Genomic DNA, 47,790 nt, shown 5'->3' on the forward strand with positions numbered 1-47,790 from the left:
TGGTCTGGGAGGAGAACCGCGGCTGGGGCGGAGTCGCCGACAAGGTCCACCGCCCGCCGTCCGAGCTCTTCGCCGAGCACGTCTTCGGCTGTTTCTTCGACGACGCCTTCGGCCTGAGGAACCTGGACTCGATCGGCGCCGGAAACGTCCTCTACGAGACGGACTACCCCCACTCGGACTCCACCTGGCCCAAGTCCCGCGAGGTCGGCGAGGCGCAGATGGGACACCTGGCACCCGACGTGGTCGACCGCATCGTGCGCGGCAACGCCATCGGCCTGCTGGGGCTGACCGAGGACGGCCTGTGGGCGGGACCGGGGGCCTGAGCCGTCCCTAGGAGTGCGGGTGCTTCGACTTCAGGGGCCGGTCCGGGGCCAGCAGGGCGGAGATCCGCTCGGCCACGGTCTGGGCCTGGTTGCCCTCCGGGGTCTTCGGGCCCTTGGTCGCGCTGACGGCGATGGCCAGTTTCTCGGCCGGGAGGTAGGCCTGGATGGCCGCGTAGCCGGAGAACGAGGGGTTCTGCTCGATCCAGCCGTTGTCGACGAGGACCCCGAAGCCGAAGTGCGCCTCGCGCGTGTTCTTCAGGCACACGGTGGCCGGGCACCCGTCCGTCGTGCTGCCGAGCCCCACCGTGCCCGGGTCCAGCTGGGTCCGGAACGACTCCGGGGACAGCAGCTCGCCGGTTCCGATGGCGCGCGCGGACCGCTCCAGATCGCAGATGTCGGTGGTGAGGACAGCGCCCGGAGCGGTGGTCCACGACGGATTCCAGTAGCTGGACTCCTCGTAGATCCCGCGGTCCGAGGTGAAGGAGTGCAGCGCGGGCACCGGGATCTCGGGGGTGGCGCCGTTGGCGGTCTCGCCCAGCCCGAGCGGCCGCATCACGCGTTCCTGGAGCAGCCGCTCCAGGGACACGCCGCTGATCTTCTCCAGCGCGGCGCCGAGCAGCTGGAAGTTGGCGTGCGAATAGCTGAAGTTGGTGCCCGGCGGGTACCAGAGCGGATGGGCGGCGGCGATGCCGATGACCTCCGCGGAGGTCCAGTGCCGGAACGGCGCCGCCTCCAGCTCGGCGAGGAACTTGGGGTCCGTCACGTAGTCGTGCAGGCCCGAGGTGGAGTTGCCGAGCTGGCGCAGGGTGATCTCCTTGGCGTGCGGAGCGTCCGGCAGCCATCGGTCGATGGTGTCGTCCAGACCCGCCCTGCCCTCCTCGACCAGCTGGAGCAGCACGGTGGCCATGTACGCGATCGCCACCGATCCCGAGCGGAAGTGCATCGCCGGATCGGCCGGGACGCCCGTCACGGACTCGCCGAGCGCGGTCGTGACGAGCTCCTTGCCGTCCTTGGAGACCCGGAGGATCAAGCTGTTCAGCCCGAGCTCCCGCTTGGCCTGCTCGGCGAGCTCGAGCACGTCGGCGGCCTGGCCCCGAGCGGGCCCGGGGGTGCGCACGCAGCCTCCCGGCGCGGCGGCCGCCGCTGCCCCTGCGGGGAGCGTGGCCGCCACCAGCCCGGCGATGCAGAGCAGCACCGTACGCGTACGCCTCACCCCACCATGATGGCCGGGTACGAGGCCCCGCGCGCGGCGGGCGGCATCACGGGGCGGCGGTGATCCCGCCCAGGAACGCGCTCCAGGTGGCAGGAGCCACGGCCAGCTCGGGACCGGCGGTCACCTTGGAGTCCCGGACGTGGACGGCGGCGGGGCAGGCGGCGACCTCCACGCAGTTGCCGCCTTCGCCCGTGCTGTAGCTGGACTTCTGCCAGGCGAGCGCCACCTCGACGCAGTCGCCGCCCTCGCCGTCGCTGTAGCTGCTCTTGAACCAGGCCAGGTCGGTGGTCTTCATCTGACTTCTCCCAGCGTTTTCTCGATCAAGGCGAGGGACTCGTGGGGCGCGAGCGCCTGTGCCCGGATGATCCCACAGCGCTCGGCCATGATGCGTACCTGATCGGGGTCAGTGATCAGATGGGGGCGCCCGTACATCTCGTAGTACGCAATCTGTTGGCGGCCCTTGGGGTGGAGCAGGGTGAATGCGCCGTCCATGGCGGCATGCGCGCCCTGTCCATACGGCACCACTTGTAGCTCCACGGTGCGCAACCGGCCGACGTGCAGAATGCGTTGGAGCTGTTCGCGATGGACCTCCGGTCCGCCCACCTGCCGCTCCAACAGGTTCTGGTCGAGGATGAAGCTGAACGTAGGGGACGGCCAGCGTTCGAAGATCTGCTGGCGAGACAGGCGATCCTGCACTCGCTTCTCGATCGTCGCCTCGTCAAGCAGTGGGCGGCGTTGCGTGAAGATCTCCCGCGCGTGGCGCTCAGTCTGCAAGAGGCCCGGTACAGCCTGGAATCCGTACTCGTGCACCGCCTGGGCAGCCGCCTCGGCCTCCGCGTAACTCCGGAACCAGTCAGGATGCCGCGTCCGCGCCCGCTTCAGCGCGTCCTTCACGTCCGGGATCGCCACCCGCAGGACGCCCCGGGCCCCCAGCACCTCGTCCGCCCGTTCCAGCAGGTCCGGCTGCGGGGTGCGGACTCCGCGCTCGATCGCGCCGATCAGGTCCTCGCTCACGTGCAGCCGCGCGGCCAGGTCCTTCTGGTGGAAGCCGGCCGCCTCCCGCAGCGCCTTGATCTGTTTGCCCAGCGCCCGGAAGAGGTGGGCCGTGCCGTCCGCCTCGACGGGGCGTTCGGGTCGTTCCTCGCGGTCTGACATGTCGTTCATCGGCTGAACCGCCTTCGTCCGTACAAGCCGTACACACAGACGTCGGCGCCCCTACAGCGGATCTGCGTCACGCCGCGACTACTGGAAAGCGTAGAGCCCGGTGGACACGCTCGGTGAGGTGACGACTGAAAAGAGTGACATGGCACAGCGGTTCAGCTCCACGCGGCGCGGGGCCCGGCTCGCCCGGCGGCTCGCGCAGGCGCAGCTGGACGTCTGGGGGGTTCCGTATGGGTGCGGGCTGTCCGACGACGTCGGGCTCGTCGTCGGGGAGCTCGCCGCGAACGCCGTGCTGCACGGGCGGCTGCCCGGAAGGGACTTCGAGCTGCGGCTCGAGTACGGAGGCGGGAGCGTGCGGGTGATGGTCAGCGACACCCGGAGCGACGCGGGGCCGCCGGACGCGCCCGCGCCCGTCGATCCGTGGTCGGCGGAGGACGGGCGCGGGCTGCTGGTGGTGGCCGCCGTGGCCCGGGAGTGGGGTGTGGCGGCGCGGGGGCCCGGCAAGACGGTGTGGGCGGAGGTCGGGGGCACGCCGTCGGGCCGGCGCCAGGGAGGCACCGGCCCGAACGGGGTGTCACGGATGCCTCAGGAGGCGGGGGCGACGCCCGGCTTCGGAGCCTTGGGCGCCGTGGCGAGGGGGGTGTCCTCGAAGGGGTCGTCGGACGGCGCCGAGGGCTGAGCGGACGGCTTCGGGTGGGCGGACGGCGTCGACGAGGGGTTCGGGTTCGGCTTGGGCTTGGACCCGGCCTGCGCGCGTTCGATCGTGAAGGCCTCGGTCGTCGCCGTGGCGGCAGCGGCGGCGTCGAGGCCGCCGAACGCGTACACGCAGTCGTTCCTCGTGTTCTTGGGGCACGGCGCCGCCGCCACCCCGAACTCCCGGTGCGGTGTGGGCATCGGGGGCAGGGTCACCCAGGCGTTGGTGACCGGGCTGTAGGCCTCGGCCGTGGTCAGGCCGGTGGCGCCGTTGAGTCCGCCCAGGACGTAGACGCAGCCGTCGGTCATCCCGTCGGGGCAGGGGGCGGTGGCCGCTCCGGGGGTGTCGCTGCGGGCGGTCGGCATGTCGGGGACGTACTGCCAGGCGTTCAGGAGGGGGCTGTAGACCTCGACGGAGGCGAGGTCCGGAATGCCGGTGGTCGCGCCGCCGATGGCGTACACGCACGTGCCCTTGAGGCCCAGGTCGCCGGGGCAGGGGGCGGCCGTGCCCGTGTGGTTGAAGCGTGCGGTCTGGAGCGGGGAGAGCGTCGCCCAGGTGTTGGTGACCGGGCTGTACGCCTCCACGGTGGTGAGGGGGTTGGCCCCGTCGGTGCCGCCGAAGATGTACACGCACGTGCCGTGCAGCCCCAGATCGTCCGGGCACGGGGCCGTGGCCGATGCCGCGTTCGAGCGGACGCTCGTCAGCGAGCGGATGGTCAGCCAGGCGTTCGTCTCCACGCTGTACGCCTCGGCGGTGGCCAGGCCCGCGCCTCCGAGGGTGTAGACGCAGTCACCCCGCACCCCGTCCGGGCAGGGAGCCGTCGTGGTCGTCTGGCCGAAACGGGGGGTCTTCACCGGGGGCAGCGTGACCCAGGTGCCCACGGAGGGGCTGTATGCCGTCAGGGCGTCGCCGAGGACGCTCCCGCCGACGGCGTACACGCAGGTGCCGCGCAGCCCCTCCGGGCAGTCCGCGGCGGCTCCGGTCACGCCGACGCGGGTCGTCGGCAGCGGCGGGGCCGTCACCCACACCCCCTGCGCGGTCGCGGCGGTGGCCGACAGGGCCAGGAGCGGGGCCATGGCCAAGACGGCGAGCCGCCGCCAGCCCCGGGGTCGGGTGTGACTCACGTGCCTCATCGCTTACCTATCTCGCGGAGGGGATTCAGGCACTGTGAAATTACATATGGTCAGATCATTGTCGCTCGCTGTGACGGCCGAATGCCCTAACCGCACGACAGCCGCCGGTCACCGCTTCCGGTTGTCCGCGATCAGCCGCCTGAAGGCGTCCGGGGTGATGGACTCGATGCCCTTGCCCGAGTTCACGGTGATCTTCTTGCCGTCGATGAACACCGCCGGGGTGCCGTTGACGCCCTCGTCGTAGAAGGCCCGGCCCACCTTCTCCACCCACGGCATGTAGGTGAGCTCCTTGACGGCCTGGTTGAAGGCGGGCGTCCGCAGCCCCGGCACCTGGTCCGCGAGCTCCAGGAGGGTGGCGGTGGAGCCGAACTTGTCGTCCGTCTCCTTCTCCGGGTGGTTCTTGAAGAGGACCTGGACGTACTCCATGAACTTCTCGGGGCTCTCGTCGACCGCCGCGCCCAGGGCGTTCAGGGCGCGCTTGGAGCCCTTCCCGCCGCCGAGGGACTTGTCCAGGAAGGTGGCGAAGCGGTACTCGACCCGGTAGGCGCCCGCGTCGGCCTGCTCCTTGATGGTCGCGCCCAGGCCCTGTTCGACTCCGGCGCAGAAGGGGCAGCGGGGGTCCAGCCAGATGGTGAGGACGTGCTGCGCGTCCGGGTCGCCGTACGGGACCACGATCCCGTCCTTGCCGGTGGTGTGGGCGGGCCGGACGAACGGCTTGGCCGCCGCCCCGTCGTCATCGGCCGCGTCGGAGGAATGCGCCGCGAAGACGCCGGCGCCGATCGCGAGGGCCAGGACGGCGGCCACGGAGCCGCCGACGAGCAGCCGGCCCCGCACCTTCGCGCGGCGCGCCTGCGCCTGCCGTTCCGCGTGGAGGCGCTCGCGGGCCTCGCGGCGCTGTTCCTTCTTGGTGCTGGTGGCCATAAAGGTCAGGATAAGGAGTCGAACCCGCTGAAAACGGGGGCCATATGGCCAATACGGGCAGGGGCTTAGGTCCTGTGTCCGTTCGGCCACGAGACTCCGGTGAAGGTGAGACGAATGGTCCGTCACATCTACCGGGGCGACGGCGAGTCTCCTGCGAATACCTGATAGACAGTGGATATTCACGGCCCGACCGGCCGTACACCCATGACGGCTCCTGGGGGGATCGCCGCACTGTGAAGCCGCTTCACCGTCACCTCGTCAACACCTCGCGCAAGGTCCTGTGCACCGCGGCACTCGCGGCCAGCCTGACCACCGCCGCGGTCGTGACCAACCCGTCGACCGCCGACGCGGGGGAGTCCGAGCCGACTCCCGACAGTCCGCAGGCCACCGACCGCGGTGATGCCCGGCTGGACCTGCCCGACATCGTCGCCGACCCGCAGCCGGCCGCCGGCGGGACCGTGCCCGAGGGGGCCAGCGGCATACCCGCGACCGCCCTCGACGCCTACCGGCGGGCCGAAGTGGCCGTGTCCGCGGCGCTCCCCGGCTGCAACCTGCCCTGGCAGCTGCTCGCCGGCATCGGCCGGGTCGAGTCCGTGCACGCCTCGGGCTACGGGCTCAAGGCCGACGGCTACACCGAGAAGCCGATCCGCGGTCCCCGCCTCGACGGCAACGGCTTCGCGGAGATCCGCGACACCGACAAGGGCGAGTGGGACGCGGACGCCGAGTACGACCGGGCCGTCGGCCCGATGCAGTTCATCCCCTCCACCTGGCTCACGTGGGGCGCCGACGGCAACGGCGACGCCAAGCGCGACCCGAACAACATCTACGACGCGGCGCTGGGCGCGGGCCTCTACCTGTGCGCGGGCGACCGCGACCTCTCGGTCGCGGCCAAGCTCGACTCGGCGGTGCTCAGCTACAACAACTCCCGCGAGTACGTGAACACCGTGCTCGGATTCATGCGGGAGTACCAGAACGGCGGCGTCGGCGAGGTTCCGAACCCGCCGGCCGGGAACTACCCGATCGAGACGCCGGGCAGCACCCTGCCCACGCCGCAGCCGCCGGCCAAGACCACTCCGGCCCCGAAGCCGACGCCGACCCCGACCCCGACGCCCACGCCGACCCCGACGCCGACGCCCGAGAAGCCGAAGCCGCCGGCCCCGCACCTGACCGGGCTGTCGGTCCTCGGCGGGCCCGGCCTCGCGGCCGAGGCGGGCGCGGCGTTCGCCGAGGTCCCGCGGGTCAAGGTGGTCCGCAGCGACGGCAAGCCCGCCGCGGGACAGCAGGTCGTCTTCGCGGTCGAGGCCGACACCACCGGGGGCACCGCCTTCCCGAAGGCCCCGACCGACTCGCTGGTGGTCGTGGCCGACGCCGAGGGCATCGCGGCCGCGCCCGGGCTCACGGCGGGCCCCAAGGCCGGCACCTTCACCCTGCGGGTCTCGGCCACCGACACGACGGGCAGGCTCCAGACGGCCTTCACCGGCACGGTCGCGGCGAAGCCGAAGCCGGTCGCCGACCGCCTGGCCCGCCCGGACGACGCGAAGCCGCTGGAGGCCGTCGCCGGCAAGAGCGTCCAGGACGTCACGGTCCTCGCCACGGCCGCGGGCAAGGCCGTGGAGGGCACGGAGGTCTTCGCCGAGCTGGTGGTGAAGGACGCGGACGGCGCGTGGGTCCCGGTGGACCCGGAGACCGCGAAGGGCCCGTACTTCAAGGACGAGGCCGGCAAGAAGATCTTCAGGCTCCCGCTGCTCAAGTCGGGTGCCGACGGCAAGGTCGTCCTCCCGGAGCTGTTCACGGACGCGGACCTCGCCCCGGGCACGTACACCCTCCGCCTGACGACCCCCCAGAAGGTCACCCTCCTCCTGGACCTCAAGGTCACCGCCCCGCCCACCATCCCGGCCCCGAAGCCGTAACCCACGCACACAGAGGCCCGCACCCCCCACCGGGTGCGGGCCCCTGCACGCGCCGCCGCCGCGCCCATATGCGGCCCGGCTCCCGGGGCTCCGCCCCGCGCCTCAAGCGCCGGCGGGGCTGGTTGTGCTCCCCGCCGCGGCCATATGCGGCGCCGTTTCCGGGGCTCCGCCCCGCGCCCCGCGCCTCAAACGCCGGCGAGGCTGGATGTGCTCCCCGCCGTGGTCATGTGCGGCGCCGTTTCCGGGGCTCCGCCCCGCGCCTCAAGCGCCGGCGGGGCTGGTGGTGCTTCCCGCCGTGGTCATGTGCGGCGCCGTTTCCGGGGCTCCGCCCCGTGCCCCGCGCCTCAAGCGCCGGCGGGGCTGGATGTGCTTCCCGCCGTGGTCTTGTGCGGGCCCGTTTCCGGGGCTTCGCCCCGCGCCTCAAGCGCCGGAGGGGCTGGTGGTGCTTCCCGCCGCTGCCACGTCGAGCGACTGGCGCGGGCCACATCCAGCCTCGCCGGCGTTTGAGGCGCGGGGTCTGGGGCGGAGCCCCAGGTTCTTGAGGCGCGCCGGGCCCAGCGCGAGGCGGCCGGGCCTCGGGCCACGCCGATCCCGCCACCCACCCCGGGAGGGAAAAGGCAGGAGCCCTGCCGTTCTGCTCGCGCAGAAGGGGACAGGGCTCCTTGGGTACTGCTTTTCCAACCGCGATTAAGGTTGGCCCAGGCGATTAGGCCGGGGTGACGTTCTCCGCCTGCGGGCCCTTCGGACCCTGCGTGACGTCGAAGTTCACCGTCTGGTTCTCCTCGAGGGAGCGGAAGCCAGAGGCGTTGATCGCGGAGTAGTGGACGAAGACATCCGGGCCGCCGCCGTCCTGGGCGATGAAGCCGAAGCCCTTTTCAGCGTTGAACCACTTCACGGTTCCGGTAGCCATGAGCCCTCCTATGGGCCAAAGGGTCGCCCTGCTCCAGAACCTGCTAAGAAGTCTGAAAACTACAAAAGCCTGCGGGTCACATTCTCCGCAGGCCTCGTACTGCAAGGGAAACCAAACTGCAACTTGCGTCGAGCCTAGCACGCACCCTGCGGCGGAGACCAGAGGGAAAGATCACGTCACTCGGACGTTTGAGACCCGCGGCGAGGCTGACGTGACCCCGGGGGCTAGTCTCGCGATGTGGACGTCTACCGCAGCCGGCCCCGCGTCGGCCACATCCAGTTCCTGAACTGCCTTCCCCTCTACTGGGGCCTGGCCAGAACCGGCACGCTGCTGGACCTGGAACTGACCAAGGACACCCCCGAAAAGCTCAGCGAGCGCCTCGTGGCGGGCGAGCTCGACATCGCCCCGATCACCCTCGTGGAGTTCCTCCGCAACGCCGACCGGCTCGTCGCCTTCCCCGACCTCGCGGTCGGCTGCGACGGCCCCGTGATGTCCTGCGTGATCGTTTCGCAGGTCCCGCTGGAGCAGCTGGACGGAGCCCGCGTCGCCCTCGGCTCGACCTCCCGCACCTCCGTACGCCTCGCCCAGCTGCTGCTCTCCGAGCAGTACGGGGTCCGGCCCGACTACTACACCTGCCCGCCCGACCTGGGGGTGATGATGCAGGAGGCCGACGCGGCCGTGCTGATCGGCGACGCCGCGCTGCGCGCCTCGCTGCACGACGCCCCCCGCCTCGGCCTCGCCGTGTACGACCTGGGGCAGATGTGGAAGGAGTGGACCGGGCTGCCGTTCGTCTTCGCCGTGTGGGCCGCCCGCAAGGACTACCTCGCCCGCGAGCCCGTCGTCGTGCGGAAGGTCCACGAGGCCTTCCTCGCCTCCCGCGACGTCTCCCTGGAGGAGGTCGCCAAGGTCGCCGAGCAGGCGGCCCGCTGGGAGGCCTTCGACGCGGAGCTGCTCGAGCGGTACTTCACCACACTCGACTTCCGCTTCGGACCGGAACAGATCGCCGGTGTCAGGGAATTCGCCCGCCGAACCGGACCCACGACGGGGTATCCCGCGGAAGTGACCATGGAACTCCTGACGGCGGCCGACGTAGAACAGTGATCGGGTTCGGGTTCGGGTTCGGGTTCGGATTCGGGTTCCGGTCATGACGGATATGCCGTTTCCGCTGAATTCGCTTCTCCTTTCCCTTCCCGTCACCCGTCGGGAAGGGAAAGGCGGCCCGCCTCCGCCGCCGACCCCCTAACCTGCTGCTTGGCCGGGCGGACACGAGGGCCCCGGATCCCGGGGGATGGGGGGACACGATGCAGCCGCTGGAAGCCGGCGAGCCGCGGACCATCGGCGCGTACCGGCTGCTGGGCCGGCTCGGCGCGGGCGGCATGGGCCGGGTCTACCTGGGGCGCAGTGCGGGCGGCCGGACCGTCGCGGTCAAGATCGTGCACCCGCACTTCGCCGCCGACGAGGAGTTCCGCACCCGGTTCCGCCGCGAGGTCGAGGCCGCCCGGCGGGTGGGCGGCGAGTGGACCGCGCCCGTGCTCGACGCGGACCCCGACGCCCCGGTGCCGTGGGTGGCCACCGGCTATGTGGCCGGCCCCTCCCTGGACCGGGCGCTGGCCGCGCACGGGCCGCTGCCCGAAGCCTCCGTACGGGCCGTCGGCGCCGGCCTGGCCCGCGCCCTGGTGGCCGTGCACGGGCTGGGCCTCGTACACCGGGACGTGAAGCCGTCCAACGTGATGCTGACCCTCGACGGGCCGCGGCTGATCGACTTCGGGATCGCCCGGGCCGTGGACGGGACCGCCTCCCTCACCTCCACCGGGGTCTCCATCGGCTCGCCGGGCTACATGTCCCCCGAGCAGATCCTCGGCAAGGGCGTCACCGGCGCCTCCGACGTGTTCTCGCTCGGCGCGGTACTGGCCTTCGCGGCGACCGGGCGGCCGCCCTTCACCGGCGACAACTCGGCGACCCTCCTCTACAAGGTGGTCCACGAGCCGCCCGAGCTCGGCGCGGTCCCGGCCGGGCCGCTGCGCGAGCTGATCGAGGCCTGCCTGGCCAAGACGGCCGCCGACCGGCCCGCGCCGCAGGCCGTCGCGGCGGCCCTGGACGGGGCCCTGCTCAGCCCGGGCTGGCTGCCCGCGCCCCTGGTCGAGGAGGCCAGCCGGGCCGCGGTCGCCCTGCTCGACCTGGACGCGGACCCCTCCGCGGCCGGCCCGGTGCCCCCGGACGCCCCGTCCGGCCCGGTCCCCTTCACCACCCCCTCGCACGACAGCCCGGCGGGCGTCGGCTTCGGCTCCCCCGACCCCTCGTACGGCGGCCACGGCCCGTACGGCTCCGCGGGCGCCGGCGGGTACGGGAGCCCGGCCGGCACGGCGGGCCGAGCGGGCACCGGCACCGGCACCGGCGCCTCCGCCCCCGGCGGGCCGGGATTCGGCCCGCCCGGCTCCGCGCCCGGGCCGCTGGGCGCGGCGGCCGCCACGAGCGGCCCGTACGGCCCCTACGGATCGCCCGCCGACACCGGCGGCGGTGTGCCCGGGCCCCGAACCGCCCCCGACGGGCGGCAGGTCACCGTCCGCGCGGCCGGGCGCCGCTTCAGCTGCACGCTCGTGCTCGCGGCGGCGGCCGTGCTGGCCGCCGTGTCCGGCGGGCTGTACGGAACGGGCCTGCTGCCCGGCCAGGGCGACAAGGGCCGGGACGCGGCCGCGGGCGACGGCCCGCGGACCTCTGCGCCGGCCTCGCCCCCGGCCTCGGACGCCGGTCCGTCCGCGGGGACGACGCAGGCCCCCGAGGGGACCCGCCAGGACGTGCCGAAGGAACTCGTCGGCACCTGGAAGGGCACCGTCACCACCGCCCGCATGGGCGTCGCCGCCGAGTTCGAGATCACCATCAAGGCGGGCAGGGTCGGCGAGGTCGTCGGCCGGGACAAGTCGGTCCTGGCCATCCTCGGCACCGACTGCAGCGGCGACTGGAAGCTCGCCTCCGCCACCGACCGCTCGCTCGTCCTCGACACCTCGGGCGGCCCCAACCCGGCTCCCGGGATCTGCTCGGGCGGCTCCGCCGACGAGCGGTTCACCCTGGGCGACAACGGCACCCTGCACTACAAGTCGGGCGACGTCCCGGCCGGAAACCCGGAGGGCGACCTCACCCGAAGCCCGTGACGGGCAGCCGAGGGCCCTGGCGTAGGCTGGATCGGTCCGGACCTTGACACACCGCCGAAAGGTGACGCACCGGTGACCGACCAGGCCGCTCTCCAGTCTGTCCTCGACCGCGCCGCCGCAGGGGGCCGGATCACCAGGGAAGAGGCGCTCGACCTCTACCGGCACGCTCCGCTGCACGCGCTCGGCCAGGCGGCCGACGCGGTGCGCCGCCGCCGTTACGCGGGCACCGAGCACATCGCCACGTACATCATCGAGCGGAACATCAACTACACGAACGTGTGCGTCACGGCGTGCAAGTTCTGCGCCTTCTACGCGGCCCCCAAGGACACGAAGAAGGGCTGGTCCCGCGACCTCGAGGACATCCTGCGCCGCTGCGCGGAGACCGTGGAGCTCGGCGGCACGCAGATCATGTTCCAGGGCGGGCACCACCCGGACTACGGCGTCGAGTACTACGAGGAGCACTTCTCCGCCATCAAGAAGGCGTTCCCGCAGCTGGTCATCCACTCCCTCGGCGCGTCCGAGGTCGAGCACATGGCCCGCATCTCGGGCGTCACGGCCGAGGAGGCCATCCGCCGCATCCACGCGGCCGGCCTCGACTCGTTCGCGGGCGCCGGCGCCGAACTGCTGCCGGAGCGCCCGCGCAAGGCGATCGCCCCGCTCAAGGAGTCCGGCGAGCGCTGGCTGGAGATCATGGAGATCGCCCACGGGCTGGGCGTGGAGTCCACCTCCACCATGCTGATGGGCACCGGCGAGACCAACGCCGAGCGCATCGAGCACATCGCGATGATCCGTGACACGCAGGACCGCACGGGCGGCTTCCGCGCCTTCATCCCGTACACCTACCAGCCCGAGAACAACCACCTCAAGGGCCGCACCCAGGCGACGATCTTCGAGTACCTGCGCATGATCGCGATCGCCCGCCTGTTCCTCGACAACATCGCCCACATCCAGGGCTCCTGGCTGACCGTGGGCAAGGAGGCGGGCCAGCTCTCGCTGCACTACGGAGCGGACGACCTCGGCTCGATCATGCTCGAGGAGAACGTCGTCTCCTCGGCCGGCGCCAAGCACCGCTCCAACCGCCAGGAGATCATCGACCTGATCCGCAAGGCGGGCCGCACCCCGGCGCAGCGCGCGACGACGTACGAGCACCTCCTGGTGCACGAGGACCCGGCGAACGACCCGGTCGACGACCGCGTCGTCTCGCACATCTCCTCCACCGCCATCGAGGGCGGCACCGCGCACCCCGAGCTGAAGCTCATCTCCACGAACTGATGCTGACGCTCCACTCCGCCGAACTCCTCGTCCCCGGGGCCGGATCCGCGCCGCTGCCCGGCGGCGCGGTCCTCGTCGAAGGCGACCGGATCGCGAGCGTGGGACCGTACGAGGACCTCGCCGCGGCCCATCCGCACGCGCGGGCCCGGCGCTGGCCCGGGGTGCTCACTCCGGGGCTGCTGGTGCGCGGGGCGGACACGCTCCTGGAGCGGACGTACTACCCGGACGATCCCTACGAGACCGCCGAGCTCGGCTCCGAGCCGATCAGCGGGCAGGACGCGCTCGATGCCCTGAAGCCGACCGAGGCGCGGTGGGGCAACAGCGCCCGGCGCGGCACCCAGAAGCTCCTGGCGCGCGGGGTGGTGGCGGTCGCCGGCCGCTTCGCGATCCCGTCGGTGCGCACGGCGGTGGCCCGCTCGGGCCTCGTGATCCTGCCGCCGGCCCCGTACGAAGGCACGCCCGCCCTGGACCCCTTCGCCGGCCGCGCCGCGGCCGAGGAGGCCTTCCACGGGTTCCTGGAGCCGGGCGCCCCGGCCCGCTTCGCGGTGTTCGCGGTCGCCGGCCTCCAGGCGCTGCCGGCGGACGGCGCGACGACGTGCGTGGCCACGGTCATCGGGGGCCGGCTGCTGCACCGCCGCCGCTGAGCCGCAGGTCCTCCCGGGCGAGCGCGGCGAGCAGGCAGGCCTGGAGGCGGCTGATCCCGCCCAGCTTCGTCCGTATGTTGCCCACGTGGAACTTGACCGTGCTGACGGACAGTTGCAGCTCGGCGGCGAGCTCCGCGTTGGAGGCGCCGGTGGCCAGGCACAGGAGCACGGCGGACTCCTGATCGGTCAGCTGGGCCGGCGGGCGCACGCCGCAGGCGGGGGAGGCGTCGTACGAGGGGAACCACGCGGGGACGCTGAAGCTGACGACGCGCACGGTTTCCACTCCTCGCCCCCGGCCGGCCCATCCGGTGCCGGCTCTCGCCCTATAGGACGGGTGGACCGGACAGGTAGGTTCCGTTCGTGTCGTACGGCCAGGCATTGGACTTGCAGCCGTTCAGTCCCTTGATCTGCTGCATCATCGCGGGAGCGGCCTGTCCGGCGCCGGGGCAGCCCTCGTGCGAGTGGCCGAGCTCGTGCCCGACCTCGTGGTTGACGATCAGCGCCCGGTACTCCTCCACCGAGCCGCTGAACTGCGGTGACCCCTCCTGCCAGCGTTTGAGGTTCACCACGACGGTGTGCCCGGCCCGGCAGTTGGTCTCGCCGATCAGCTCGGGGGTGACCACCTCGCACAGCCGGTCGGTGGTCTTGGGCGTCGCGATCTTGACGGTGAAGTCCACCGGCTGGCCGGGGCCGGCGAGCTGGAAGGCGTAGGCCGGGTTCTTGATCCAGCCGCGCGGGTCACCGAGGATCGCCTCCACGGAGCGGGCGGCGGAGTCCGGGTCCACCCCGCTGCCCTCCTCGACCTCCAGCCGCCAGCGGCGCACGTTCCCCTTGCCCTGGGCCGCACCGGCGGCGCCGGAGGCCTTGAAGGTGCCCGAGCCGGAGGCCGGGACCTGGGCGGAGGGCGACGCGGGGGCGGCCGTGGTGGGCGTGGGCGAGCCGGCGGGCTGGGAAGGGCTGGCGGAGGGGGAGGGGGCGGGGTCGCGTCTGCCGCCCTGCGCGGCCGCCTCCGATCCCTCGGCGAGCTCGCCGTCCGGCTGGCCGGGCCGGGCCGCCTTGGGCCGTCCGTCGGCCGTACCGCCGTCCTCGCCCGGCGCCACCGCGTACGCGGTCGCCGTGACCGCGACGAGGGCCACCGAGCCGAGGATGATCGTACGCCGCAGCCGCTTGCGCCGCTCCGCCCGGCGCCTGGCGCGCGGGCTGAGGCGGGAGCGACCGGTGGAATGGCCTGCCGGCATCGTGAAGCCCTTTGCTCGTGGCGGCCGCCACGGATCCGGCCGCTGGTCAAGGCCCATGATCCATTGGGTGACCGTCACCGGGCCGCACCGGCCCCCAGTCAACGCGCCGCGGCGCCCGGGCGGAACTGTCCTTCGGGCCAGTTGTCCGCTTCACCCGACCTGGGGCCCGTCCCTCCAGGGTGGTCCGGCCTGAGAGGATGGGGCCGTACCCGCCGATCCAGAGCGCACACCGAGGGGCGAACACCAGTGACAAGGGCTTCCCTGGACAAGCAGCCGCACGAAGTCGCCTCGATGTTCGACGGCGTGGCGGCGAACTACGACCTCACCAACGACGTGCTCTCCCTCGGCCAGGCCCGGCTGTGGCGCAGGGAGGTCGCCAAGGCCGTCGGCGCCCGCCCCGGGCACCTCGTCCTCGACCTGGCCGCCGGCACCGCGACCTCCTCGCTGCCCTTCGCCGCGACCGGGGCCTACGTCGTGCCCTGCGACTTCTCGCTGGGCATGCTGCGCGAAGGCAAGAGGAAGCACCCCTGGCTGCCGCTCACGGCGGGCGACGCGACGAAGCTCCCCTTCAAGGACGACGCCTTCGACACCGTCACGATCAGCTTCGGCCTGCGCAACGTCCAGAACACCGAGGGCGCGCTGCGCGAGCTGTACCGGGTGACCAAGCCCGGCGGGCAGGTCGTCATCTGCGAGTTCTCGCAGCCCACCTGGGCCCCCTTCCGCACGGTGTACACCGAGTACCTGATGCGGGCCCTGCCCCCGGTGGCCCGGGCCGTCTCCTCCAACCCCGACGCGTACGTGTACCTCGCCGAGTCCATCCGCGACTGGCCCGACCAGCCCGCGCTCGCCGCCCTGCTGCAGAAGGCCGGCTGGTCCAAGGTCGCCTGGCGCAACCTGAGCGGCGGCATCGTGGCGCTGCACCGGGGCTTCAAGGCCTAGGCCTGGGAACCGGTGGACTACCAGGCACTGCTGGAGCAGATCGCGGCCGACGTCGCCCCGCTGGTGGGCAGCGGCACCCCCGCCGAGTACATCCCGGCGCTCGCGGCCGTGGACCCGGCCCAGTTCGGCATGGCCGTCGCCGACCTCGAGGGCAACGTCTTCGGGGTCGGGGACTGGCAGGTCCCCTTCTCCGCGCAGTCCATCACCAAGGTCTTCGCGCTGGCACTGGCCCTGGCGGAGGGCGGGGACGGGCTGTGGGAGCGGGTCGGCCGGGAGCCGTCAGGCAACCCGTTCAACTCGCTCGTGCAGCTGGAGTACGAAAACGGCATCCCGCGCAATCCGTTCATCAACGCGGGCGCGCTGGTGGTCACCGACCGGCTGCAGACCCTGACGGGCGACGCGAGCAGCGAACTCCTCGGCTTCCTCCGCGCCGAGAGCGGGAACCCGGCCCTGGCCTTCGACGCGGAGGTGGCCGCCTCCGAGCAGGAGCACGGGGACCGGAACGCGGCCGTGGCCCACTTCATGGCCTCCTACGGCAACATCGACAACCCCGTACCGGCCCTGCTGGACCACTACTTCTGGCAGTGCTCGATCGAGATGAGCTGCGCCGACCTGGCCCGCGCGGGGCTCTTCCTGGCCCGGCACGGGCTGCGGGCGGACGGGTCCCGCCTGCTCACGCGCAGCGAGGCGAAGCAGATCAACGCGGTGATGCTGACCTGTGGGACGTACGACGCGGCGGGCGAATTCGCCTACCGCGTCGGGCTGCCGGGCAAGAGCGGGGTCGGGGGCGGGATCGTGGCCGTGGTGCCCGGGCAGTGCGTGCTGGCCGCGTGGAGCCCCGGGCTGGACCCGCACGGCAACTCGGTGGCGGGCGTGGCCGCCCTGGACCGCTTCACGACCCTGACGGGCCTGTCCGTCTTCTGACGCCCCGCCGAGCCGGACTCCGCCGACCGGGCCCGCCGCTGCGCGGAGCGGTCCCCTACCCGCCCTTCCACCGTTCCCGCCTCCCTCGCCGGCGTGGCTCCCAACACGGCGCTCCGCGCCCGCGCCTCAAACGCCGGCGGGGCTGAAGGTCGCCGGCGGGGCATATCCAGCCTCGCCGGCGTTTGAGGCGCGGGGTCTGGGGCGGAGCCCCAGGTCTTTGGGCCGCACCGGCGGGCGGCGCCCAGCCCACGGGCCGCGGGGGCCGGAGGTCACGGCCGGTCGAGCTCCAGTTCGTAGCGGCGGCCGAAGCGCGAGCCCCCCGCCAGGGGGAAGCGCTCCGCCAGCGTCATGCCCAACCGCTCCGCCACCGCCACCGACCGCGCGTTCGTGTCCTCGATCATCGCCACCACCCGCGGCACCCCGGCCCCCCGCACCCGCTCCAGCGTCGCCAGCGCAGCGGCATACGCATAGCCCCGACCCCACGCCGCCCGCCCCAGCCGCCAGCCGATCTCGATCTCGCCCACCGGCCCCCACTCCTTCTCCCGGGGCCACGGCTGGGCCCCCGTGAAGCCGAGCACCGAGCCCTCCTCGTCCAGCAGCGTCCACAGGCAGTAGCCGAGCTGGGCGTCGTGCATGCGCTGGCGCGCGGTGAACTCCACGTACGAGGAGAGCTCCGCCGGGCCGCCGAGGAACTCCATGACGTCCGGGTCGTCGAACACCCCGTGCCAGGCGTGCGCGTCCTCGTGGGTGGGCACGCGCATCTGTACGGCGGGGAGCGGCCGGGTCGGCGAGGTGGTCACAGGAGGCAGCCCTTCGGTTCGCGATCTCTCTCGCTGCATAGACTGCACATGTCCGGTGCCGTTGGGCACCCTTTATCGAGCCTTCGGGAGACCCCGCAGTGACCGAGCCCCTCTCCGAACACTCCGCGGACGTGATCGTCGTCGGGGCCGGGCCCGCCGGCTCCACCACCGCGTACTACCTCGCCAAGGCCGGACTGGACGTCCTGCTGCTGGAGAAGACCGCGTTCCCGCGCGAGAAGGTCTGCGGCGACGGGCTGACCCCGCGCGCCACCAAGCAGCTGGTCGCGATGGGCATCGACATCTCCGAAGAGGCCGGCTGGCTGCGCAACAAGGGCCTGCGCATCATCGGCGGCGGCCAGCGGCTCCAGCTGGACTGGCCGGAACTCGCCTCCTACCCGGACTACGGACTCGTCCGCAAGCGCGACGACTTCGACGAGACCCTGGCCCGCCAGGCGCAGAAGGCGGGCGCCCGCCTCTACGAGCGCTGCAACGTCGGCGAGCCCGTCCGCGACCCCCGCACCGGCCACATCACCGGCGTCCAGGCCAAGCTGGGCGAGGAGAAGACCCCGGTCACCTTCCACGCCCCGCTGGTCGTCGCGGCCGACGGCAACTCCTCGCGGCTGTCCCTCGCCATGGGATTGCACCGGCGCGAGGACCGTCCGATGGGCGTCGCGGTGCGGACGTACTTCACCTCGCCCCGGCACGACGACGACTACCTGGAGTCCTGGCTGGAACTGTGGGACCGGCGCGGCCCGCAGGACCGGCTGCTGCCCGGCTACGGCTGGATCTTCGGCATGGGCGACGGCACGTCCAACGTCGGCCTCGGCATCCTCAACTCCTCCTCCGCCTTCAAGGAGCTGGACTGGCGCGAGGTCCTCAAGGCCTGGTGCGCGTCCATGCCGGAGGACTGGGGCTACACCCCCGAGAACATGACCCAGCCGATCCGCGGGGCGGCCCTGCCGATGGCCTTCAACCGGCAGCCGCACTACACCAAGGGCCTGCTGCTCGTCGGTGACGCGGGCGGCCTCGTCAACCCGTTCAACGGCGAGGGCATCGCCTACGCCATGGAGTCGGGCCAGATCGCGGCCGACGTCATCGTGCAGGCGCACGCCCGGTCCACCCCGGCCCAGCGCGAACTGGCGCTGCACAACTATCCGAAGGTGCTGAAGGAGACGTACGGCGGCTACTACACGCTCGGCCGCGCCTTCGTGAAGCTCATCGGCAACCCGAAGGTCATGAAGGTCGCCACGCAGCGCGGCCTGACGCACCCGGTGCTGATGAAGTTCACGCTGAAGATGCTGGCCAACCTCACCGACCCGACGGGCGGCGACGCGATGGACCGCATCATCAACGGCCTGTCGAAGGTGGCCCCGAAGGCCTGAGGCCGGTGTCCGGCGGGCCGGGCGGGGCCTCCCCGCTCCGGTCCGCCTCCGCGTGCACGGCGCGCACGCACCGGGCCAGCAGGAGCAGCCCGCACACCAGCAGGGCGCCCGAGGCGGTCCAGCCGAGCGCGAGGGCCAGCGGGTGCCCCGGCCGGTGCCAGGGGCGGGCGGTGGTCAGCAGCCAGCCGCCGACGGCGAGCAGGGCCAGCCCGAGTGCGGCCCGGGCGGCGGTGGAGTCGCCGGGGCCGCGGTCCTCGTAGGGCTTCGGATTCACGCCGCCATCCTCGCAGGGCCCGGAATCGGGCGTGACGAAGGGCCGGTACTCCACCCCCGAGCGGGGGAGTACCGGCCCTTGCGCCGCTTCGGGCGGTGCGGGCGACTCAGAGGACGCGCACGGCACCCGTCGGCTTGTCGTAGTTCATGCTGCGCTCGACGATGCCGGTGCTGGGGTTCTGCGCGCCGACGAACTTGCCGCCGCCGACGTAGAGGGCGACGTGGTACGCGCTGCCCTTGGAGCCCCAGTACAGGATGTCGCCCGGCTGCAGGGCGCTCAGCGACACCGAGGTGCCGGCCGAGGACTGCGCCTGGGACATGCGCGGCAGGCTGATGCCGGCCTGGCGGTAGGCGGCCTGGACGAGGCCGGAGCAGTCGAACGAGGACGGGCCGGTGCCGCCCATCACGTACGCCTTGCCGACCTGCGCGCGGGCGAAGTTCACGATGGCGGCGGCGGAGCCGGTCGCCGGGGCGGCCACGGAGGCGCCGGAGCCGTCGCTGGGGGTCGACGAGGACTTCGTCGACAGCGTGGAGCGGGCGCTGTTGCGGCTGGCGCGCTCGGCCTCGGCCTTGCGGTCGGCCTCTTCCTTGGCCTTCTTGGCCGCGGCGTCGTCGTCGGCCTGCTTCTGGGCCGCTTCCTTGGCCTGGCGGGCCTCGGCGGCGGCGCCGGTGCGGGCGCTCTCCTCCTGGGCCGTCAGTTCGCCCTCGACGGCGGCCGCGCGGGTGTTCTCGGCGGCGGTGGCGACGGCGGAGGAGACCTCGGCGGCCAGATCCAGGTTGAGGACCGGCATTTCGAGCGTCGTCTCGGCCACGGGCTCGGCGGGGGACGCGCTCGCGGTGCCGGCCATGGCGAGGGTGCTGAGGACGCCACCGGCAACTCCGGCGCGGACCGCGAGCTTCGAGGCGCTGCGGCGGGGCTTCCGGTGGCTGGGTATGTGAGCGGTGTGGGACATGAGAACAACCGCTATCAGGGCGCGAGGGTTCCCTTCAAGAAACGTGGCTTGCGCCACAGTTACGCGCGAACGGCGCTAACCGGGCGCGCCGCGCTTCTTATTGACGGCGTAACGGGCAGAACGGACACGCTGTCACAAGCCTGTGATCATGGGGTTTCCGCAATAAGTCCGGATTGATCCACGGCCTACCATCCCTCCGCACAGATGGCCAAGCCCTCTTTCCGCGTCACGAAACGGGAGTGGCGCAGGTCACAGGAGCGTCACACTGTGCGGACGCTGTGGGCCTTCCGTGACCTCGTCGTGAAGTCGGCGTCCGGGCTCGTGAACGGATGCACGCGGTCGGGGTGTCCCGGGACCCGCGCATGCCCCGTGTCCACCTCCGTACGCGCAGCCTCCCCCGACCGGGCGACGCCGCTTCCCTTATCACCGCGACGGATACAAAGCCAATTTGCTTGCAATGGCCATCATTTGATAGGGCGACACCTCTTCCACCTGCGGCAACCCGCCTGGATGTCACCTTTGGTGATCATGTGGATGCTTCACGTACGAAGATCACGACTCATCGGACTTGATGATCGTTCGTCAGGTGGTGGAGATCACAAACTCGGTGTTGTTACCCGTGTCGCAGATCACAGAGGAGCAGGCATAAGATGCGCACGAGTCCGGCTTGTGAACTGCCTCACATGGATCCGTCCGATCGGCGCGTGATCTTCGCGAGGCGGGGCGCGCCCCGGCTGCCGCTGGGAAGTGCCCCCAGCCGGCGCAGCGGTCCAACGGTCAAGGACGACTGGAAGGAGCGAGGAGCGTGAATGCGTACGCGCCCATCCTCGTGCTCGGCGCCCTCGGCGCAGGGTTTGCGATCTTCTCCGTGGTCATGGCCACGCTGATCGGTCCAAAACGGTACAACCGGGCAAAGCTTGAGGCATACGAGTGCGGCATCGAGCCCACTCCGCAGCCGGCCGGCGGCGGCCGCTTCCCGATCAAGTACTACCTGACGGCGATGCTCTTCATCATCTTCGATATCGAGGTCGTCTTCCTCTACCCCTGGGCCGTCACCTTCGACTCCCTGGGGATCTTCGGGCTCGTCGAGATGCTCCTCTTCGTGCTCACCGTCTTCGTCGCCTACGCCTACGTGTGGCGCCGCGGCGGCCTGGAATGGGACTGAGGGGCTGAATTTCCCATGGGACTTGAAGAGAAGCTGCCGAGCGGCTTTCTGCTGACCACCGTCGAACAGGCGGCGGGCTGGGTGCGCAAGTCGTCCGTCTTTCCCGCGACCTTCGGCCTGGCCTGCTGCGCCATCGAGATGATGACCACCGGAGCGGGACGCTACGACCTGGCCCGCTTCGGCATGGAGGTCTTCCGGGGCTCCCCCCGCCAGGCCGACCTGATGATCGTGGCCGGCCGGGTCAGCCAGAAGATGGCGCCGGTGCTGCGGCAGGTGTACGACCAGATGCCGGCTCCCAAATGGGTCATCTCCATGGGGGTTTGTGCGTCTTCGGGCGGAATGTTCAACAACTACGCGATCGTCCAGGGCGTCGATCACATCGTCCCGGTGGACATCTACCTGCCCGGCTGCCCGCCGCGCCCCGAAATGCTGATGGACGCGATCCTCAAGCTCCACCAGAAGATCCAGGGCTCGAAGCTCGGTGTGAACCGGGAAGAGGCGGCACGTGAGGCGGAGGAGGCGGCCCTCAAGGCCCTCCCCACCATCGAGATGAAGGGGCTGCTCCGGTGAGCGAGACCCGAGAGCCGGAGAACGGCGACAACGGCAACGGCGGGAACAACCTCCCCGCCCCGCGGGCGAGCGGCCCCGAGGTCATCGGCGTCCGCAAGGGCATGTTCGGGGCGGCGGGCGGCGGCGACACCAGCGGCTACGGCGGCCTGGTCCGCACCGTGGCCCTGCCCGGCGCGGCGAGCCGCCCGTACGGCTCCTACTTCGACGAGGTGGCCGACGAACTCGAAGGCGCCCTGGAGGAGCAGGACCTGGTCCCCGAGAACGCCATCGAGAAGACCGTGGTCGACCGGGGCGAGCTCACCTTCCACATCGCCCGCGAGCACCTCGTCCGGGTCGCGCGCACCCTGCGCGACGACCCCGCCCTGCGCTTCGAGCTCTGCACCGGCGTCTCCGGGGTGCACTTCCCCGGGGACAAGGGCCGCGAGCTGCACGCCGTCTACCACCTGCGCTCGCTCACCCACGGCCGGATCCTGCGGCTGGAGGTGTCCGTCCCGGACAGCGACCCGCACGTCCCCTCGCTCGTCTCCGTCTACCCGACCAACGACTGGCACGAGCGAGAGACGTACGACTTCTTCGGCCTGGTCTTCGACGGGCACCCCGCCCTCACCCGGATCATGATGCCGGACGACTGGCAGGGCTTCCCGCAGCGCAAGGACTACCCGCTCGGCGGCATCGCCGTCGAGTACAAGGGCGCCCAGATCCCGGCTCCCGACCAGCGGAGGTCGTACAGCTGATGAACACCCCGAACGCATCGCACGCCTCCGCGCGCGAGACGACCGAAGGCACCGTCTACACCGTCACCGGCGGCGACTGGGACGAGATCGTCCGGTCCGCGGCCAAGGCCGACGACGAGCGGATCGTCGTCAACATGGGCCCGCAGCACCCGTCCACCCACGGCGTGCTCCGCCTGATCCTGGAGATCGACGGCGAGACGGTCACCGAGGCCCGCTGCGGCATCGGCTACCTGCACACCGGCATCGAGAAGAACCTCGAATTCCGGAACTGGACGCAGGGCACCACCTTCGTGACGCGCATGGACTACCTGACGCCGTTCTTCAACGAGACGGCCTACTGCCTCGGCGTCGAGAAGCTGCTCGGCATCACCGACCAGATCCCGGACCGCGCCACCGTCATCCGCGTCCTGCTGATGGAGCTCAACCGGCTCTCCTCCCACCTGGTGTGCATCGCCACCGGCGGCATGGAGCTGGGCGCGACCACGATCATGATCTACGGCTTCCGCGACCGCGAGCTGATCCTCGACGTCTTCGAGCTGATCACCGGACTGCGCATGAACCACGCGTTCGTCCGCCCCGGCGGCCTGGCGCAGGACCTGCCGCCGGGCGCCGTCGACCAGCTGCGCGAGTTCGTGAAGACCATGAAGAAGAACCTGCCGGAGTACGACAAGCTCGCCACCGGCAACCCCATCTTCAAGGCCCGCATGCAGGACGTCGGCTACCTCGACCTCACCGGAGCCATGGCGCTGGGCGCCACCGGCCCGATCCTGCGCTCCGCGGGACTGCCGCACGACCTGCGCAAGTCGGACCCGTACTGCGGCTACGAGGACTACGAGTTCGACGTACCGACCACCGAGACCTGCGACTCCTACGGACGCTTCCTGATCCGCCTGGAGGAGATGCGCCAGTCGCTGCGGATCGTCGAGCAGTGCCTGGACCGGCTGGAGCCGGGCCCGGTGATGGTCGCCGACAAGAAGATCGCCTGGCCGGCGCAGCTGGCGATGGGCCCCGACGGGCTCGGCAACTCGCTCGACCACATCAAGAACATCATGGGCACCTCGATGGAGGCCCTCATCCACCACTTCAAGCTGGTGACCGAGGGCTTCCGGGTACCGGCCGGGCAGGTGTACGCGGCCGTGGAGTCGCCCAAGGGCGAGCTCGGGGTGCACGTGGTCTCCGACGGCGGCACCCGCCCCTACCGGGTCCACTTCCGCGACCCGTCCTTCACCAACCTCCAGGCCATGGCGGCGATGTGCGAGGGCGGCCAGGTCGCCGACGTCATCGTCGCCGTCGCCTCCATCGACCCCGTGATGGGAGGCGTCGACCGATGACCGACATCTCATTGGGCATGCCGCAGCTTCCCGCGCCCGACTTCCCGGCCGACGTGCGCGAGCGCCTCGAAGCGGACGCGAAGCAGGTCATCGCCCGCTACCCCGACAGCCGCAGCGCGCTGCTGCCGCTGCTGCACCTGTGCCAGTCGCAGGAGGGCCACGTCTCGCGCACCGGCATCCGCTTCTGCGCCGACGTGCTGGGCCTGACCACCGCCGAGGTCACGGCGGTGGCGACGTTCTACACGATGTACCGGCGGCGGCCCTCCGGGGACTACCAGGTCGGCGTCTGCACGAACACCCTGTGCGCGGTCATGGGCGGCGACGCCATCTTCGAGGAGCTCAAGGAGCACCTCGGGGTCGGCAACAACGAGACCACCCCCGACGGCAAGGTCACCCTCGAGCACATCGAGTGCAACGCGGCCTGCGACTACGCCCCCGTGGTGATGGTCAACTGGGAGTTCTTCGACAACCAGACCCCCGAGTCCGCCAAGGCCATGGTGGACGACCTGCTGGCCGGCCGGCCCGTCGAGCCGACCCGGGGCGCGCCCCTGTGCACGTACAAGGAGACCGCCCGGATCCTCGCCGGCTTCCCCGACGAGCGCGAGGGCGCGGTCGAGGCGACCGGCGGCGCCGGCCCCGCCTCCCTGATCGGCCTGCGCATCGCCCGCGGCGAGGCCCCGCGCACGGCGATCGTGCACCCGCGCGGCGAGGCGGACGGCGGATCCCGTGGCGACACCAGCACCGAGGGAGGGGAGTGATGTCCGTGTCGACTGAACTGAGCAAGAACGGCAGCCCGGAGAAGCTCCTCGCCCCCGTCCTGTCCGCCTTCTGGGACGAACCCGGATCGTGGACGCTGGACACCTACCGGCGCCACGAGGGCTACGAGGGCCTGCGCAAGGCCCTCGCGATGACCCCGGACGACCTCATCGCCTACGTGAAGGACTCGGGGCTGCGCGGACGCGGCGGCGCGGGCTTCCCCACCGGCATGAAGTGGCAGTTCATCCCGCAGGGCGACGGGAAGCCGCACTACCTCGTCGTGAACGCGGACGAGTCGGAGCCCGGAACCTGCAAGGACATCCCCCTCCTCTTCGCCAACCCGCACTCCCTCATCGAGGGAATGATCATCGCCTGCTACGCGATCCGCTCGCAGCACGCCTTCATCTACCTGCGCGGCGAGGTCGTACCGGTGCTGCGGCGCCTGCACGAGGCGGTGCGCGAGGCGTACGAGGCCGGCTACCTCGGGAAGGACATCCTCGGGAGCGGGCTCGACCTCGACATCACGGTGCACGCGGGAGCGGGCGCGTACATCTGCGGCGAGGAGACGGCGCTGCTCGACTCCCTCGAAGGCCGGCGCGGCCAGCCCCGGCTGCGTCCTCCCTTCCCGGCCGTGGAGGGGCTCTACGCCTGCCCCACCGTCGTCAACAACGTGGAGTCCATCGCCTCGGTTCCCGCGATCCTGAACAAGGGCAAGGACTGGTTCAAGTCGATGGGGACCGAGAAGTCCCCCGGCTTCACGCTGTACTCGCTCTCCGGGCACGTCGCGGGCCCCGGCCAGTACGAGGCCCCGCTCGGCATCACCCTGCGGCAGCTGCTCGACATGAGCGGCGGGATGCGGCCCGGGCACCGGCTGAAGTTCTGGACCCCGGGCGGCTCCTCCACCCCCATGTTCACCGACGAGCACCTCGACGTCCCTCTGGACTACGAGGGCGTGGGCGCGGCCGGCTCGATGCTCGGCACCAAGGCGCTCCAGTGCTTCGACGAGACGACCTGCGTGGTGCGGGCCGTGACCCGGTGGACCGAGTTCTACGCCCACGAGTCCTGCGGCAAGTGCACGCCCTGCCGCGAGGGCACCTACTGGCTGGTCCAGCTGCTGCGCGACATCGAGGCCGGCAAGGGCGTCATGTCCGACCTCGACAAGCTGAACGACATCGCCGACAACATCAACGGCAAGTCCTTCTGCGCGCTCGGCGACGGCGCCGCCAGCCCCATCTTCTCCTCGCTCAAGTACTTCCGCGCGGAGTACGAGCAGCACATCACGGGCAAGGGCTGCCCCTTCGACCCCAGGAAGTCGACCCTCTGGGCTGACACGGAGGTGAACGCATGACCGTCACCACGAACGCTCCCGCCGGTGGCGGGGAAGCCGCGGTGCCACCGCAGGACCTGGTGTCGCTGACCATCGACGGCGTCGAGCTGTCGGTCCCCAAGGGCACCCTGGTCATCCGGGCCGCCGAGCAGCTGGGCATCGAGATCCCCCGGTTCTGCGACCACCCCCTGCTCTCCCCGGCCGGCGCCTGCCGCCAGTGCATCGTCGAGGTCGAGGGCCAGCGCAAGCCGATGGCCTCCTGCACCATCACCTGCACCGACGGCATGGTCGTCAAGACCCAGCTCACCTCCGAGGTCGCCGACAAGTCCCAGCGCGGTGTGATGGAGCTGCTGCTCATCAACCACCCGCTGGACTGCCCGGTCTGCGACAAGGGCGGCGAGTGCCCGCTGCAGAACCAGGCGATGTCGCACGGCAACGCCGAATCCCGGTTCGAAGGCAGGAAGCGCACCTACGAGAAGCCGGTCCCGATCTCCACCCAGGTGCTGCTGGACCGCGAGCGGTGCGTGCTCTGCGCCCGCTGCACCCGCTTCTCCAACGAGATCGCCGGCGACCCGATGATCGAGCTGCTGGAGCGCGGCGCGCTCCAGCAGGTCGGCACCGGCGAGGACGACCCCTTCGAGTCGTACTTCTCCGGCAACACCATCCAGATCTGCCCCGTCGGCGCCCTCACCTCCGCCGCGTACCGGTTCCGCTCCCGCCCCTTCGACCTCGTCTCCTCCCCGAGCGTGTGCGAGCACTGCGCGGGCGGCTGCGCGACCCGGACCGACCACCGACGCGGCAAGGTGCTGCGCCGGCTGGCCGCGGAGGACCCCGAGGTCAACGAGGAGTGGATCTGCGACAAGGGCCGCTTCGGGTTCCGGTACGCGCAGCAGCGCGACCGGCTCACGACCCCGCTGGTGCGCAGCGCCGCCGGGGTCCTGGAGCCGGCGAGCTGGCCCGAGGCGCTGGAGGCCGCGGCCGCCGGTCTCGCCGGGGCGCGCGGCCGGGCCGGGGTGCTGACCGGCGGACGGCTCACCATCGAGGACGCCTACGCGTACGCCAAGTTCGCGCGGGTGGTCCTGGACACCAACGACATCGACTTCCGGGCCCGGGTCCACAGCGCGGAGGAGGCCGACTTCCTGGCCGCCACCGTGGCCGGGACCGGCAAGGACCTTGGGGGCACCTCCCGGCCGGAGGCTGGGGGAGGCCGCGGGGTCACGTACACCGCGCTGGAGGCGGCGCCCGCCGTCCTGCTCGCCGGCATCGAGTCCGAGGAGGAGGCCCCCGGGGTCTTCCTACGGCTGCGCAAGGCCCACCGCAAGCACAAGCAACGGACCTTCGCCCTGGCCCCCTTCGCCACCCGCGGCCTGGAGAAGGCGGGCGGCACCCTGCTGGCCGCCGCCCCCGGCACCGAGCCCGAGTGGCTGGACGCACTCGCCTCCCGGACCGGCCTGGAGGCGGGCGGCGCGGCCGCCGCCGACGCACTGCGCCAGAGCGGCGCGGTCATCGTCGTCGGGGAGCGCCTCGCCGGGGTGCCGGGCGCGCTGACCGCCGCCGTACGGGCGGCCGCCGCGACCGGGGCGACGCTGGTGTGGATCCCGCGCCGGGCCGGTGAGCGGGCCGCCGTCGAGGCGGGCGCGCTGCCGTCCCTGCTGCCCGGCGGCCGCCCGGCCACCGACCCGCGGGCCCGCGACGAGGTCGCCACCGCCTGGGGCCTGGACGAACTCCCGCACCGCTACGGCCGCGACACCGGCCAGATCGTCGAGGCCGCGGCCACCCGCGAGCTGTCCGCCCTGGTGGTGGCCGGCGTTGAGGTCGCGGACCTGCCGGACCCGGCCCGCGCGCGGACCGCCCTCCAGGAGGCCTTCGTGGTCTGTCTGGAGCTGCGGCCCAGCGAGGTCACCGAGCACGCGGACGTGGTCTTCCCGGTCGCCGCCGTGGCCGAGAAGGCGGGCGCCTTCATCAACTGGGAAGGCAGGGTCCGGCCGTTCGAGGCCGCGCTCAAGCCCGACCAGATGACCCGCCGGCTGGCCCCGGCCGACGCCCGCGTGCTGCACATGCTGGCCGACGCCGCCGACCGGCCGATCGCGCTGCCCGACGTGCACGCCGTACGCCGCGAGCTCGACGGGCTCGGCGGCTGGGCCGGGGAGCGCGCCGCCCGGCAATCCGCGGACACCGTGCCGCTGCCCCGCCCGGGCGCCGGCGAGGCGGTCCTCGCGGGCCACCGGCTCCTCCTCGACCAGGGCAGGCTCCAGGAGGGCGACGAAGCCCTGGCCGGCACCCGGCACGAGGCGAGCGCCCGGCTCTCGGCGGCCACGGCGGCCGAGACGGGCGTCAAGAACGGGGACGTCCTCGCGGTCACCGGCCCGGCCGGCTCCGTGGAACTGCCCCTGCGGATCACCGAGATGCCCGACCGCGTGGTCTGGCTCCCGCTGAACTCCACCGGGTCCGGGGTCCTCGCCGACACCGGGGCCCGCCCGGGCACCCTCGTCCGGATCGGCCCCGCGAGCCCGGCCGGCACCGGCGACACCACCATGGAGGTGGGCGCGTGAACGCGGTACAGCTTGCCGCCGAGGACCTGACCCTGTTCGGCAGGGACGTCTGGTGGCTCGTCGTCGTCAAGGCGGTGTTCTGCTTCGCCTTCCTGATGGTGACCGTGCTCTTCTCCATCGTGTGGGAGCGCAAGGTCGTCGCCTGGATGCAGCTGCGCATCGGCCCCAACCGGCACGGCCCCTGGGGCCTGCTCCAGTCGCTCGCCGACGGCGTCAAGCTGATGCTGAAGGAAGACGTCATCGTCAAGCGGGCCGACAAGGTGGTCTACGTCCTGGCCCCGATCATCGCGGCGATCCCGGCCTTCATGGCCATCGCGGTGATCCCCTTCGGCCCCTCGGGCAACGAGGTCTCCATCTTCGGCCAGCGCACCACGATGCAGCTGACCGACCTGCCCATCGCGATGCTCTACGTCCTCGCGGTGGCCTCGGTCGGCATCTACGGCATCGTGCTGGCCGGCTGGTCCTCCGGCTCGACCTACCCGCTCCTCGGCGGCCTGCGCTCCTGCGCGCAGATGATCTCCTACGAGATCGCGATGGGCGCCGCCTTCGCCTCGGTCTTCCTCTACTCCGGGTCGATGTCGACCTCGGCGATCGTGGAGGCCCAGGCCGACCGCTGGTACATCGTCCTGCTGCCGGTCTCCTTCATCATCTACGTCGTCACGATGGTCGGCGAGACCAACCGCGCCCCCTTCGACATGCCGGAGTCCGAGGGCGACCTGGTCGGCGGCTTCAACACCGAGTACTCGTCCATCAAGTTCGCGCTGTTCATGCTCGCCGAGTACGTCAACATGGTCACCGTCTCGGCGGTGTCGGTCACCCTCTTCCTGGGCGGCTGGCGGGCCCCGGCGCCGATCTCCACCTACTGGGAGGGCGCGAACCACGGCTGGTGGCCGATGCTCTGGTTCGTCCTCAAGGTGCAGCTGCTGCTCTTCTTCTTCATCTGGCTGCGCGGCACGCTGCCGCGCGTGCGCTACGACCAGCTGATGAAGCTCGGCTGGAAGGTCCTGATCCCGGTCTCCGTGGTCTGGCTGATGCTGGTCGCGACCGTGCGGGCGCTGCGCAACGAGAGTTACGACTTCAGCCAGATCGTCCTCTACGTCGGCGGCGCCGTCGTGGCGATCCTGCTCCTCTCCTTCATCGCGGACCTGTTCCGCGACAAACGCGAGAAGGCGGCCGCCGCGGCGGCCGGCAAGGCCGCCGCGGCCGCGCCCTTCGACCCGCTCGCGGGCGGGTTCCCCGTACCGCCCAAGCCCGGCCAGCACCTGGCACCCGTACCGCGCCGACGGCCGCGGAGCGAGCGGGAGCTGATTGTCAGTGGCGGCGCGAATACTGAGAGTGACCGAGAGGAGGGTGCTGAGAATGGCTGACACCGACCCGAACGAGAAGTGGCAGAACCCGGTTGCCGGCTTCGGCGTGACCTTCAAGGCCATGTTCAAGAAGCGCCTCACCGAGCAGTACCCGGAGCAGCAGAAGACCACCGCCCCGCGCTTCCACGGGCGCCACCAGCTCAACCGGCACCCCGACGGCCTGGAGAAGTGCATCGGGTGCGAGCTGTGCGCCTGGGCCTGTCCCGCCGACGCCATCTACGTGGAGGGCGCGGACAACACCGAGGAGGAGCGCTACTCCCCGGGCGAGCGGTACGGCCGGGTCTACCAGATCAACTACGCCCGCTGCATCCTGTGCGGGCTGTGCGTCGAGGCGTGCCCCACGAGGGCCCTGACCATGACGAACGAGTTCGAACTGGCCGACTCCAGCCGCGAGTCGCTCATCTACACCAAGGAGCAGCTGCTCGCCGGGCTCACCGAGGGCATGGTCGAGGCGCCGCACGAGATGTTCCCCGGCACGGAGGACACGGACTACTACCGCGGCCTGGTGACGGGGGCCGCCCCGGGGACGGTCCGGCAGACGGCGACGTCCGAGGGGGAGCAGGCCCCGCAGGAGGCGGCCTCCGACTTCGGCCCCGCCGAGCCCGCCTCGCAGGAGGTGATCGGACGATGAGCGCCTCGCTCGCCGCGGCCGCCACCTCGCTCACCTCCACCGGTGAGGCGGTCCAGTTCTGGGTCCTCGGCACGGTCGCCGTCATCGGCGCGCTGGCCACGATCCTGATGAAGAAGGCCGTGCACAGCGCCCTCAGCCTGGCCGGGACGATGATCATCCTGGCCGTCTTCTACCTCGCCAACGGGGCGTACTTCCTGGGCGTCGTCCAGGTCATCGTCTACACCGGCGCGATCATGATGCTCTTCCTCTTCGTGGTCATGCTCGTCGGCGTCACCGCCGCCGACTCCCTGAAGGAGACCATCAAGGGGCAGCGCTGGCTGGCCGTCCTGTGCGGGCTCGGCTTCGGCATCCTGCTGATCGCCGGCATCGGCAACGCCGGGCTCACCCACTTCAACGGACTCGGCAGGATCAACTCCGCCGGGCACGTCGAGGGCCTGGCCCAGCTGATCTTCACCAAGTACGTCTTCGCCTTCGAGATCACCGGTGCGCTGCTGATCACCGCGGCCGTCGGCGCGATGGTGCTCACCCACCGCGAGCGCACCGAACGGGCCGCCACCCAGCGCGAACTGGCCGAGCGCCGCGTCCGCGAGGGCGTCCAGCTCCCGCCGCTGCCCGCGCCCGGCGTCTACGCCCGGCACAACGCCGTGGACGTCGCCGGCCTGCTGCCGGACGGCACCCCGTCCGAGCTGACGGTCAGCAAGACCCTGCGCGCCCGCGGCCAGATCCGGGACGTCTCCGCCGAGGCGCTGTCCGACCTCAAGGCACTGGAGCAGGCCTCCTCGGAGCGCCTCGGCCGTGAGGAGGCCTCGAAGTGAATCCGGTCAACTACCTCTACCTGGCCGCCCTGCTGTTCACCATCGGCGCGGCCGGAGTACTGATCCGCAAGAACGCGATCGTGCTGTTCATGTGCGTCGAGCTGATGCTCAACGCCTGCAACCTCGCCTTCGTCGCCTTCTCGCGGATGCACGGCAACCTCGACGGCCAGATCATCGCCTTCTTCACGATGGTCGTCGCCGCCGCGGAGGTCGTGGTGGGCCTCGCGATCATCGTGTCGCTGTTCCGTACCCGCCACTCGGCCTCGGTCGACGACGCCAGCCTGATGAAGCTGTAAGGGGCGTTCACAGTGGAGAATCTGATTGCGCTGCTGGTGGCGGCGCCCCTGCTGGGAGCGGCGGTGCTGCTGTGCGGCGGCCGGCGCCTCGACAAGACCGGCCACTGGATCGGCACCCTGCTCGCGGCCGTCTCCTTCGGCATCGGCGCCGTGCTCTTCGCCGACATGCTGGGGCGCGGCGCCGACGACCGGACCCTGCACCAGCGGCTGTTCACCTGGATCCCGGTCGAGGGCTTCCAGGCCGACCTGGCCTTCCAGCTGGACCAGCTGTCGATGACCTTCGTCCTGCTGATCTCCGGGGTGGGCACGCTCATCCACGTGTACTCGATCGGGTACATGGAGCACGACGAGCGCCGCCGCCGCTTCTTCGGCTACCTCAACCTGTTCGTCGCGGCCATGCTGCTGCTGGTCCTCGCCGACAACTACCTGCTGCTGTACTTCGGCTGGGAGGGCGTGGGCCTCGCCTCGTACCTCCTGATCGGCTTCTGGCAGCACAAGCCCAGCGCGGCCACGGCCGCGAAGAAGGCCTTCCTGGTCAACCGGGTCGGCGACATGGGCCTGTCGATCGCCATCATGCTGATGTTCACCACCTTCGGGACCTTCGCCTTCGGGCCGGTGCTCGGCGCGGTGGGGGAGACTTCCGAAGGCACCCTGACGGCGATCGGCCTGATGCTCCTGCTGGCGGCCTGCGGCAAGTCGGCCCAGGTGCCGCTGCAGTCCTGGCTCGGTGACGCGATGGAGGGCCCGACCCCGGTCTCGGCCCTGATCCACGCGGCGACCATGGTGACCGCGGGCGTGTACCTGATCGTCCGCTCCGGCGCCGTCTTCAACGCGGCGCCCGACGCCCAACTCGTGGTCACCATCGTGGGTGCGGTCACGCTGCTCTTCGGTGCGATCGTCGGTTGCGCGAAGGACGACATCAAGAAGGCGCTCGCCGGGTCGACGATGTCCCAGATCGGCTACATGATCCTGGCGGCGGGCCTCGGCCCCATTGGCTACGTCTTCGCGATCATGCACCTGGTCACGCACGGCTTCTTCAAGGCCGGACTCTTCCTCGGTGCGGGTTCCGTGATGCACGGGATGAACGACGAGGTCGACATGCGCAAGTACGGGGCCTTGAGGAAGTACATGCCGGTCACCTTCGTGACCTTCGGCCTGGGCTACCTCGCGATCATCGGCTTTCCGGGCCTGTCCGGGTTCTTCTCCAAGGACATGATCATCGAGGCGGCCTTCGCCAAGGGCGGCACCCAGGGCTGGATCCTCGGCGGGGTCGCGCTGCTCGGCGCCGGCATCACCGCCTTCTACATGACCCGCGTCATGCTCCTCACCTTCTTCGGCGAGAAGCGCTGGCAGCCGGACGCGGACGGGCACGAGCCCCACCCGCACGAGTCCCCGAAGTCCATGACCATCCCGATGATCATCCTGGCCTTCGGCTCGGTCTTCGCGGGCGGGTTCTTCGAGATCGGCGAGCGGTTCCTGAAGTGGCTCGAGCCCGTCACCGGCTACGAGCACGGCCACCCGCCGGTCAGCGCCCTGACGGTGACCGCGGCGACCATGGTCGTCCTCGTCATCGGCGTCGGCACCGCCTGGGCGATGTACGGCCGGCGGCCCGTCCCGGTCGTCGCCCCGCGGGGCTCGGTCCTCACCCGGGCGGCCCGGCGGGACCTCCTGCAGGACGAGTTCAACCACGTCGTGCTGGTGCGCGGCGGGGAGCACCTGACCCGCTCCCTCGTGTACGTCGACCACAGCCTGGTCGACGGGGTGGTCAACGGTACGGCCGCCTCGGTCGGCGGACTGTCCGGCCGGCTGCGCAAGCTGCAGAACGGCTACGCCCGCAGCTACGCGGTCTCGATGTTCGGGGGCACGGCGATCCTCATCGCCGCGACCCTGCTGATGAGGGCGGTGTGAGATGAGTTTCCCGCTTCTGACGCTGACGGCCGCGGTCCCCGCGGTCGGAGCGATCCTGACGGCGGCCGTCCCGGCCGCCCGGCGGACCGCCGCCAAATGGCTCGCGCTGCTCTTCTCGCTGGCGACCCTGGCCCTGGCCGTGCTCGTCGCGATCCGCTTCGAGCCCGGCGGCGACCGCTACCAGCTCACCGAATCCCGCTCCTGGATCGCCGACTTCGGGGTCCGCTACGAGCTGGGCGTGGACGGGATCGGGGTGGTGCTCATCGGGCTCACCGCGCTCCTGATCCCCTTCGTGATCGCGGCGGGCTGGCACGACGCCGACCCGCTGGAGACCAGCTCCACCCGCTGGCGGCCGACCCAGGGCTTCTTCGCCCTGATCCTGCTGGTCGAGGCGATGGTGATCATCTCCTTCGAGGCCACCGACGTCTTCCTCTTCTACATCTTCTTCGAAGCCATGCTCATCCCGATGTACTTCCTCATCGGCGGCTTCGGGGACCGGGCCCACTCCGGCTCCGAGGAGAACGCGGCCGCGCAGCGCTCGTACGCGGCGGTCAAGTTCCTCCTCTACAACCTGGCCGGCGGCCTGATCATGCTGGCCGCCGTCATCGGGCTGTACGTGGTCGCCGGGAACTTCTCGCTCCAGGAGATCACCGCCGCCCGCGCCGCGGGCACGCTCGACATGGCGACCAACACCGAGCGGCTCCTGTTCCTCGGGTTCTTCTTCGCCTTCGCGGTGAAGGCCCCGCTGTGGCCGCTGCACACCTGGCTGCCGAACGCGATGGGCGAGGCGACCGCCCCGGTCGCCGTGCTGATCACCGCGGTCGTCGACAAGGTCGGCACCTTCGCGATGCTCCGCTTCTGCCTCGGCCTCTTCCCCGAGGCCAGCAAGTGGGCCACGCCGGTGATCCTGGTGCTGGCCCTGATCAGCATCGTCTACGGCGCGCTGGTCGCGGTCGGGCAGCGCGACATCAAGCGGCTGGTCGCCTACGCCTCCATCTCGCACTTCGGGTTCATCATCCTGGGCATCTTCGCGATGACCTCCCAGGGCCAGTCCGGTGCGACGCTCTACATGGTCAACCACGGCATCTCGACGGCGGCCCTGATGCTGGTGGCCGGCTTCCTGATCTCGCGGCGCGGCTCGCGGCTCATCGCCGACTACGGCGGCGTGCAGAAGGTGGCCCCGGTCCTCGCCGGCACCTTCCTCATCGGCGGCCTCGCCACCCTCTCGCTGCCCGGGCTCGCGCCCTTCGTCAGTGAGTTCCTGGTCCTGGTCGGCACCTTCGCCCGGTACCCGGTCGTCGGCATCATCGCCACCATCGGCATCGTGCTGGCCGCGCTCTACACGCTGGTGCTCTACCAGCGTACGATGACCGGCCCCGTCAAGGAGGAGGTCCGCACCATGCCGGACCTGCGCCTGCGGGAGGTGCTGGTGGTCGCCCCGCTGATCGCGCTGCTGATCGGCCTGGGCGTGTACCCGAAGGTGCTGACCGACATCGTCAACCCGGCGGTGGAGCACACCATGTCGGACGTGAAGCAGACCGACCCCGCACCTGAAGTGGAGGCGGCGAAGTGAGCACACTGACTTCCGCCCACAGCCTGTGGCCGCTGGCGGCCGAGGCGCCGGTCGACCGGATCCCGGCGCCGGTCATCGAGTACGCGCAGCTCGCGCCCACGCTGATCGTGGTGGGCGCGGCGATCCTCGGGATCCTCGTGGAGGCGTTCGTACCGCGCAAGTCCCGCTACTACGTGCAGGTGTTCCTCTCCGTCGCCGCGCTGGCCTCGGCCTTCGCGGCGGTCGTCGGCCTCGCGGCCGGCGGGTACGGGTCCACCAAGGCGCACATCGCGGCGATGGGCGCGATCGCGGTGGACGGTCCGGCGCTGTTCCTGCAGGGCACCATCCTGCTGGCCTCGATCGTCGCCGTGTTCACCTTCGCCGAGCGGCGCCTCGACCCGGCCGCGCACGGCAACCGGGTGGACTCCTTCGCCGCCCAGGCGGCGTCCGTCCCGGGCAGCGACAGCGAGAAGGAAGCCGTCAAGGCCGGGTTCACCACCACCGAGGTCTTCCCGCTGGCGCTGTTCGCGATCGCCGGCATGCTGATCTTCCCGGCGGCCAACGACCTGCTGACGCTGTTCATCGCGCTGGAGGTCTTCTCCCTCCCGCTGTACCTGCTCTGCGCCCTCGCCCGCCGCCAGCGGCTGATGTCGCAGGAGGCCGCGGTCAAGTACTTCCTGCTGGGCGCGTTCTCCTCCGCCTTCCTCCTCTTCGGCATCGCGCTGCTCTACGGGTACGCGGGCTCGGTCTCGTACGCGGCGATCGCCGACGTGGTGGACGGCACGGTCGCGAAGATCGACCCGGCGCTGGCCGACACCATGGGCAACGACGTGCTGCTGCTGATCGGCGGGGCACTGATCCTGATGGGCCTGCTCTTCAAGGTCGGCGCGGTGCCCTTCCACATGTGGACCCCGGACGTCTACCAGGGCGCCCCGACCCCGGTCACCGGCTTCATGGCGGCGGCGACGAAGGTCGCCGCGTTCGGCGCCCTGCTGCGGCTGCTCTACGTGGTCCTGCCCGGCCTGCGCTGGGACTGGCGGCCGGTGATGTGGGGCGTCGCCATCGTCACGATGCTGGCGGGCGCGGTGATCGCCGTGACGCAGACCGATGTCAAGCGGCTGCTCGCCTACTCCTCGATCGCGCACGCGGGCTTCATCCTGGCCGGTGTGATCGCGACCTCGGCGGAGGGGGTCTCCTCCGTGCTCTTCTACCTGGGCGCCTACTCCTTCGTGACGATCGGCGCCTTCGCGGTGGTCACGCTGGTGCGCGACGCGGGCGGGGAGGCGACGCACCTGTCGAAGTGGGCGGGCCTGGGCCGCCGGTCGCCGCTGACCGCGGCGGTGTTCGCGGTGTTCCTGCTGGCCTTCGCCGGCATTCCGCTGACGTCCGGCTTCGCGGGCAAGTTCGCCGTGTTCAAGGCGGCGGCGGAGGGCGGCGCCGGGGCGCTGGTCGTGGTCGGTGTGATCTCGTCCGCGATCGCCGCGTTCTTCTACATCCGGGTGATCGTCCTGATGTTCTTCAGCGAGCCGAAGGCCGACGGCCCGACGGTGGCCGTCCCCTCGCCGCTGACGATGACGACGATCGCGGTGGGCGTCGCCGTGACCGTGGTCCTGGGCGTGGCCCCGCAGTACTTCCTGGACCTGGCGGGTCAGGCGAGCACGTTCGTGCGCTGACCTGTCCGCGTGACGGAGATGGGCCCGGCTCCCCTGGGGGGAGCCGGGCCCATCGTGCTACTCGGCGCTCCTGCGTTTCGCCGCGATCTCGGTGAGGTCCACGTCGATGGGGAAGGGGACCGTGACCTTGAGCCGGTCGTGGAAGATGCCGGTGTTGCGTTCATCGATGTCGATCGTGAACTCGCGACGCTGCCCGCGGGCGGGATCGGCCAGCTGTGTTCCGGGTTCATCCGTGCTCTCATGAGCCGCAGTCTCGCGAGTGCGTCCAGCGTATCGCCGGGGTTCCCGCGAGAAGCCGCCCCTACGGGTGAGTCATATGCCCCGAGCACTTGATGTTCGGGTTCCAGTTGTGGAAGCGGCCGGCCGGGTTCTTCTCGTACGCCCACATGTGGAGGTCGTAGTGCTTGGGCATGCCCGTCCAGTGGCCGGGCATCGGCCCGTCGAAGGGGAGCCCGAACATGCTCGGCCGGTCGTCGGCGGTCTTCAGGTCCTGGTCGCGGTCCGTGGACATCCACTCCACGGCCTGGAGCTTGCGGCGGCCGTCGCGGTCCTTCTCGGCGCTGTAGAGGAGCGCGGTCGGCTTGCTCGGGTCCTTCGAACCCCAGTAGGCCGCCTTGACGTAGTGGTAGCCCATGGCGCCCACGCCGAACGGGTTGGCCATGCACTCCTTGCCGTGCGGGACGTACCCGTCCTTGATCGCTGCCCGCTCGTCCACGTACTTGGCCGTCACCTTGATCGCGGTCGCCATGTCCGCCATCGCCTTCTGGTCGCGCGGGTCGGGCGCGGGTCCTTCGACGCCGTGGGCCGGGGCCAGGGCGGCCAGGCCGAGCGACGCGGCGACCGCACAGATCAGGGCAGCCTTGTGAGTACGGGCGGACATGGGGGCTCCTGCCGTTCGGGGGCTTTCGTCCACCTTCCCGGCGGCCCCCGGCCGGTGCACGCGGCGCGCCTCCGAACGGGGGGTCAGGGACGGGTCGTGCCCGGGCGGCAGCGCAGGTCCGGGTTGAACGTGGCGAACAGACCGGCGGGGTTGGGCTTCCAGAGCCAGACGTGCAGGGCGTAGTGGACCTTCTGGCCCTTGAAGCGGCCGGGGATCGGTCCCTTGAAGGGCTGGCCGAAGAGGCTCGGCCGGTCGTCGTCCGTCTCGACCTTGCCGTCCCGGTCCATGACGACCCATTCGAGGGCCACCAGCCTGCGCCGGCCCGACGCGTCGTCCTCGTAGAGCAGGGCCGCGGGCTTCGCGGGGTCGAGGGAGTCGTCGTAGGCGTGGTTGAAGTGCGGGTAGCCCACGGCCCCGCCGCCGGCCGGGTCGGCTACGCAGTACCGGTCGGGGACGTACCCGGCGGCGGTCGCGGCCGGTTCCCGCAGGTAGCGGGAGCTCGACAGCGCCGCCCGGGTGAGGTCGGCCAGGGCGGCCGGTCCGGAGCGGGGGCCGGTGCCGGTGCCGGTGGCGCGGCCGGCGTGCGGGCCGGTGAGCGGGGCGGAGCCGGTGTGCGGGCCGGGGGTGGCCGCGGCGGGGACCGCCGGGGCGGTGAGGGCCGCCGCGGCGGCGAGGGCCAGGACGAGCATGCCGGTACGAGAGGCCATACGGGGACTCCTGGATCGTCGGGTCGAGGCCCCAGGAGCATCACCCACGGCCCGCGGTCCACCGGGACGGCAGGCCGGTCGGGGCCGGTCAGGCCGCCCGGGCGGCGTACGCGCGGACGTCCGCGTCCGGGTCGGCGACCGCCGTGGCGAGGGCCGCCCGCGCCGCGTCGGCCTCCCGGTGGGCGAGCAGCGCGAGGACCGCGGCCTTGCGGACGTCGGCGTTGGTGTCGGCCAGGGCCCCGGCGAGGGCCGGTACGGCCGCTGCGGGAGCCGCGGCCGACAGGGCGGCGGCCGCACCCGCCCGGACCTGCCAGGCGGGATCGGCCAGGGCCGCCACGGCGGTCTCGGCGTACCGCCCGGGGCAGCCGGTGGCGGCCAGCGCCCCCAGGGCGGCGCCCCGCACCAGCGGATCGGAGTCGGCCAGCAGCGGGTCCAGGGGAGCCGGGGCCGGAGCGTGCACCGAGGCGAGGCCCTTGGCCACGGCCACCCGGACCTCGCGGGCCGGGTCCGCCGCGGCCGCGGCCAGCGCCCGGGCCGCGTCCACCGAGACCAGGGCCCGCACGGCGTGGATGCGGACCTCGGGGACGGCGTCGGCCAACGCGGCGGCGTACAGGCCGGCGTCGCCCAGGCGCAGGGCGCGCAGGGCTTCGAGCGCGGCCGAGCGCACCGCCGGGTCGGGCACGGCGAGGGCGGCGCGCAGCCTGGCGCCCAGCTCGGGCTCGGCCGGCAGCACCTCCAGCAGCTCGCGCAACGCGGCCGCGGCGGCGGCCCGTACGGCCCGATCCGCGTCGGCGAGGCAGGCGGCGAGCACCGGCCCGGCCCCCGCCGGCCCGGTCTCGCCCAACGCGGTCACGGCGGCGGCCCGCACCGCCGGATCCGCGGAGCCGAGGTAGGGCCTCAGCTCACCGAGGCCGGGCGCCTCCTCGACCAGCGCCAGCAGCTCGAGTATCAACGCGGCCCCCTCCCGCCCCGCCGGCTCCGCCTCGACGGCTCCGCCCGGGGTGCCGTGGTCCCGGTCGCTCTCCGCCGCGCCGGCTCCGCTGCGGGCGCCCTCGGCCGCGACGGCTCCGGCTACGGCGACACCCGCGCCGGCGTCTCCGGTTCCGGCACCGTCGACTGCGCCCCCGGCGGCGCCGGCCTCTGCGACTCCGGCCCCGGCCGCCCCGGTTCCGGCCCCCGGGTCCGCCGCGCCGGCGCGCGTCGGGGCCTCGGCCCGGGGAGGGGCGGGGACATGCGTCGGCCGTGCCGGTGGTGGTGTGGGGGCGGCCTTGGCGACCTGGGGGAGGGCGACCTCGCCCAGGTGGCGTTCCGGGCCGCCCTGCGGGGTGAACTCGTCCACCGGGACCAGGTACGGCTCCACCGGCCGGGCGGTGAACTCCATCGCTCCCGAGGGCGACTTGCGCAGGTCCAGGTGGTACAGCCAGTCCTCGTCGTCCCGCTCCGGGTGGTCCAGGCGCTCGTGGTAGAGGCCCCAGCGGGACTCCGTACGGGCGAGCGAGGCGCGGGCCGCCATCTCCGCGCAGTCCCGGATGAAGGACACCTCCGCGCACCGCATCAGCTCGTGGGCCGTGGTCGCGCCCATCTCCGCGATCTCGCCGGCCATCCGGTCGAAGGCCGCCACGGCCAGCGACAGCCTCGCGCCCGTCTTCGGCGGGGCCACGTAGTCGTTCACGAACCGCCGCAGTTTGTACTCCACCTGCGGCTGCGGCGGCCCGTCCGGGTGGCGCAGCGGCCGGTAGACCAGCTCGTGCGCCGCCGCGAGCTGGTCGGCGGGCAGGGGCCCCTCGTACGCGGTGTGGCCGGCGGCGTCCGCCCCCGCCAGGTCCCCGAAGACGAAGGCCCCGATCATGTAGTTGTGCGGCACCGCGGCCAGGTCTCCGGCCGCGTACAGCCGGGGCACGGTGGTCCGGGCGTGGTCGTCCACGCGCACGCCCGACGCGGAGTGGCCCCCGCACAGCCCGATCTCCGAGATGTGCATCTCGATGTCGTGCGTGCGGTAGTCGTGCCCGCGCCCCGCGTGGAAGGTGCCGCGCGTCGGCCGCTCGGTGGTGTGCAGGATCGATTCGAGGGAGGCCACCGACTCCTCCGGGAGGTGGCTGAGCTTGAGGTACACCGGCCCCCGGTCCGAGGCGAGTTCGGCGGCGAACTCCGCCATCATCTGCCCCGACCAGTAGTCGGAGTCGACGAACCGCTCGCCGTGCCGGTTGACCTGGTAGCCGCCGAACGGGTTCGCGACGTACGCGCAGGCCGGCCCGTTGTAGTCCTTGATCAGCGGATTGATCTGGAAGCACTCGATCCCGGTCAGCGCGGCGCCCGCGTGGTAGGCCATGGCGTAGCCGTCGCCCGCGTTGGTCGGGTTCTCGTAGGTGCCGTAGAGATAGCCGGAGGCCGGCAGTCCCAGGCGCCCGCAGGGGCCGGTCGCCAGGATCACGGCCCCGGCCCGCACGGTCACGAAGCCGCCGGTGCGGGTGTTGAAGGCCGCGGCCCCGATCGCCCGGCCGTCCTCGGGCGAGGTGAGCACCCGCACCGGCATCACCCGGTTCTCGATCCGGATCCGCTCGCGCATCTCGCGCCGTCGCAGCTGCCGGTAGAGGACCTTCTTGACGTCCTTGCCCTCGGGCATCGGCAGGACGTAGGAGCCCGAGCGGTGGACCTGGCGCACCGCGTACTCGCCGTGCTCGTCCTTCTCGAACTTCACCCCGTACGACTCCAGGCGCTGCACCATCGCGAACCCGCGGGTGGCGGTCTGCCGGACCGTCGACTGGTCGACGATCCCGTCGTTGGCGCGGGTGATCTCGGCGACGTAGTCGTCGGGCTCGGCGCGGCCGGGGACGACGGCGTTGTTGACCCCGTCCATGCCCATGGCCAGGGCGCCGGAGTGGCGGACGTGCGCCTTCTCCAGGAGCAGCACCCGCGCCCCGCGCTCGGCGGCGGTGAGCGCGGCCATCGTGCCGGCCGTGCCTCCGCCGATGACGAGGACGTCGCAGGAGAGTTCCTCGGCGTCGCCGATCGCGGGGATGTCCATCACGGGGAGGTCCATGGTGCGGCCCTTCAGAGTGAGTTGATGATCTGCTGCCGGAGCGCGGAGTGGTCGGCGTCCCGGCGGCGCGGCCGCGGGACGGTGAGCACCTCGCCGGTGGCCGGCAGGGCGACGCGGTCGCCGAGGAACAGCGCCTCGTCCACGTCGTGGGTGACGAAGACGACGGTCGCCGCGGTACCGGCGAGGACGTCGACGAGGAGGTCCTGCATCCCGGCGCGGGTCTGGGCGTCGAGCGCCCCGAACGGTTCGTCCATGAGGACGGCGCGGGGGCGCGCGACGAGGGCGCGGGCCAGCTGCACGCGCTGGCGCTGCCCGCCGGAGAGCTGGTGCGGCAGCCGTCCGGCGTGGCCGGCGAGGCCCACGCGGTCCAGCCATTGCCCGGCGATCCGCCGCCGTTCGGCCCGGCCGGTGCGGGAGGGCCCGATAGCCAGGGGGAGTTCCACGTTGGCGCGGACGGTGCGCCAGGGGAGCAGGGCGTCGTCCTGGAAGACCAGGGCCCGGTCGGCGTCCGGGCCGGTCAGGGGCCGCCCGTCCTGTTCGACCGTGCCGCCCAGCGGGGGCAGCAGCCCGGCCAGCGTGCGCAGCAGCGTGGACTTGCCGCATCCGGAGGGGCCGACGACCGTCAGCACCTCGCCGGCTTCGACCGCGAGGTCGAACCCGTCGAGCACCACGGCCCCCCGGTGGCCGAGCCGCGCCCCGCGCAGCGCGAGCCGGGCCCCGCGGGCGGCGGTGGGGGCGGCGGGGCCGGTCACGACATCGGTCGCACTCATGACGGGGTCACCTCTCGGGTCGGGGACGGGGACGCGCCCTGGGGCTTGGCCGGGCGGGCCGGGAAGGCCGGGCGGGCCGGGAAGGCCGGGCGGGCCGAGGAGGCCGGGGCTGCCGGGCGGGCCGGCGGCGTCGGCCGGGCCGGGCCCTGTGCGGCGCCCGAGGGGAGCCAGTGCGTCAGGCGGCGGCCCGTGCGCTCCACCGCCGTGGAGGTCAGCCAGCCCAGCGCCCCGATGGTGGCCATGCCGACGAAGACGCCGGGGTAGTCCACCACCGTGTAGTCCTGCCAGGTGCGGTAGCCGACCCCGTACTCGCCGGAGATCATCTCGGCCGAGATCACGCAGATCCACGACACCCCGATGCCCACCGACAGCCCCCCGAAGATGCCGGGCAGGGCGCCGGGCAGCACCACGGAGAACAGGATCCGCAGCCGGCCGCCGCCCATGGTCAGCACCGCCTCCTCCCACACCGGCGTCAGCGCCCGCACCGCGTGCCGCGTCGAGACCAGCACGGGGAAGAAGGCGGCCGCGCAGGTGATGAAGACGATCCCCTGCTCGTTGGAGGGGAACAGCAGGATCGCCACCGGCACCAGGGCGATGGCCGGGATCGGCCGCAGCACCTCCAGGACCGGTCCCAGCAGATCGGCCGCCGTCCGGGACCGGGCCAGGGCCGTGCCTGCGGCGACCCCCAGGACCGCGGCCAGCACGAAGCCCGTCACGATCCGGCGCAGGCTGGAGCCCAGGTCCTGCCAGTAGGCCGCGGCCCGGGCCCGCTCCGCGAAGGTCGCCGCCACCTCGTCCACGGTCGGGAACTGCTCGAAGCGCAGCCACAGGTTCACGTCGAGGGAGGTCAGCCCCTGCCACAGCAGCAACGCCGCCCCGAGCGAAGCCGCCCGCAGCAGCCGGCGCCCGGCCGTCATGACGCCAGGGCTCCGGCTTCGGCGAAGCCCACGATCCGCGCCCCGGACTCCTTGTGCCGGTCGACGTACGACTTCGCGCCCGCCGCGGTGACGAACGCCCGCAGCTCCGTCCCCTCCGCCACCCACACGGCCTTGTCCGCGAACCACAGGGTGCCGGTCACCGCGTCCGGTACGTACGCCGCCCGGACGTCCGCGCCGCGCAGGGCCTTCAGCAGCTCGCGCGGCGTGTCGAAGCTCCGGGTGCCCGCCTGCCCCTTGAGCCAGAGCTCCGGCCGGGCGGGCGCCGCCTGCGGGTACTGCGGCGCGCCGGCCGTCGCCCGCTCCAGGGGCTCGGGGTCGACGAACCCGTCCACGTCCACGTCGGAGACCAGTTTGGCCTCCTTCAGCAGCGGCACGTCCTGCTTCAGCGCGTCGATCAGCTGCGGGCGCAGGGCCGGGTCGAAGGTCGCGATGCCGTTCGCGCCGTTGTACAGGTACACGACCTCGGCGGGCAGGCCGGTCTCCTCGGCCACGGACTCGGCGGCCGCGACCGGCTCGGCGCGCAGGTGGTCGGTGGCCTTGCGCTGGGCCCGCAGGAAGTCCTCCAGCACGCCGGCCCGCTCGCGCGCGAACTTCTCGCGCACGGTGACCCCGTGGAAGGTCGGCAGGTTCAGCTCGGCGCCGTCGTACAGGGCCTTGGCCCGGCCCTCGTGCGCCAGCTGCCCCGGCCAGGCCACGAACTGGGACAGCGCGTCCACACTGCCCGCCTGGAGCGCCGAAGCGCCCACGCTGGGCTGCTGGTTGAGCTTCTCGATGCCCTTGGCCGGGTCGATCCCGGCCTGCTGCAGGGCCCGTACGAGGGTTCCGTCGGCCGCGGAGCCGACGGACGTCGACACCTTCCTGCCGCGCAGGTCGGCGAGCGACTCCAGCTTCGAATCCGGTCCGGTGACCACGGTGTTGAGGCCGCCGCGCAGGTTGTATCCGGTCACGGACACGAGGCGGGTGGGCTGTTTCAGCTCGCGGCCGCGCGCCGCGTTGATCAGGAGCGGGAAATCACCCATCGAACCGATGTCGATCTTCCCGGCGGTCATCTGGGCGGTGATCGGGGCGCCGGTGGCGTAGTCCTGCCAGTCCACCTTGTAGGCGACCCCGTCCCTCTTGCCGCGCGCCGCGAGCTCCTGTTCGAAGTAGCCCAGGGAGCGCAGCAGCGTGCCCGCGGTGACGGTGTTGATGGTCTTGGACTGGTAGCCGACGGTCACGGTGACCGTCTGGGAGCCGGCCGTCCCGGAAGCCTCCGCACAGCCGGCGGCCGCCGGGGCCACGAGCAGGACGAGGGCGGGCAGGAGTGCCTGGGTGCGCATGGGGACGGAACCTTTCACCGGAGCAGGTAGGGCATGTTGACGGTCACCGCGCCGGTGGGGCAGCGGGCGGCGCACGGGCCGCAGTACCAGCACTCGTCCACGTGCATGTAGGCCTTGCCGTTGTCCTCGCGGATCGCGAGCGAGTCGAGCGGACACATGTCGACGCAGAGGGTGCAGCCGTCGATGCACAGGGACTCGTCGATGGTCACGGGCACGTCGCCGCGCTGGGGGACCACGGGCATGGCTGTCTCCAGGGAAAGGGGTGCGGGAGGTCGGAGGGGTCAGAGCGAGCGGCGCAGCAGGCCGCTCATGGTGATCCGGTCACCGCGGAAGCGGATGAACTCCAGGTCCACGGGCCGGCCGTCGGCCAGGTGGGTGAGCCGCTCCAGCATCAGGACGGCGGCCCCGCGCGGGGCCTGCAGCACGGCGGCCGAGTGCGCGTCGGCGTTGACGGCCTCGAGGGTGATCTCGGCGTGGCCGAGCGGCTGTCCGGTGAGCTGCTCGAGGAGCCGGAAGACGTCCGTGTTCTCCAGGTCGCAGCCCAGCAGTCCGGCGCCGACGTCCATCGGCACGTAGGTGAGGTCGAGGGAGAGCGGCAGCCCGTTCAGGCGGCGCAGCCGTTCGATGTAGAGCACGTCGGCGTGCTCGGGCAGGCCGAGGCGGCCCGCGACCGGGGCGGGCGCGCGCACGGCGCCGACCGTGCGGACCTCGTTGGTCACCCGCCCGTGCTCGTGCAGGGTTTCGGCCAGGCCCTGGAGGCGGTCCAGGCCGTGCCGGTACTTCTCGCACACGACGACGGTGCCCACACCGGGGCGGCGCTCCACGAGCTGCTCGCCGCGCAGCAGGTCGAGGGCCTGGCGGACGGTGTTGCGGCCTGCGCCGTAGTCGGCGGCGAGGGCGTCCTCGAGGGGGAGGACCCCGCCGGGGAAGCCGCCGCCGAGGATCTGGTGGCGCAACAGGTCGGCGAGCTGGCGCGCCTGGTCCGCGCGCAGTCGCCGGCGGCGCGCGGCGGCGACCGGGACGGTGTGCGCGGCAGTGCGTTCGGCTGGCATGGCAGGGAACGTACCGGCGGTCCGGCGGCCGTGGTGTTGCCGCAGTATTGCGCCACCGGACGGCGCGGCTACGGGGCTTTGACCTGCGGGTTCGGCGGGGCGGTGGAGGGATCCGCCACCCCGCCGACCAAATGCCGGACTAGCGCGATCCCACGATGCGGCCGGTGACCTCGCCGAGGCCCACCCGGGTGCCCGAGGCGCCGGGCGCCCAGGCGGTGAGGGTGACGGTGTCCCCGTCCTCCAGGAAGGTGCGCTTGCCGTCGGCGAGTTCGAGCGCGTCCCGCCCGTTCCAGGTCAGCTCCAGCAGCGAGCCGCGCTGGCCCGTCTCGGGGCCGCTGACGGTGCCGGAGCCGTACACGTCGCCGGTGCGCAGGGAGGCGCCGTTGACGGTCATGTGCGCGAGCTGCTGGGCGGCGGTCCAGTACATCGAGGCGAACGGCGGCTGCGCCACCTCCGTCCCGTTGATGGAGACGGTGATGTGCAGGTCGAAGCCGCCGGGACGGTCGGCGGCGGCGTCGTCCAGGTAGGGCAGCAGGGGGAAGTCCCGGGCGGGCGGGTTGACGCGGGCCGCGTCCAGGGCCTCGAGCGGGGTCACCCAGGCGGAGACGGAGGTGGCGAAGGACTTGCCGAGGAAGGGGCCGAGCGGCACGTACTCCCAGGCCTGGATGTCGCGCGCCGACCAGTCGTTGAGGAGGAAGAGCCCGAAGACGTGGTCCTCGAACTCGCCCAGCGCCACCGGGCGGCCCAGCTCGGAGGGGGTCCCGACGACGAAGCCGACCTCGGCCTCGATGTCGAGCTTGACGGACGGGCCGAAGACGGGCGCCGGGTCGGCGGGCGCCTTGCGCTGCCCGCAGGGTCGTACGACGTCGGTGCCGGACACGACGATGGTGCCCGACCGGCCGTGGTAACCGATGGGCAGGTGCTTCCAGTTGGGGGTGAGCGCGTCCCCGTCGGGCCGGAAGATCCGGCCGACGTTGGTGGCGTGGTGCTCGCTCGCGTAGAAGTCGACGTAGTCGGCGACCTCGTACGGCAGGTGCAGCGTGACCTCGTCGAGCGGCAGCAGGTGCGGCTCCACGGTGGGGCGGTGGCCGGGGTCGGTGACCCAGGCGGTCAGCGCGCGGCGCACGTCGCGCCAGGCGGTGCGCCCGGCGGCCAGCAGCGGGTTGAGCGAGGACTGCCCGAGCAGCCCGGCGTACGGGGAACCGAGCGCGGCCGCGGCCGCCCCCGCGTCGAGCACGTGTCCGCCGATCCGCACGCCGATCCGGCGGCGGTCTTCCCCGGCGGTCGAGAAGACGCCGTAGGGGAGGTTGTGCGGCCCGAACGGGTCGCCCTCGGGAACATCGAGGGGGCTCTGCTGGGGCATGGGGTGCTGCCTCGCTTTCGACGCGGTCCGGGGGTGTCCCGGGGGCTGGTTGACACGTTACGTGGCTGGTGGGGCCTTCGGGAGGCCGGATTCGGGCGCTATTTGTAGGACTTGTCCAACGGGGTCCGTATCCTTGGCGCCGTGACTTCCGCCCTCCCCTATGCCTTGATCGCCACTGACCTGGACGGGACTCTGCTGTGCGCCGGGGACACCGTCTCCGCCCGCTCGTACGCGGCGCTCGCCACGGCGCGCGCCGCGGGCGCGCAGCACATCATCGTCACCGGCCGCCCGGTCCCACAGGTCCGGCACGTGCTGGACGGCCTTGGTTACGAGGGGCTCGCGGTGTGCGGGCAGGGCGCGCAGGTGTACGACGCGGCGCGCGGGCGCCTGCTGCACTCCGTCTCCATGGACCGGGGGCTGGCCGAGGTGGCCCTCGGCAAGATCGAGGCGGAGATCGGCGAGGTCTACGCGGCGGTCAACCAGGAGGGGGTCGACGCGGAGATGCTGATAGGGCCGGGCTACCGGATGTGGCATCCGCACCTGCCGACGGTACGGGTGCCGCGACGGTCGGACCTGTGGTCGGCCCCGATCAACAAGGTGCTGCTCCAGCACCCCCGCCTGGACGACGACGAGCTGACGCGGGTGGCGCGGGGGGTGGTCGGCGACCTGGTGAACGTCACCATGGCGGGGGAGCACACCGTGGAGCTCCAGCCGCCGGGCATCGACAAGGCCAGTGGGCTCGCGCGGGCGGCGGAGGTGCTGGGGCTGGCCGCCTCGACGACGATCGCCTTCGGCGACATGCCGAACGACGTGCCGATGTTCGCGTGGTCCGGGTACGGGGTGGCCATGGCCAACGCCCACCGCGAGCTGGTCGCGGTCGCGGACGAGGTCACGCTGTCGAACGAGTCCGACGGCATCGCGGTGGTCCTGGAACGGCTCTACACATAACGCCCGCCCCCTCCCGCTGCGCGGCCCCCCCCGACCCCCGGTCCTCCGCCCCGGGGCCCCCGCCCGGGGCTCTGCCCCAAACCCCCTGGGGGGCTCCGCCCCGCGGTCCCCGCCTGGGGCTCTGCCCCGAACCCTTGGGGGCTCGCGCCCCCCGGTCCCCGTCTGGGGCTCTGCCCCGAACCCTTGGGGGCTCGCGCCCCCCGGTCCCCGTCTGGGGCTCTGCCCCGAACCCTTGGGGGCTCGCGCCCCCCGGTCCC

At 72.1% G+C, this 47,790-nt stretch carries 44 protein-coding genes and 1 pseudogene (1 of these 45 running past the window's edge); 25 read left to right on the forward strand and 20 right to left on the reverse strand.

Translation table 11 applies throughout. The features are described from left to right. On the forward strand, positions 1-323 hold the 3' end of the coding sequence (locus AB0D66_RS17420) for an amidohydrolase family protein (protein ID WP_362303459.1). Its footprint begins 904 nt before the window's first position; only the last 323 of its 1,227 coding nucleotides appear in the window; its start codon lies off the left edge, out of view; it ends in the stop codon at positions 321-323. Between the two features lie 7 nt (positions 324-330). On the opposite strand, the gene AB0D66_RS17425 is transcribed toward AB0D66_RS17420, so the two are convergent. The 3 genes from AB0D66_RS17425 to AB0D66_RS17435 are packed head-to-tail and all read right to left on the reverse strand — an operon-like array spanning position 331 to position 2,691. Further along, positions 331-1,536: a serine hydrolase domain-containing protein gene (locus tag AB0D66_RS17425; RefSeq protein ID WP_362303461.1), complete on the reverse strand. Its 1,206-nt coding sequence runs from the start codon at positions 1,534-1,536 to the stop codon at positions 331-333. A gap of 46 nt (positions 1,537-1,582) precedes the next feature. Then, positions 1,583-1,831, reverse strand: coding sequence for a DUF397 domain-containing protein (locus tag AB0D66_RS17430; RefSeq protein ID WP_362303464.1), 249 nt, complete (start codon positions 1,829-1,831; stop codon positions 1,583-1,585). Beyond that, positions 1,828-2,691: a helix-turn-helix transcriptional regulator gene (locus AB0D66_RS17435; protein ID WP_362303564.1), complete on the reverse strand. Its 864-nt coding sequence runs from the start codon at positions 2,689-2,691 to the stop codon at positions 1,828-1,830. The genes AB0D66_RS17430 and AB0D66_RS17435 overlap by 4 nt, the downstream gene beginning before the upstream one ends. Before the next feature lie 148 nt (positions 2,692-2,839). On the opposite strand from AB0D66_RS17435, the pseudogene AB0D66_RS17440 reads away from it, so the two are divergent. After that, positions 2,840-3,217 (forward strand): annotated as a pseudogene (locus AB0D66_RS17440) (ATP-binding protein); the annotation flags it as partial. Between the two features lie 65 nt (positions 3,218-3,282). Here the strand turns inward: AB0D66_RS17440 and AB0D66_RS17445 are convergent. Together AB0D66_RS17445 and AB0D66_RS17450 are read right to left on the reverse strand one after the other, a co-directional pair. Continuing rightward, on the reverse strand, positions 3,283-4,515 hold the full coding sequence (locus tag AB0D66_RS17445; protein WP_362303467.1) for a kelch repeat-containing protein: 1,233 nt from the start codon (positions 4,513-4,515) through the stop codon (positions 3,283-3,285). Between the two features lie 117 nt (positions 4,516-4,632). Further along, complete coding sequence (locus AB0D66_RS17450; protein WP_362303470.1) at positions 4,633-5,445, reverse strand: thioredoxin domain-containing protein; 813 nt, start codon at positions 5,443-5,445, stop codon at positions 4,633-4,635. Positions 5,446-5,678: 233 nt separating this feature from the next. On the opposite strand from AB0D66_RS17450, the gene AB0D66_RS17455 reads away from it, so the two are divergent. Then, positions 5,679-7,355 carry a hypothetical protein gene (locus tag AB0D66_RS17455; RefSeq protein ID WP_362303473.1) on the forward strand — a complete coding sequence of 559 codons (1,677 nt, stop codon included), beginning with the start codon at positions 5,679-5,681 and terminating at the stop codon, positions 7,353-7,355. A gap of 706 nt (positions 7,356-8,061) precedes the next feature. Here AB0D66_RS17455 and AB0D66_RS17460 read toward each other — a convergent pair. Next, positions 8,062-8,265, reverse strand: coding sequence for a cold-shock protein (locus AB0D66_RS17460; RefSeq protein ID WP_030012116.1), 204 nt, complete (start codon positions 8,263-8,265; stop codon positions 8,062-8,064). A 237-nt stretch (positions 8,266-8,502) separates the two neighbouring features. Between AB0D66_RS17460 and AB0D66_RS17465 the strand changes: the two genes are divergently transcribed. From AB0D66_RS17465 to AB0D66_RS17480, 4 genes are all read left to right on the forward strand, one after another. Further along, positions 8,503-9,366 (forward strand): menaquinone biosynthesis protein, encoded by an 864-nt coding sequence (locus AB0D66_RS17465; protein WP_362303477.1) that lies wholly within the window; start codon positions 8,503-8,505, stop codon positions 9,364-9,366. A gap of 200 nt (positions 9,367-9,566) precedes the next feature. Next, positions 9,567-11,414, forward strand: coding sequence for a serine/threonine-protein kinase (locus tag AB0D66_RS17470; protein ID WP_362303480.1), 1,848 nt, complete (start codon positions 9,567-9,569; stop codon positions 11,412-11,414). 72 nt (positions 11,415-11,486) lie between these two features. Next, the gene (mqnC, locus tag AB0D66_RS17475) at positions 11,487-12,686 is read left to right on the forward strand and encodes a cyclic dehypoxanthinyl futalosine synthase (protein ID WP_362303483.1); all 1,200 of its coding nucleotides are present in this window, start codon (positions 11,487-11,489) and stop codon (positions 12,684-12,686) included. Continuing rightward, positions 12,686-13,330: a hypothetical protein gene (locus tag AB0D66_RS17480; RefSeq protein ID WP_362303486.1), complete on the forward strand. Its 645-nt coding sequence runs from the start codon at positions 12,686-12,688 to the stop codon at positions 13,328-13,330. Before mqnC ends, AB0D66_RS17480 begins: the two co-directional genes overlap by 1 nt. Here the strand turns inward: AB0D66_RS17480 and AB0D66_RS17485 are convergent. Both AB0D66_RS17485 and AB0D66_RS17490 read right to left on the reverse strand, forming a co-directional pair. Further along, positions 13,296-13,604, reverse strand: a complete 309-nt coding sequence (locus tag AB0D66_RS17485) for a helix-turn-helix transcriptional regulator (protein WP_362303489.1) — start codon at positions 13,602-13,604, stop codon at positions 13,296-13,298. The genes AB0D66_RS17480 and AB0D66_RS17485 overlap by 35 nt on opposite strands. 49 nt (positions 13,605-13,653) lie before the next feature. Further along, positions 13,654-14,568 (reverse strand): DUF3152 domain-containing protein, encoded by a 915-nt coding sequence (locus AB0D66_RS17490; RefSeq protein WP_362303492.1) that lies wholly within the window; start codon positions 14,566-14,568, stop codon positions 13,654-13,656. A gap of 246 nt (positions 14,569-14,814) precedes the next feature. Between AB0D66_RS17490 and AB0D66_RS17495 the strand changes: the two genes are divergently transcribed. Continuing rightward, the gene (locus AB0D66_RS17495; RefSeq protein ID WP_362303494.1) at positions 14,815-15,507 is read left to right on the forward strand and encodes a demethylmenaquinone methyltransferase; all 693 of its coding nucleotides are present in this window, start codon (positions 14,815-14,817) and stop codon (positions 15,505-15,507) included. Between the two features lie 12 nt (positions 15,508-15,519). Further along, positions 15,520-16,431, forward strand: coding sequence for a glutaminase (locus AB0D66_RS17500; RefSeq protein WP_362303497.1), 912 nt, complete (start codon positions 15,520-15,522; stop codon positions 16,429-16,431). Positions 16,432-16,700: 269 nt separating this feature from the next. Here the strand turns inward: AB0D66_RS17500 and AB0D66_RS17505 are convergent, their stop codons facing one another. Further along, positions 16,701-17,192 carry a GNAT family N-acetyltransferase gene (locus AB0D66_RS17505; protein WP_362303567.1) on the reverse strand — a complete coding sequence of 164 codons (492 nt, stop codon included), beginning with the start codon at positions 17,190-17,192 and terminating at the stop codon, positions 16,701-16,703. A gap of 137 nt (positions 17,193-17,329) precedes the next feature. Here AB0D66_RS17505 and AB0D66_RS17510 point away from each other — a divergent pair, with 137 nt between their 5' ends. After that, positions 17,330-18,613 carry a geranylgeranyl reductase family protein gene (locus AB0D66_RS17510; RefSeq protein WP_362303500.1) on the forward strand — a complete coding sequence of 428 codons (1,284 nt, stop codon included), beginning with the start codon at positions 17,330-17,332 and terminating at the stop codon, positions 18,611-18,613. Here AB0D66_RS17510 and AB0D66_RS17515 read toward each other — a convergent pair. Beyond that, complete coding sequence (locus AB0D66_RS17515; protein WP_362303503.1) at positions 18,579-18,887, reverse strand: hypothetical protein; 309 nt, start codon at positions 18,885-18,887, stop codon at positions 18,579-18,581. The two genes, AB0D66_RS17510 and AB0D66_RS17515, sit on opposite strands and share 35 nt — an antisense overlap. Before the next feature lie 106 nt (positions 18,888-18,993). After that, positions 18,994-19,839, reverse strand: a complete 846-nt coding sequence (locus AB0D66_RS17520; protein ID WP_362303506.1) for an NlpC/P60 family protein — start codon at positions 19,837-19,839, stop codon at positions 18,994-18,996. Between the two features lie 805 nt (positions 19,840-20,644). Here AB0D66_RS17520 and AB0D66_RS17525 point away from each other — a divergent pair. Genes AB0D66_RS17525 through nuoN form a run of 14 tightly spaced genes read left to right on the forward strand, consistent with a single transcriptional unit; the run spans position 20,645 to position 36,516 of the window. Next, positions 20,645-21,004, forward strand: a complete 360-nt coding sequence (locus AB0D66_RS17525) for an NADH-quinone oxidoreductase subunit A (protein WP_069921453.1) — start codon at positions 20,645-20,647, stop codon at positions 21,002-21,004. Between the two features lie 15 nt (positions 21,005-21,019). Continuing rightward, a complete protein-coding gene (locus AB0D66_RS17530; protein ID WP_007265818.1) occupies positions 21,020-21,574 on the forward strand; it encodes an NADH-quinone oxidoreductase subunit B in 555 nt (184 codons plus the stop codon). Continuing rightward, the gene (locus AB0D66_RS17535) at positions 21,571-22,308 is read left to right on the forward strand and encodes an NADH-quinone oxidoreductase subunit C (RefSeq protein WP_362303511.1); all 738 of its coding nucleotides are present in this window, start codon (positions 21,571-21,573) and stop codon (positions 22,306-22,308) included. The genes AB0D66_RS17530 and AB0D66_RS17535 overlap by 4 nt, the downstream gene beginning before the upstream one ends. Beyond that, positions 22,308-23,639, forward strand: a complete 1,332-nt coding sequence (locus AB0D66_RS17540; protein WP_362303513.1) for an NADH-quinone oxidoreductase subunit D — start codon at positions 22,308-22,310, stop codon at positions 23,637-23,639. The genes AB0D66_RS17535 and AB0D66_RS17540 overlap by 1 nt, the downstream gene beginning before the upstream one ends. Further along, the gene (gene nuoE, locus AB0D66_RS17545; RefSeq protein ID WP_362303516.1) at positions 23,636-24,397 is read left to right on the forward strand and encodes an NADH-quinone oxidoreductase subunit NuoE; all 762 of its coding nucleotides are present in this window, start codon (positions 23,636-23,638) and stop codon (positions 24,395-24,397) included. The genes AB0D66_RS17540 and nuoE overlap by 4 nt, the downstream gene beginning before the upstream one ends. Beyond that, positions 24,397-25,743, forward strand: a complete 1,347-nt coding sequence (gene nuoF / locus AB0D66_RS17550; protein ID WP_362303519.1) for an NADH-quinone oxidoreductase subunit NuoF — start codon at positions 24,397-24,399, stop codon at positions 25,741-25,743. The genes nuoE and nuoF overlap by 1 nt, the downstream gene beginning before the upstream one ends. Continuing rightward, positions 25,740-28,274, forward strand: a complete 2,535-nt coding sequence (locus AB0D66_RS17555) for an NADH-quinone oxidoreductase subunit G (RefSeq protein ID WP_362303521.1) — start codon at positions 25,740-25,742, stop codon at positions 28,272-28,274. Before nuoF ends, AB0D66_RS17555 begins: the two co-directional genes overlap by 4 nt. After that, positions 28,271-29,641, forward strand: a complete 1,371-nt coding sequence (nuoH, locus tag AB0D66_RS17560) for an NADH-quinone oxidoreductase subunit NuoH (RefSeq protein ID WP_362303523.1) — start codon at positions 28,271-28,273, stop codon at positions 29,639-29,641. Before AB0D66_RS17555 ends, nuoH begins: the two co-directional genes overlap by 4 nt. Continuing rightward, on the forward strand, positions 29,634-30,272 hold the full coding sequence (nuoI, locus tag AB0D66_RS17565) for an NADH-quinone oxidoreductase subunit NuoI (RefSeq protein WP_362303526.1): 639 nt from the start codon (positions 29,634-29,636) through the stop codon (positions 30,270-30,272). The genes nuoH and nuoI overlap by 8 nt, the downstream gene beginning before the upstream one ends. Next, positions 30,269-31,087, forward strand: a complete 819-nt coding sequence (locus AB0D66_RS17570) for an NADH-quinone oxidoreductase subunit J (RefSeq protein ID WP_362303528.1) — start codon at positions 30,269-30,271, stop codon at positions 31,085-31,087. Before nuoI ends, AB0D66_RS17570 begins: the two co-directional genes overlap by 4 nt. Beyond that, positions 31,084-31,383, forward strand: coding sequence for an NADH-quinone oxidoreductase subunit NuoK (gene nuoK / locus AB0D66_RS17575; protein ID WP_030864698.1), 300 nt, complete (start codon positions 31,084-31,086; stop codon positions 31,381-31,383). The genes AB0D66_RS17570 and nuoK overlap by 4 nt, the downstream gene beginning before the upstream one ends. A 12-nt stretch (positions 31,384-31,395) precedes the next feature. Next, positions 31,396-33,291 carry an NADH-quinone oxidoreductase subunit L gene (gene nuoL / locus AB0D66_RS17580; protein WP_362303531.1) on the forward strand — a complete coding sequence of 632 codons (1,896 nt, stop codon included), beginning with the start codon at positions 31,396-31,398 and terminating at the stop codon, positions 33,289-33,291. 1 nt (position 33,292) lies between these two features. Beyond that, entirely contained in the window at positions 33,293-34,864 is a 1,572-nt protein-coding gene (locus AB0D66_RS17585; protein WP_362303534.1) for an NADH-quinone oxidoreductase subunit M, read from the forward strand. Between the two features lie 32 nt (positions 34,865-34,896). Beyond that, the gene (gene nuoN, locus AB0D66_RS17590; protein ID WP_362303570.1) at positions 34,897-36,516 is read left to right on the forward strand and encodes an NADH-quinone oxidoreductase subunit NuoN; all 1,620 of its coding nucleotides are present in this window, start codon (positions 34,897-34,899) and stop codon (positions 36,514-36,516) included. 301 nt (positions 36,517-36,817) lie between these two features. On the opposite strand, the gene AB0D66_RS17595 is transcribed toward nuoN, so the two are convergent. The 9 genes from AB0D66_RS17595 to fahA all read right to left on the reverse strand — a co-directional run bounded on the left by AB0D66_RS17595 (position 36,818) and on the right by fahA (position 46,585). Next, entirely contained in the window at positions 36,818-37,396 is a 579-nt protein-coding gene (locus AB0D66_RS17595) for a hypothetical protein (RefSeq protein WP_362303537.1), read from the reverse strand. Positions 37,397-37,479: 83 nt separating this feature from the next. Continuing rightward, entirely contained in the window at positions 37,480-38,103 is a 624-nt protein-coding gene (locus AB0D66_RS17600; protein WP_362303540.1) for a hypothetical protein, read from the reverse strand. 88 nt (positions 38,104-38,191) lie between these two features. Next, on the reverse strand, positions 38,192-41,143 hold the full coding sequence (locus AB0D66_RS17605) for a fumarate reductase/succinate dehydrogenase flavoprotein subunit (RefSeq protein WP_362303543.1): 2,952 nt from the start codon (positions 41,141-41,143) through the stop codon (positions 38,192-38,194). 11 nt (positions 41,144-41,154) lie between these two features. Continuing rightward, positions 41,155-41,913 (reverse strand): ABC transporter ATP-binding protein, encoded by a 759-nt coding sequence (locus AB0D66_RS17610; protein WP_362303546.1) that lies wholly within the window; start codon positions 41,911-41,913, stop codon positions 41,155-41,157. Next, on the reverse strand, positions 41,910-42,830 hold the full coding sequence (locus tag AB0D66_RS17615; protein ID WP_362303548.1) for an ABC transporter permease: 921 nt from the start codon (positions 42,828-42,830) through the stop codon (positions 41,910-41,912). Before AB0D66_RS17615 ends, AB0D66_RS17610 begins: the two co-directional genes overlap by 4 nt. Beyond that, positions 42,827-44,170 (reverse strand): ABC transporter substrate-binding protein, encoded by a 1,344-nt coding sequence (locus AB0D66_RS17620; protein WP_362303551.1) that lies wholly within the window; start codon positions 44,168-44,170, stop codon positions 42,827-42,829. Before AB0D66_RS17620 ends, AB0D66_RS17615 begins: the two co-directional genes overlap by 4 nt. Before the next feature lie 14 nt (positions 44,171-44,184). Further along, positions 44,185-44,412, reverse strand: a complete 228-nt coding sequence (locus AB0D66_RS17625; RefSeq protein ID WP_030011381.1) for a ferredoxin family protein — start codon at positions 44,410-44,412, stop codon at positions 44,185-44,187. A 39-nt stretch (positions 44,413-44,451) separates the two neighbouring features. Beyond that, on the reverse strand, positions 44,452-45,222 hold the full coding sequence (locus AB0D66_RS17630; RefSeq protein WP_362303555.1) for a GntR family transcriptional regulator: 771 nt from the start codon (positions 45,220-45,222) through the stop codon (positions 44,452-44,454). Between the two features lie 139 nt (positions 45,223-45,361). Next, positions 45,362-46,585 carry a fumarylacetoacetase gene (gene fahA / locus AB0D66_RS17635; RefSeq protein WP_362303558.1) on the reverse strand — a complete coding sequence of 408 codons (1,224 nt, stop codon included), beginning with the start codon at positions 46,583-46,585 and terminating at the stop codon, positions 45,362-45,364. Between the two features lie 141 nt (positions 46,586-46,726). On the opposite strand from fahA, the gene AB0D66_RS17640 reads away from it, so the two are divergent. Beyond that, entirely contained in the window at positions 46,727-47,533 is an 807-nt protein-coding gene (locus AB0D66_RS17640) for an HAD family hydrolase (protein ID WP_362303560.1), read from the forward strand. Positions 47,534-47,790 lie beyond the last annotated feature (257 nt).

It is taken from the genome of Streptomyces sp. NPDC048270, from assembly GCF_040652335.1.
In the GTDB taxonomy this organism is placed as follows: Bacteria; Actinomycetota; Actinomycetes; order Streptomycetales; family Streptomycetaceae; genus Streptomyces.

Bases quoted from the DNA above. Each gene is read 5' to 3' on its own strand.
- AB0D66_RS17430 (WP_362303464.1), bottom strand. From the start codon at position 1,831: ATGAAGACCACCGACCTGGCCTGGTTCAAGAGCAGCTACAGCGACGGC.
- AB0D66_RS17435 (WP_362303564.1), bottom strand. From the start codon at position 2,691: ATGTCAGACCGCGAGGAACGACCCGAACGCCCCGTCGAGGCGGACGGC.
- AB0D66_RS17450 (WP_362303470.1), bottom strand. From the start codon at position 5,445: ATGGCCACCAGCACCAAGAAGGAACAGCGCCGCGAGGCCCGCGAGCGC.
- AB0D66_RS17460 (WP_030012116.1), bottom strand. From the start codon at position 8,265: ATGGCTACCGGAACCGTGAAGTGGTTCAACGCTGAAAAGGGCTTCGGC.
- AB0D66_RS17470 (WP_362303480.1), top strand. From the start codon at position 9,567: ATGCAGCCGCTGGAAGCCGGCGAGCCGCGGACCATCGGCGCGTACCGG.
- AB0D66_RS17480 (WP_362303486.1), top strand. From the start codon at position 12,686: ATGCTGACGCTCCACTCCGCCGAACTCCTCGTCCCCGGGGCCGGATCC.
- AB0D66_RS17490 (WP_362303492.1), bottom strand. From the start codon at position 14,568: ATGCCGGCAGGCCATTCCACCGGTCGCTCCCGCCTCAGCCCGCGCGCC.
- AB0D66_RS17505 (WP_362303567.1), bottom strand. From the start codon at position 17,192: ATGCGCGTGCCCACCCACGAGGACGCGCACGCCTGGCACGGGGTGTTC.
- AB0D66_RS17520 (WP_362303506.1), bottom strand. From the start codon at position 19,839: ATGTCCCACACCGCTCACATACCCAGCCACCGGAAGCCCCGCCGCAGC.
- AB0D66_RS17530 (WP_007265818.1), top strand. From the start codon at position 21,020: ATGGGACTTGAAGAGAAGCTGCCGAGCGGCTTTCTGCTGACCACCGTC.
- AB0D66_RS17540 (WP_362303513.1), top strand. From the start codon at position 22,308: ATGAACACCCCGAACGCATCGCACGCCTCCGCGCGCGAGACGACCGAA.
- nuoE (WP_362303516.1), top strand. From the start codon at position 23,636: ATGACCGACATCTCATTGGGCATGCCGCAGCTTCCCGCGCCCGACTTC.
- nuoF (WP_362303519.1), top strand. From the start codon at position 24,397: ATGTCCGTGTCGACTGAACTGAGCAAGAACGGCAGCCCGGAGAAGCTC.
- AB0D66_RS17555 (WP_362303521.1), top strand. From the start codon at position 25,740: ATGACCGTCACCACGAACGCTCCCGCCGGTGGCGGGGAAGCCGCGGTG.
- nuoI (WP_362303526.1), top strand. From the start codon at position 29,634: ATGGCTGACACCGACCCGAACGAGAAGTGGCAGAACCCGGTTGCCGGC.
- AB0D66_RS17570 (WP_362303528.1), top strand. From the start codon at position 30,269: ATGAGCGCCTCGCTCGCCGCGGCCGCCACCTCGCTCACCTCCACCGGT.
- AB0D66_RS17585 (WP_362303534.1), top strand. From the start codon at position 33,293: ATGAGTTTCCCGCTTCTGACGCTGACGGCCGCGGTCCCCGCGGTCGGA.
- AB0D66_RS17595 (WP_362303537.1), bottom strand. From the start codon at position 37,396: ATGTCCGCCCGTACTCACAAGGCTGCCCTGATCTGTGCGGTCGCCGCG.
- AB0D66_RS17600 (WP_362303540.1), bottom strand. From the start codon at position 38,103: ATGGCCTCTCGTACCGGCATGCTCGTCCTGGCCCTCGCCGCCGCGGCG.
- AB0D66_RS17605 (WP_362303543.1), bottom strand. From the start codon at position 41,143: ATGGACCTCCCCGTGATGGACATCCCCGCGATCGGCGACGCCGAGGAA.
- AB0D66_RS17610 (WP_362303546.1), bottom strand. From the start codon at position 41,913: ATGAGTGCGACCGATGTCGTGACCGGCCCCGCCGCCCCCACCGCCGCC.
- AB0D66_RS17615 (WP_362303548.1), bottom strand. From the start codon at position 42,830: ATGACGGCCGGGCGCCGGCTGCTGCGGGCGGCTTCGCTCGGGGCGGCG.
- AB0D66_RS17620 (WP_362303551.1), bottom strand. From the start codon at position 44,170: ATGCGCACCCAGGCACTCCTGCCCGCCCTCGTCCTGCTCGTGGCCCCG.
- AB0D66_RS17625 (WP_030011381.1), bottom strand. From the start codon at position 44,412: ATGCCCGTGGTCCCCCAGCGCGGCGACGTGCCCGTGACCATCGACGAG.
- AB0D66_RS17630 (WP_362303555.1), bottom strand. From the start codon at position 45,222: ATGCCAGCCGAACGCACTGCCGCGCACACCGTCCCGGTCGCCGCCGCG.
- fahA (WP_362303558.1), bottom strand. From the start codon at position 46,585: ATGCCCCAGCAGAGCCCCCTCGATGTTCCCGAGGGCGACCCGTTCGGG.